This window comes from Streptococcus sp. Marseille-Q8145, assembly GCF_965112035.1.
The window spans coordinates 115,344-173,014 of record NZ_CBCOPQ010000001.1; the positions used below are offsets into that span (position 1 = coordinate 115,344).

57 protein-coding genes, 1 tRNA gene, 1 other RNA gene and 1 pseudogene (2 of these 60 cut by a window edge) are annotated in these 57,671 nt (G+C 40.5%); 10 read left to right on the plus strand and 50 right to left on the minus strand.

Going from position 1 to position 57,671, the window contains the following annotated elements; all coding sequences use genetic code 11:
• The 4 genes in view from rnz to miaA are tightly spaced (at most 31 nt apart) and all read right to left on the minus strand, a layout consistent with a single transcriptional unit that may run on beyond the window.
• Positions 1–226 carry the start of a ribonuclease Z gene (gene rnz, locus ACWPVL_RS00635; RefSeq protein WP_414295255.1) on the minus strand. The gene continues 704 nt to the left of window position 1, outside the view, so only the first 226 of its 930 coding nucleotides appear in the window; its start codon is at positions 224–226; the stop codon falls past the left edge of the window.
• 10 nt (positions 227–236) lie between these two features.
• Complete coding sequence (locus ACWPVL_RS00640) at positions 237–860, minus strand: cystathionine beta-lyase (protein WP_414295254.1); 624 nt, start codon at positions 858–860, stop codon at positions 237–239.
• Positions 853–2,091: a GTPase HflX gene (gene hflX, locus ACWPVL_RS00645; protein ID WP_414295253.1), complete on the minus strand. Its 1,239-nt coding sequence runs from the start codon at positions 2,089–2,091 to the stop codon at positions 853–855. The genes ACWPVL_RS00640 and hflX overlap by 8 nt, the downstream gene beginning before the upstream one ends.
• A gap of 31 nt (positions 2,092–2,122) precedes the next feature.
• Positions 2,123–3,007: a tRNA (adenosine(37)-N6)-dimethylallyltransferase MiaA gene (miaA, locus tag ACWPVL_RS00650; RefSeq protein ID WP_414295252.1), complete on the minus strand. Its 885-nt coding sequence runs from the start codon at positions 3,005–3,007 to the stop codon at positions 2,123–2,125.
• A gap of 82 nt (positions 3,008–3,089) precedes the next feature.
• Here miaA and ACWPVL_RS00655 point away from each other — a divergent pair, with 82 nt between their 5' ends.
• The gene (locus ACWPVL_RS00655; RefSeq protein WP_005590510.1) at positions 3,090–3,260 is read left to right on the plus strand and encodes a DUF3042 family protein; all 171 of its coding nucleotides are present in this window, start codon (positions 3,090–3,092) and stop codon (positions 3,258–3,260) included.
• Positions 3,261–3,503: 243 nt separating this feature from the next.
• On the opposite strand, the gene ACWPVL_RS00660 is transcribed toward ACWPVL_RS00655, so the two are convergent.
• From ACWPVL_RS00660 to ACWPVL_RS00690, 7 genes are all read right to left on the minus strand, one after another.
• A complete protein-coding gene (locus ACWPVL_RS00660) occupies positions 3,504–3,902 on the minus strand; it encodes a hypothetical protein (RefSeq protein ID WP_414295251.1) in 399 nt (132 codons plus the stop codon).
• 346 nt (positions 3,903–4,248) lie between these two features.
• Positions 4,249–5,409 carry an ABC transporter permease subunit gene (locus tag ACWPVL_RS00665; RefSeq protein WP_414295250.1) on the minus strand — a complete coding sequence of 387 codons (1,161 nt, stop codon included), beginning with the start codon at positions 5,407–5,409 and terminating at the stop codon, positions 4,249–4,251.
• Positions 5,406–6,269: an ABC transporter ATP-binding protein gene (locus ACWPVL_RS00670; RefSeq protein ID WP_454386192.1), complete on the minus strand. Its 864-nt coding sequence runs from the start codon at positions 6,267–6,269 to the stop codon at positions 5,406–5,408. The genes ACWPVL_RS00665 and ACWPVL_RS00670 overlap by 4 nt, the downstream gene beginning before the upstream one ends.
• 527 nt (positions 6,270–6,796) lie before the next feature.
• Positions 6,797–7,030: a Blp family class II bacteriocin gene (locus tag ACWPVL_RS00675; RefSeq protein WP_454386194.1), complete on the minus strand. Its 234-nt coding sequence runs from the start codon at positions 7,028–7,030 to the stop codon at positions 6,797–6,799.
• Between the two features lie 79 nt (positions 7,031–7,109).
• The gene (locus ACWPVL_RS00680) at positions 7,110–7,505 is read right to left on the minus strand and encodes an immunity protein (RefSeq protein WP_454386196.1); all 396 of its coding nucleotides are present in this window, start codon (positions 7,503–7,505) and stop codon (positions 7,110–7,112) included.
• Between the two features lie 38 nt (positions 7,506–7,543).
• Complete coding sequence (locus tag ACWPVL_RS00685; RefSeq protein WP_454386198.1) at positions 7,544–7,783, minus strand: ComC/BlpC family peptide pheromone/bacteriocin; 240 nt, start codon at positions 7,781–7,783, stop codon at positions 7,544–7,546.
• A 208-nt stretch (positions 7,784–7,991) separates the two neighbouring features.
• Positions 7,992–8,966 carry an LPXTG cell wall anchor domain-containing protein gene (locus ACWPVL_RS00690; protein ID WP_454386200.1) on the minus strand — a complete coding sequence of 325 codons (975 nt, stop codon included), beginning with the start codon at positions 8,964–8,966 and terminating at the stop codon, positions 7,992–7,994.
• 335 nt (positions 8,967–9,301) lie between these two features.
• Here ACWPVL_RS00690 and ACWPVL_RS00695 point away from each other — a divergent pair, with 335 nt between their 5' ends.
• Positions 9,302–9,439, plus strand: a complete 138-nt coding sequence (locus ACWPVL_RS00695; RefSeq protein ID WP_454386805.1) for a bacteriocin class II family protein — start codon at positions 9,302–9,304, stop codon at positions 9,437–9,439.
• A 35-nt stretch (positions 9,440–9,474) separates the two neighbouring features.
• On the opposite strand, the gene ACWPVL_RS00700 is transcribed toward ACWPVL_RS00695, so the two are convergent.
• The 4 genes from ACWPVL_RS00700 to ACWPVL_RS00715 form a co-directional block, all read right to left on the minus strand.
• Positions 9,475–10,839: a sensor histidine kinase gene (locus ACWPVL_RS00700; protein ID WP_454386202.1), complete on the minus strand. Its 1,365-nt coding sequence runs from the start codon at positions 10,837–10,839 to the stop codon at positions 9,475–9,477.
• A 32-nt stretch (positions 10,840–10,871) separates the two neighbouring features.
• Positions 10,872–11,603, minus strand: coding sequence for a response regulator transcription factor (locus ACWPVL_RS00705; protein ID WP_061422713.1), 732 nt, complete (start codon positions 11,601–11,603; stop codon positions 10,872–10,874).
• Position 11,604: 1 nt separating this feature from the next.
• On the minus strand, positions 11,605–11,946 hold the full coding sequence (locus ACWPVL_RS00710; RefSeq protein ID WP_454386204.1) for a LytTR family transcriptional regulator DNA-binding domain-containing protein: 342 nt from the start codon (positions 11,944–11,946) through the stop codon (positions 11,605–11,607).
• 182 nt (positions 11,947–12,128) lie between these two features.
• Positions 12,129–12,701 carry a TetR/AcrR family transcriptional regulator gene (locus tag ACWPVL_RS00715; protein WP_015605159.1) on the minus strand — a complete coding sequence of 191 codons (573 nt, stop codon included), beginning with the start codon at positions 12,699–12,701 and terminating at the stop codon, positions 12,129–12,131.
• Between the two features lie 126 nt (positions 12,702–12,827).
• Between ACWPVL_RS00715 and ACWPVL_RS00720 the strand changes: the two genes are divergently transcribed.
• Together ACWPVL_RS00720 and ACWPVL_RS00725 are read left to right on the plus strand one after the other, a co-directional pair.
• A complete protein-coding gene (locus tag ACWPVL_RS00720) occupies positions 12,828–13,670 on the plus strand; it encodes a DegV family protein (RefSeq protein WP_454386206.1) in 843 nt (280 codons plus the stop codon).
• 90 nt (positions 13,671–13,760) lie between these two features.
• Positions 13,761–14,537, plus strand: a complete 777-nt coding sequence (locus tag ACWPVL_RS00725) for an XRE family transcriptional regulator (RefSeq protein WP_454386208.1) — start codon at positions 13,761–13,763, stop codon at positions 14,535–14,537.
• 17 nt (positions 14,538–14,554) lie between these two features.
• On the opposite strand, the gene ACWPVL_RS00730 is transcribed toward ACWPVL_RS00725, so the two are convergent.
• The 13 genes and pseudogenes from ACWPVL_RS00730 to ACWPVL_RS00790 form a co-directional block, all read right to left on the minus strand.
• Complete coding sequence (locus tag ACWPVL_RS00730) at positions 14,555–15,061, minus strand: hypothetical protein (protein WP_454386210.1); 507 nt, start codon at positions 15,059–15,061, stop codon at positions 14,555–14,557.
• Positions 15,051–15,596: a DUF1697 domain-containing protein gene (locus tag ACWPVL_RS00735; protein ID WP_454386212.1), complete on the minus strand. Its 546-nt coding sequence runs from the start codon at positions 15,594–15,596 to the stop codon at positions 15,051–15,053. Before ACWPVL_RS00735 ends, ACWPVL_RS00730 begins: the two co-directional genes overlap by 11 nt.
• Positions 15,597–15,631: 35 nt before the next feature.
• Positions 15,632–15,781 (minus strand): annotated as a pseudogene (locus ACWPVL_RS00740) (GNAT family N-acetyltransferase); the annotation flags it as partial.
• Positions 15,782–15,839: 58 nt separating this feature from the next.
• Positions 15,840–16,463: an NAD(P)H-dependent oxidoreductase gene (locus tag ACWPVL_RS00745; protein WP_454386214.1), complete on the minus strand. Its 624-nt coding sequence runs from the start codon at positions 16,461–16,463 to the stop codon at positions 15,840–15,842.
• A gap of 14 nt (positions 16,464–16,477) precedes the next feature.
• On the minus strand, positions 16,478–18,466 hold the full coding sequence (uvrB, locus tag ACWPVL_RS00750) for an excinuclease ABC subunit UvrB (RefSeq protein WP_454386216.1): 1,989 nt from the start codon (positions 18,464–18,466) through the stop codon (positions 16,478–16,480).
• Positions 18,467–18,625: 159 nt separating this feature from the next.
• Positions 18,626–19,552: a CPBP family intramembrane glutamic endopeptidase gene (locus ACWPVL_RS00755; protein WP_454386807.1), complete on the minus strand. Its 927-nt coding sequence runs from the start codon at positions 19,550–19,552 to the stop codon at positions 18,626–18,628.
• Positions 19,553–19,833: 281 nt separating this feature from the next.
• Positions 19,834–20,520, minus strand: coding sequence for a hypothetical protein (locus ACWPVL_RS00760; protein WP_454386218.1), 687 nt, complete (start codon positions 20,518–20,520; stop codon positions 19,834–19,836).
• 42 nt (positions 20,521–20,562) lie between these two features.
• Positions 20,563–21,300, minus strand: coding sequence for a hypothetical protein (locus ACWPVL_RS00765; protein ID WP_454386220.1), 738 nt, complete (start codon positions 21,298–21,300; stop codon positions 20,563–20,565).
• 85 nt (positions 21,301–21,385) lie between these two features.
• Positions 21,386–22,072 carry a hypothetical protein gene (locus tag ACWPVL_RS00770; RefSeq protein ID WP_454386222.1) on the minus strand — a complete coding sequence of 229 codons (687 nt, stop codon included), beginning with the start codon at positions 22,070–22,072 and terminating at the stop codon, positions 21,386–21,388.
• 105 nt (positions 22,073–22,177) lie between these two features.
• The gene (locus ACWPVL_RS00775) at positions 22,178–22,702 is read right to left on the minus strand and encodes a hypothetical protein (RefSeq protein WP_454386224.1); all 525 of its coding nucleotides are present in this window, start codon (positions 22,700–22,702) and stop codon (positions 22,178–22,180) included.
• Between the two features lie 46 nt (positions 22,703–22,748).
• A complete protein-coding gene (locus tag ACWPVL_RS00780; protein ID WP_454386226.1) occupies positions 22,749–24,641 on the minus strand; it encodes a DUF3114 domain-containing protein in 1,893 nt (630 codons plus the stop codon).
• Positions 24,631–24,990 carry a flagellar hook-associated protein gene (locus tag ACWPVL_RS00785; RefSeq protein ID WP_454386228.1) on the minus strand — a complete coding sequence of 120 codons (360 nt, stop codon included), beginning with the start codon at positions 24,988–24,990 and terminating at the stop codon, positions 24,631–24,633. Before ACWPVL_RS00785 ends, ACWPVL_RS00780 begins: the two co-directional genes overlap by 11 nt.
• Positions 24,983–25,276, minus strand: a complete 294-nt coding sequence (locus ACWPVL_RS00790; RefSeq protein WP_454386230.1) for a TIGR04197 family type VII secretion effector — start codon at positions 25,274–25,276, stop codon at positions 24,983–24,985. The genes ACWPVL_RS00785 and ACWPVL_RS00790 overlap by 8 nt, the downstream gene beginning before the upstream one ends.
• A gap of 186 nt (positions 25,277–25,462) precedes the next feature.
• Between ACWPVL_RS00790 and ACWPVL_RS00795 the strand changes: the two genes are divergently transcribed.
• From ACWPVL_RS00795 to ACWPVL_RS00805, 3 genes are all read left to right on the plus strand, one after another.
• Positions 25,463–27,637, plus strand: coding sequence for an ABC transporter substrate-binding protein/permease (locus ACWPVL_RS00795; RefSeq protein ID WP_454386232.1), 2,175 nt, complete (start codon positions 25,463–25,465; stop codon positions 27,635–27,637).
• The gene (locus tag ACWPVL_RS00800; RefSeq protein WP_005590533.1) at positions 27,637–28,377 is read left to right on the plus strand and encodes an amino acid ABC transporter ATP-binding protein; all 741 of its coding nucleotides are present in this window, start codon (positions 27,637–27,639) and stop codon (positions 28,375–28,377) included. Before ACWPVL_RS00795 ends, ACWPVL_RS00800 begins: the two co-directional genes overlap by 1 nt.
• Positions 28,378–28,747: 370 nt before the next feature.
• Positions 28,748–30,274 (plus strand): ATP-binding cassette domain-containing protein, encoded by a 1,527-nt coding sequence (locus tag ACWPVL_RS00805; protein WP_454386235.1) that lies wholly within the window; start codon positions 28,748–28,750, stop codon positions 30,272–30,274.
• A gap of 75 nt (positions 30,275–30,349) precedes the next feature.
• Here the strand turns inward: ACWPVL_RS00805 and ACWPVL_RS00810 are convergent, their stop codons facing one another.
• The 9 genes from ACWPVL_RS00810 to ACWPVL_RS00850 form a co-directional block, all read right to left on the minus strand.
• Entirely contained in the window at positions 30,350–32,086 is a 1,737-nt protein-coding gene (locus tag ACWPVL_RS00810; protein ID WP_454386237.1) for an ABC transporter ATP-binding protein, read from the minus strand.
• Entirely contained in the window at positions 32,076–33,818 is a 1,743-nt protein-coding gene (locus tag ACWPVL_RS00815; RefSeq protein ID WP_454386239.1) for an ABC transporter ATP-binding protein, read from the minus strand. The genes ACWPVL_RS00810 and ACWPVL_RS00815 overlap by 11 nt, the downstream gene beginning before the upstream one ends.
• 133 nt (positions 33,819–33,951) lie before the next feature.
• Entirely contained in the window at positions 33,952–36,087 is a 2,136-nt protein-coding gene (locus ACWPVL_RS00820; protein WP_454386241.1) for a hypothetical protein, read from the minus strand.
• Between the two features lie 375 nt (positions 36,088–36,462).
• A complete protein-coding gene (locus ACWPVL_RS00825) occupies positions 36,463–39,189 on the minus strand; it encodes an AAA family ATPase (RefSeq protein WP_454386243.1) in 2,727 nt (908 codons plus the stop codon).
• Between the two features lie 210 nt (positions 39,190–39,399).
• Positions 39,400–40,590 carry an MFS transporter gene (locus tag ACWPVL_RS00830; RefSeq protein ID WP_454386245.1) on the minus strand — a complete coding sequence of 397 codons (1,191 nt, stop codon included), beginning with the start codon at positions 40,588–40,590 and terminating at the stop codon, positions 39,400–39,402.
• Positions 40,591–40,746: 156 nt separating this feature from the next.
• Entirely contained in the window at positions 40,747–42,093 is a 1,347-nt protein-coding gene (asnS, locus tag ACWPVL_RS00835) for an asparagine--tRNA ligase (protein WP_454386247.1), read from the minus strand.
• A 20-nt stretch (positions 42,094–42,113) separates the two neighbouring features.
• Positions 42,114–42,479, minus strand: a complete 366-nt coding sequence (locus ACWPVL_RS00840; protein ID WP_149555396.1) for a VOC family protein — start codon at positions 42,477–42,479, stop codon at positions 42,114–42,116.
• A gap of 2 nt (positions 42,480–42,481) precedes the next feature.
• Positions 42,482–43,660: a pyridoxal phosphate-dependent aminotransferase gene (locus ACWPVL_RS00845; protein ID WP_454386249.1), complete on the minus strand. Its 1,179-nt coding sequence runs from the start codon at positions 43,658–43,660 to the stop codon at positions 42,482–42,484.
• The gene (locus ACWPVL_RS00850) at positions 43,657–44,145 is read right to left on the minus strand and encodes a cell wall elongation regulator TseB-like domain-containing protein (RefSeq protein WP_454386251.1); all 489 of its coding nucleotides are present in this window, start codon (positions 44,143–44,145) and stop codon (positions 43,657–43,659) included. Before ACWPVL_RS00850 ends, ACWPVL_RS00845 begins: the two co-directional genes overlap by 4 nt.
• Before the next feature lie 85 nt (positions 44,146–44,230).
• On the opposite strand from ACWPVL_RS00850, the gene ACWPVL_RS00855 reads away from it, so the two are divergent.
• Together ACWPVL_RS00855 and ACWPVL_RS00860 are read left to right on the plus strand one after the other, a co-directional pair.
• Positions 44,231–44,677: a MarR family winged helix-turn-helix transcriptional regulator gene (locus ACWPVL_RS00855; RefSeq protein ID WP_414263319.1), complete on the plus strand. Its 447-nt coding sequence runs from the start codon at positions 44,231–44,233 to the stop codon at positions 44,675–44,677.
• An 87-nt stretch (positions 44,678–44,764) separates the two neighbouring features.
• Positions 44,765–45,313, plus strand: a complete 549-nt coding sequence (locus ACWPVL_RS00860) for an NADPH-dependent FMN reductase (protein WP_454386253.1) — start codon at positions 44,765–44,767, stop codon at positions 45,311–45,313.
• Positions 45,314–45,367: 54 nt separating this feature from the next.
• On the opposite strand, the gene ACWPVL_RS00865 is transcribed toward ACWPVL_RS00860, so the two are convergent.
• The 13 genes from ACWPVL_RS00865 to ACWPVL_RS00925 all read right to left on the minus strand — a co-directional run bounded on the left by ACWPVL_RS00865 (position 45,368) and on the right by ACWPVL_RS00925 (position 55,764).
• On the minus strand, positions 45,368–46,063 hold the full coding sequence (locus ACWPVL_RS00865; RefSeq protein ID WP_015604519.1) for an LrgB family protein: 696 nt from the start codon (positions 46,061–46,063) through the stop codon (positions 45,368–45,370).
• Entirely contained in the window at positions 46,056–46,436 is a 381-nt protein-coding gene (locus tag ACWPVL_RS00870; protein WP_005590547.1) for a CidA/LrgA family protein, read from the minus strand. The genes ACWPVL_RS00865 and ACWPVL_RS00870 overlap by 8 nt, the downstream gene beginning before the upstream one ends.
• 211 nt (positions 46,437–46,647) lie before the next feature.
• A tRNA-Ser gene (locus ACWPVL_RS00875) sits at positions 46,648–46,735 on the minus strand.
• A 38-nt stretch (positions 46,736–46,773) separates the two neighbouring features.
• Entirely contained in the window at positions 46,774–47,598 is an 825-nt protein-coding gene (locus ACWPVL_RS00880; protein ID WP_454386256.1) for a DUF695 domain-containing protein, read from the minus strand.
• 440 nt (positions 47,599–48,038) lie between these two features.
• Positions 48,039–48,387, minus strand: a transfer-messenger RNA (tmRNA) gene (ssrA, locus tag ACWPVL_RS00885).
• A 107-nt stretch (positions 48,388–48,494) separates the two neighbouring features.
• On the minus strand, positions 48,495–48,980 hold the full coding sequence (locus ACWPVL_RS00890; protein ID WP_454386258.1) for a thioesterase family protein: 486 nt from the start codon (positions 48,978–48,980) through the stop codon (positions 48,495–48,497).
• A 247-nt stretch (positions 48,981–49,227) separates the two neighbouring features.
• Entirely contained in the window at positions 49,228–49,563 is a 336-nt protein-coding gene (locus ACWPVL_RS00895) for a YlbF/YmcA family competence regulator (RefSeq protein WP_005592507.1), read from the minus strand.
• Between the two features lie 18 nt (positions 49,564–49,581).
• Positions 49,582–50,688, minus strand: coding sequence for a prephenate dehydrogenase (locus ACWPVL_RS00900; RefSeq protein WP_454386260.1), 1,107 nt, complete (start codon positions 50,686–50,688; stop codon positions 49,582–49,584).
• Between the two features lie 15 nt (positions 50,689–50,703).
• Positions 50,704–51,870, minus strand: a complete 1,167-nt coding sequence (gene aroC / locus ACWPVL_RS00905; RefSeq protein WP_454386262.1) for a chorismate synthase — start codon at positions 51,868–51,870, stop codon at positions 50,704–50,706.
• Positions 51,871–51,961: 91 nt separating this feature from the next.
• Positions 51,962–53,029, minus strand: coding sequence for a 3-dehydroquinate synthase (aroB, locus tag ACWPVL_RS00910; RefSeq protein WP_454386264.1), 1,068 nt, complete (start codon positions 53,027–53,029; stop codon positions 51,962–51,964).
• A 53-nt stretch (positions 53,030–53,082) separates the two neighbouring features.
• Positions 53,083–53,937, minus strand: coding sequence for a shikimate dehydrogenase (locus ACWPVL_RS00915; protein ID WP_454386266.1), 855 nt, complete (start codon positions 53,935–53,937; stop codon positions 53,083–53,085).
• Positions 53,927–54,604 carry a type I 3-dehydroquinate dehydratase gene (aroD, locus tag ACWPVL_RS00920; protein WP_005590561.1) on the minus strand — a complete coding sequence of 226 codons (678 nt, stop codon included), beginning with the start codon at positions 54,602–54,604 and terminating at the stop codon, positions 53,927–53,929. Before aroD ends, ACWPVL_RS00915 begins: the two co-directional genes overlap by 11 nt.
• Positions 54,601–55,764 (minus strand): class I SAM-dependent rRNA methyltransferase, encoded by a 1,164-nt coding sequence (locus tag ACWPVL_RS00925; protein WP_454386268.1) that lies wholly within the window; start codon positions 55,762–55,764, stop codon positions 54,601–54,603. Before ACWPVL_RS00925 ends, aroD begins: the two co-directional genes overlap by 4 nt.
• Positions 55,765–56,125: 361 nt before the next feature.
• Between ACWPVL_RS00925 and ACWPVL_RS00930 the strand changes: the two genes are divergently transcribed.
• On the plus strand, positions 56,126–57,671 hold the 5' portion of the coding sequence (locus ACWPVL_RS00930; RefSeq protein ID WP_454386270.1) for an LTA synthase family protein. It continues 656 nt past the right edge of the window; the window shows 1,546 of its 2,202 coding nt (coding positions 1–1,546); the start codon lies at positions 56,126–56,128; its stop codon lies off the right edge, out of view.

Here is a 57,671-nt window from a genome sequence, read left to right on the forward strand (position 1 = left end):
GGAAACCCGGCAAACCGAAAATGTGGTCGCCGTGCAGGTGCGTGATGAAAATCTTTGAAATCTTACGAGGTTTGATGGTAGTTTCCAAGATTCGATTCTGGGTGCCCTCGCCGCAGTCAAACATCCAGACTTCATTGATTTCCTCCAAAAGCTTGAGGACAAGACTGGACACATTACGAGCCTTAGACGGCTGACCGGCTCCGGTTCCTAAAAATTGTAATTGCATATTTTTCTTTCTAAATGATATAAATCATGGCAGAGCGATTCTGCGAGTGATAGTATTTCCTGCCAGCATAGGACTGGGCTAGCTGATTAACTTCATCTTGATTATAGCCCAGAACTCTCTGGCTACCATCTGCCAGCTGCTGCCAATCGGTCAAGGCAGTCAGCGCCTGATTGTCCACGACTTGAGATTCAGCTTTGAGAGGCACCATTTTTATGCTCCCAGCGTCTTCATAGACCAAGTACTGGGGAAAGACGTGGGCGATTTCAAAGAGTAGGTCAACTGTTACTGGCTCTGGCTTTTCAGGAAAGACCAAGCCGACTTCCTCGCTCTCATAGCAAAATCCATAGGACTTGCCAGATAGATTGAGACGGACAAAAGGTTTATTTTCTACAAAGCTAGGCTCCGCATTCCACAAGTCCAGCGCTTGGGTAATTTCTAAAAAATAGGCTGTCGCGGCTTCCGGACTTTTCTTTTGATAAAGCTCAGCAAAGTAAGCATTGATAACGCTGGGAGGAGGAGTGATGAAGCTAAGCTTATGCTCCTCTGTCAGACCAGCCAACACTTGCTCTAAGTAAACCCTATCTAGGCTAGTAAAACCGCCGTATTTGAGAGCCAAATCTATATAATCAGTCATAAAATTCTTCCAGTTTCCATTTATTTTTCTCGGCAATCCAGCCTGAAATAACTTCGATGTCGTCTATGTATTCTCGATGTCCGATAATCGCGACTTTCTCTAAATCATGAATCTTGTAAGCTTTAGCCGGAGCTACCTTGATGGTAAAAGGCAAAAATAACTCTTTCATCCGCTCCAGCAGGACTTGCTGCAAAAGAGCTCTGCTATTGTCCGCCTTAGCTGAAATCAAAGAATAAGGAGTCAAGGTCGGGGTGAAATGCTCCGCCTTGTCTGCTTTGTTATAGAGAGTCAATCGAGGAATATCCAGCATATCAAGCTCTTTCATGATATCCAGAACGGTCTTTTCGTGCTCCTCATGATGAGGGTCGCTGGCGTCAATAACATGTACCAGCAAATCGACATTTTTACTCTCTTCCAGTGTGGATTTAAAGCTGGATACTAGCTCCGTCGGCAAATCCTGAATGAAGCCAACTGTGTCCGTCAGAGTGACATTGAGCTGACCACTGAGATTGATGTTCTTGGTTGTGGCGTCTAGCGTCGCAAAAAGCTCGTCTGCCTCATACTGGCTCTTGCTGGTCAAGCAGTTCATAATAGTGGACTTTCCAGCATTGGTGTAGCCGATGAGGCCGATTTTGAAAATACTGGATTCCAGCCGTTTTTCACGAACGGTTGCCCGATTTTTCTCGACTGCCTTGAGCTGGCGCTCAATATCATGAATCTGATTGCGGACACTGCGACGATTGAGCTCTAGCTGGCTTTCACCAGGACCGCGGGAGCCGATGCCACCTGCCTGACGGCTGAGCATAATGCCCTGACCAACCAAGCGAGGCAGGAGGTACTTGAGTTGGGCCAGATGTACCTGAAGTTTCCCCTCATGACTCCTAGCCCTCATGGCAAAAATATCCAAAATTAGCTGCATACGGTCAATGACCTTGACCCCCAAGCTTTCCTCTAGATTGACATTTTGGCGGGGCGCTAGGCGGTTATTTACAATAACGGTTGAGATTTCCTTGGCATCGACCATCTGCCGGATCTCTTCTAACTTACCAGATCCGACAAAGGTCTTGCTGTCGTACTTTTCCCGCTTCTGGCTATAGGAACCGACTACCTCAGCCCCTGCCGTCTTAGCTAGACTTTGCAGCTCCTCCATGGATAGGTCAAAATTCTCCGTGTCTGCCAGCTCCACACCGACCAAAAAGACACGCTCTACTTTTTTCTCTGTTTCTATCATTTCATATCCTTACTAAGACTTGGTGAGCCTGCTATTTGTCTAAAAAATTCTTGATGTCTTCCATAACCTGTTCTTTGTAGTCTGGATTTCCCACCTGATAGAAGGTCACGGCCATCCGATTGCGAAACCAAGTCAGTTGTCGCTTGGCGAAACGGCGGGTATTCTGCTTGAGCTTGTCCACCGCCTCCTCTAGGCTCATCTGACCTTCAAAGTAGGGGAAAAGTTCCTTGTAGCCAATACCCTTGCTGGCTTGACTGGTCGGAGCCTGCTCATACAGCCAGCGGGCTTCTTCTAAAAGTCCGGCTTCTATCATCAAATCTACTCGCTGATTGATTCGCTCATAAAGTTTTTGTCGCTCATCATCTAGGCAAATCAGCAGGGCCTCATAGTCTGGCTGGCTGTTTTCTAAGGAACCTCCTAGATGAGTAATCTCCAGCGCCCTCATAGCCCTGCGCCGATTTAGCTGAGGAATCTCGATACCCAGCTCAGCTATTTTTCCAAACAAAGCTTCATCTGACCAAGTATCCAGCTGCGCCCGATAGGCCAGAATCTCCTCATGAGGGACGGAGCCGCCCAGATGGTAGCCCTCGAGCAAGCTCTGGATATAGAGCCCTGTGCCACCGCAAATGATGGGAAGCTGACCTTGAGACTCAATCTCACGAATAGCCTGAGCCGCCTCAGTCACAAAATCATAGGCCGAGTAGCTTTCTCCAACCTCCCGCACATCCAGCAAATGATGGGGAATGCCCTCCTGCTCCTCAGGACGAATCTTAGCCGTGCCAATATCCAAGCCACGATAAACCTGCTGACTATCCCCGCTGATGATTTGGCCATTGAAGCGCTTGGCTACCTCGATACTCAGAGCCGTTTTCCCAACTGCCGTCGGGCCCACTATCACAATTATTTTGGTTTTCATCTTTTTTCCTTGAAAAAATTTTGATTTTTCGTTACTATTAATTATAACATAAATAATAAAAGTTCAGAAAAGGAGAAATCACATGGCTAAAGGATTTGGAAAAGGCGTTCTTACAGGTGTAGCAGGTACTGTTGCTGCTCTTGCTGGTGCAGTCTATGCCTTTAAGAAAAAAGTTATCGAACCTGAGGAACAAAAAGCAGCTTTCATCGAAGAAAACCGTAAGAAAGCCGCTCGCAAACGTGTAGCACACTAAGCCTACACATTTTACAAAAGAGAGTGGGACAGAAATCGGTAATTCGTTAGAATTCGATTTCTGTCCCACCTCCGCACAGTTGGGTAGGGCTGTAAAAGCTGATGAAATCAGCCTAGTAGAGCCCTACTCAACCACTGCGTCTTGCTCGACAATACAAAGACAATTGAGAGGCTAGGACTTTTGTCCCAGCCTCTTTTCTTTTGTAGAAAACAGCAAGCTGAATAACTGCTACAGATAAAACAATTAATCTTTCACATTTCTCTCTTTCTTAGATGGCTGAATGCCATGAGAGCTAAAGATATAATTGCTTAAGAGCAAGAATACTAATAAGCCAAGCACAAAAAATAAATCATAAGTAGGCTCAGAGGACAGGGACACGAAAGGAATCGCGAGACATAAAATTATGACATAAAAGATTTTCAACCGCTTGATATAAAGCCAGAAGATGTCAATACTCCGATCACCGCTGATCTGCGACTTAGACTTACTTTTCGAGTACCAGATGATAAATGCTTCCGCGAAACAGAATAGACTTAACAAAAAGACCATGCTCCCAAAGCGAATCTGTAGGAGAATTCCCACTGCTAACAATAAGATGAAACCTAAGCTCGCAGCAACTACTGCTCGTCTAGTATTAGTCATAAAATCAACTCCTTTAAAAGATAATTGCAAAGAATGCCTTTAGCAGTTTTTCTTTTTATTCTCAAGTAATCAAAAAATCAATCCCTATTTCTATGATGAGAACTAAAAAATATAAGCAAAACCATTAAAAACGAGACAATTAGGCCTACCGTAGTTTGGTTTAAAAACGGATAATTAAAAAATAAATAATTACAGAGTGTTAATAATAGACCTCCTGCTGTTAACACAAAAGATATAAGCAGAGAAATTTTATAAAACAATTTTTTTCCATATTAGTGACCTCTTTTTTCCTTGTATATTCCATCAGAAAAGCGAAACTACTTTTCTAAAATAGACAACAGCTAGTTTACAGTCCTCTTTTTCGGATAATCCGATAAGTCATCAGACAGCAGAGGAGCATGAGAGAGAGGCGGATAATGATCACGCTGACACCATTTGCGGTAAAATCGTTGAAGAAAAATCCTTTGCTATTGGAAAGTTTCAATAAGAGCCCTTCCGTTCCATCAGTTGAGATTGAAAAAATAGTTAGTATCTTATTCATCAGACCATCTCTGAAGATATTCATCAAAAAATCTGGAGCCAAGAACATCCCTACAGAACTTGCAAATGCTGCTAGAGGCGACTTTGTCAAACTAGATATGAGAACCATCACCCCAAGAATAAAGAGTAAACCAACAAACTGGAATAGAATAATGCGAATCAACAATTCTAAGAGATTCATATGGACAGGAAATTGCAAAATATTATAAATAGTCGAAATCCATTCCAAATTCATCTGGACACTGGTATCCCAACCACTCCAACCGAAGTAAGTCCCAAACACCAGCAAAACAAGGCTATTAATAAGGACAAATGTTACAGTAGCAATTCCAAAAACAGATAAGATTTTTGCAATCGTTAACTGATTGCGACCATATTTCGTTGTCAAAAGTAATGAATCCATCTTTCTTGCTCGATCACCTGAGAAAACAGAGCAGCAAATATAGATTACAAATACCACCATTAAACTAAAAGCAGCATTTAAGGTATTAAATAACTTATGCCAAGGAGCAAAATTTCCCAGCTTTAATGTTTTTAAAGGGAAATAAGACTGCAACTCTTCTTGCGACTTGAGACTGATCTGGTCATAATGTAAGACATCATCAGATTTATAGGTATCTGTTAAAATTTCTTGAGAATTGAGGACGAAACGATCAATGGCATACCAGGAAAACATATCATACAAGTCATTCTGTTTGAAATAGGGCATATTCGCTGCATAGTCATTAACGATTTTATCCATTAACTCATCAGATAAATAACCAGTATGCTCTTCAGCAATCTTTTGTTTGATCACAACTGCTTGTTTTCCATGTATTCGATCAGCTGAAGATCCGCTAATTTGTCCATCATTAAAGAAATTTGCATAAAACAATCCAGCTAAAACCAGTATAATAGCCAGTACTGCACCTAAAACTGACTTCTTTTTTAATAATTTTTTCAATTCAAAAGGAACTAATGCTATCATCCATTTGCCTCCTCTCTAAAGTAATAAATATACAAATCTTCCAGACTCGGAATCACCCCTTGCGCCCCTTCGACAGGACTCTCATCGCTAATAACCCGCAAGACGATACCGTCTGCTTCTATCCGCTCATTCACAATTACATAATCCTTTGCAAAACGCTGCCACTCACGCTCGGAAACACGAAATTCCCAAACTTGCCCATCGATAAGCGAAAGAAGTTCCTTAGCACTACCTCTTTCCACAAAATTTCCATCTTTTAGGATTAGGATTTCCTTGGCTATCGCTTCTACGTCTGATACGATATGGGTAGATAAGAGGATGATTTTATTAGCCGATAGCTCACTGATAATATTTCTGAATTTCACCCTTTCCTTGGGATCCAGGCCCACGGTCGGCTCATCTAAAATCAATATTTTGGGGTTATTGAGAAGTGCCTGCGCAATGCCGAGTCTTTGCTTCATACCACCTGAATAGGAAGCAATCTTCTTTTTCCGAACATCGTATAATCCAGTAAGTTGCAAAAACTTATCGCTCTCTACCCTGGCTTGTTTCCTCGTCATTCCCTTAAGAGCGGCCATAAATAAAAGGAAATCGAGCCCCGTAAAGTTATGATAATAAGAAAAATCTTGAGGCAAGAATCCGATATACTGGATATACTCTTCTACATGCGAGGCGCCATCAAACTTTATCCTTCCTTGGCTCGGCTTTATGAGATCACAAATGATATTCATCAAGGTCGTCTTACCTGTACCATTTGCCCCAAGCAAACCATAAACTCCCTCAGTAAATTCACAGGAAATACCTTTGAGCACAGACTTAGAGCCATAGCTCTTGCTAATGCCTATCATTTCTAACTTCATAGATGCCCTCCATTCCAAAAAGCGCCATTAGAGATAGCAAATCACCTTTTTCCAAAAATCACAAACATTATTATACTGTTATTATAACATAAATTTTTGATTAAAAGTTTTTTTAATAGACTTCAACCATTTGTAAAGTCAATCTTAACCTGCTTAGATTATAGCGCACTTTCTTCAAATAACAATCCGAAAATCATAAACAGTCTGTATTTCATCCTAAATGGTCATTTGAAGAAAAAAACACAGCACTTGCTAGAAGCAAATGCTGCACATTATTTAACTATTTAACAACTAAGAAGGCAAACGCCTATAATCTTTCTTAGCGGAAACGGATAGAAAATAAGGATGCGATATGAAAGGTATTCAATCTTCTTTCAAATGATCAATGTTTAGCATGGGAGGCTCGACATACTTCCAACCGCCAAATATAAAACCTAGAATAGCTACTAAAAAGTAAATAATTAAATATTTCTTTTTCCGCATCATACACCTCCGCTACTATTTCTGTTTTTCAACAAGAGTTAATCTTAGTGCCTCAACCCATATTGAAGATAACCGCCCCAAAGTCCACCTACTAATGCACAACCAGCAACAGCCCACGGACCAGCAGATAAACAAGTCATTCCAACCTGAAATGCACCAGAAGCTGCTGCTTTAAAAATATCTTGTGCACTAGGATTATAGTGTTCTCCACCACCTTCAATAGCAGTTAACATATCTTCATCCATCACTTCAAACTGTGACATTACTTTTGTATCCATAATAGATACCTCCTTGTTATTGTCATTTTGTTTTGCTCAGAACCCTAGAATATAATAAAGCGAATAAATCTGTACAAACTTATTTATTTCTATCGTGTGATTTACTATATTTGATTCCCCAAACTAGTAGGGAAAATAAAACAAGTAATACAAGTGTAGATATCAGTGCAATAAATTTTTGGAAGTCATTACTAACTACCATTGTCCGGTAAGTACTAAAAAGAAGCATGAAAAAAGTTAAAGTAGTAAAAAATATTTGTCCAGATAATATCGGTGTTTTGTGTCTTTTATTTGCTAGATCTACAAAGTAAAGATTTAAAAGCAAATTTCCCACTAGGATGACTGCGAAACAGACTTGGAAAAGAATTGACATTTTGAAAAATTCGCCATTAAGTATCACCAGAAATAGGGCTACTCCTGGAAGCTGGGCTGTTAAAACTCTCATTAATAACTGGCTTTTGAATAATTTACTCATATTTTACACGCCTCCTTTTATACTACCCATTTAATAAATTAACCGCAGTAAAACGCTCCGCCAATCCCACCTATAACCGCTCCAACTGCCCCAGTTCCAATTGCAAAGGGACCTAGAAATATTGTTGAGCCTGCAGCCATACCATATCCTTCCATTGCTCCCATAGCAATACTGCCAGCACATGAAGCTGTTTTGCCCCAATCAATTCCACCACCTTCAATGGCAGTTAACATAGCTTCATCCATCACTTCAAACTGTGACATTACTTTTGTATCCATAATAGATACCTCCTGTTGTTTTTTCTCGTGTATCGCGATCATACCTAAAGTATAACACTTTCTTCTAATCTTTGGTCACAAAAATCATGAATAGTAGATATTTACTCCTGAATAGTCATTTTAAAAATACATTCTCCAAAATAGAGAATGTATTTTTATGTTTTATCTTTGTATCTTTTCTAACTTTTAAAGTGACTAGTAAGGAAATTTAATCCTTCTGACGCTTTGGACAGAGAGTAGCAAACATTGCTCCTAATGCAATAATGCCTAGCAATATGAAGTATTCACTCTTCTGCTCTCCTGTCTGGGGTAATATTCTTGAAGCTGGATGAACTAACGTCTCTTTACTCTTTTGATTATTTGAATCGCTTTCCATTAAAATGAGAGATTGACTAGTCTTAGCTTCCGCACTTTCCTGCAAAACTGGCTTAGAAAAGTCTCTGTCACTGTCCTTGAAGGTTGGGTTAGTTATCGAATGAGTAACTCCAGAACCACGTTCATTTTCAGTTGGATTTGACTGTTCCGCTTTCTCATCCTGTTTAATTGCTGAACTAGCATACAAATGGTCATACAATTGTTGAGCTGTAGCTCCTCCTCCAGCCCAACCAGACACAAGTTTTCCATTTTTTAGATAAAGAATAGTCGGAGTTCCGGGTATTCCAACTGTTTCAAATAAAAATTTCTTTGCCTGATCATCGAAATCTTTCCCATCACTATTATAATATTCAAGATGATTATCAATTAATTGATTAAACTCTTTCAGAACGGGAGAAAACTCTCGACAATAATAACAGGTCGGACGACCAACATAGATTGTATGATCCTGACCATCTTCAGTAAAAGCTTGGTATACTTGATTAATCGAAACTTTTTGAAAATCAGCTACATTTTCTAGATAGCTTTCCATAGTTACTTCAGCTTTAGCAGTCTCAGTGTGAACTGGTGGCTTGGAATTCTGCTCTGCAGTCTGAGTTTTTGTAATTTGGCTTGACTCTGCTTCACTACTGGAGTCAGACTTAGTATCTGATTCAGTCGGTAATGTTTTATCAGTGCTCCTACTGGCTTCTACTTTCTCGCGACCACCTTGTACTACTATGCTATCTGTATCAGCTGCCACCGGCAGAGCACCTAGACCAAGAAAAAGTGGGCAAAGCAATATCGAAATAAACCATTTATTTTTCATAATAAACTCCTTCTATTTTTATAGATCTAGTTTAACTTATTTTTAGAGCAGAAAAACAAGAAAATCCTAAATGGCTTTTATTTACTCTTGAATTGTCAAATTTGGTGCACAATTTCATCATAAAATAATTCTAAAGCAAACGATACTGAATATATTTACCTTTTCATATCTTTTAAACTGTCTAATTCCTCACATTAGGAAAATAAATGATAGAATAGAAACCTACCATTCAGGAGTGAATAAAGACTGATTAGATTTAACCCACTAAAACAGTATTATTTTTGTTATACTAATATCATTAAAACAAAGGGGCATATTATGAACAAAAAGAATCAATTAAACAATTCAATGTATTATCAACTGAGGAATTAGAAAAAGTTTCAGGGGGAGGTAACAATTGGCTTAATGCTTTTTGGAACGATTTTTTAAATCTTAAGAGATTCACTGAATCAAGTACTTCTCAGTGGAGTTAACTTTCATAGTAAAAAATCAAAAAAGACAATGAATACTATTTCCATTCATTGTCTTTTATGTATTTAAAAAGTATTTCTATCTCCTGACGGAAAAAATAATTTTGACTGACTGTTCTCAGAGAAACATTGGGATAGTGGCTGATAATATTTTGAACATTGGAGAGACCAAGCCCTCTATTTTCTCCTTTAGTGCTAAAGCCCTTTTTAAAAATAGTATCGGAATGGATAGAAAACTCTTTTATTGTATTCTCAACAATAAAAATCTGTCTACCTTCCTGCTCCAAAAAGGCAAAAGAAACCACTGGATGACTAGTCTCCACAGCTGCTTCCATAGCATTATCAGCCAGTATGGAAACAATCGTGATAAAATCAAGCAACTCCATTCCTTGAGGTTTGATTTCTTGCGGAACTTCCAAGCCAATTTCTATTCCCTTGCTCTGAGCTTCTAGAAATTTTGCTGACAATACGCTCTTGAGGGCATCATTGTGGATATTGGACAGGCGACCCAAATCATATTTAGATTGGTTGAGCGCTTGACCTGAGTTTTTTAGAACATGGTTATAAATCTGCTCGATGGCTGGTAAATCGTGCGTATCAATTCCTAACTTCAGACTCCTTAAAATATTGATGTAATCATGCCGGAAACTTCGCAACTCATTATAAAGTTCTTCAATATGCTGACTGTAATCGGACATATTTCTCAATTGTAACTCTCTTTGTTCACTTAACTGCTGTTGAATTCGCTCTCGCAAATTACGGTCTAGGATATTTATCGAACTGAGAAAGAGAATAATATAAATTATCACAATTAATTTTCTATATGACAAATTAACCACATTATGAGTTATTTCAAAATAAGAGAAAAATTGTACAAATACAATATAAAAAATCATAGATATATTAAGGAAAATGACTAGGTGTTTATCAGCCTCATTTAATCTAAATTCTCTTAACCGCTTAAATTTATAATGTAGTAAACTTGGGATCCATAACGATAGTAAACTAGCTACAAAAGCCGTAATATTTAAAATAAGCTGTTCTTCATTTATTAGTTGGTTATATTCCAAACCGAAAATAGGAATAACAAAAAAAGTTAATATACGATATAAAAGATTCCAAAGAACAACTGGGAAAAGACCATAAAAGATAGATAACATTATAGGAATAGAACTCTGTCTAGTTAATAATAAAGAAAAAATTAAAAAATAAACCGGAAGATCTAAGTAAGTTAAAAAAGTTTCACTAAATAAGACAAAAAGCAGAAGATTAAAAAATATATAAATAAAAGGTATTAAGACGTACTTAATCCACGTCAACTTAATTCCACTGATACGTGAAAATAAGAAAGACAGAGCTATCATTTCGAAAACAAGTAAAACAAATTGTATTATTCTTGGCATAATTCCTCTCCTACTTCTATCATATTACTTCTCTACTGCCTTAAAGCTGTCCGTAATCCTTTCATCTTGAGGCGTGATACATAGCAACTAGCGCCATTAGGAAAATAGGCTATGTTTTCTATCTTATCCAGCTGAGAGATATTCGCTGGATTGACCACATAAGAGCGATGACACCGATAGAGACGCTTGTCCTGCTTTGTAATCTCAGAAAGCTGTCCGTAAAATTCGATGCGCTCTTTCTTGGTATAGAGAACTAGTCTATGAGGCACTTCTGATGTCTCAAAATAATAGATTTCATTAAAAGGCACCTGAAAATCTGATTTGGAATTTTCAAAGAGAAAAGTTTCCTCAGCTTGAAAACTGTCCTTTCTCTCGTAAAGATAGGCCAAGTCCTGCTCAATCTGCTTGATAAAATCCTCCTCAGGCAAACCTTTGTCAATAAAGTCAAAAGCTGATACCTGATAGCGAAAAGTCAAGGGCATAAATTCTGAGTGAGTCGTCACGAATACAATCAGAGCATAGGGGTCCAACTTGCGAATCTTTCCTGCCACCTCGAGTCCCTTCTGCGTCTCTTGCTTAATCTCAATATCCAAAAAGAAAATCTGATGGCTCCCCCGTTCCCTTACTGCATCAATTAGCATGTCCGGCTTGCCGTAAATTTCTAAAAACTGGCATTCCCAGCCGTTCTTTTCCAAAATTCCCTGAATGGTTGACTCCATATAGGCTTGTTGCTTAAGATCGTCTTCTAATACAAAAATTTTCATCTTATTTTCTTCCTTCCTGAGACCAGCGCTTGATGAGACTGGATAAATGACGCCTTGAGCAGACAATATCTCCTAAGTCAGACTGCTCAAAAAACAAGCTTTTACGCTCCCTTTCAAACCCTTGGACCTTGGCTAAATTGACCAGTGTTTGACGATTACAGTGAACCAGCTCATCAGGATAGAGCTTAGCCAACTCAGTCAGAGAAGCCCTAAGGCTGTAGTTGTCTTGTCCAGTGACGATAAGAACGACGTGTGGCTTTTGAGGATGGGACTGGATATAGTAAATTGTCGAAAGTTCCAGCTTTCGAAGAGTACTGCCATCTTTGATTATAATAGTAGCCATTGTCTACCTCCTTTGCTCTAGCATAGCACAGGTAGCATCACAAATGACTCCCAAATCCTAAATGGTAGCTGAGAAGTCTTAAATGGTCTCAGAAGCACTAAGTAAAAACTTACTTGTTAGGTAAGTTTTTACGATCTATTATTTCAGTCTGATATATTGATGCCAAACAGTTGTATAAACTCTTACTTTTTCTTTTTCTGTGGAAAAAGAGGCATGCCCAAAGCAGCAATCTTTTCAGCCGGAACCTTCATGCCTTCTTTGATCCATTTGGAAAGCACCGAAACAACCGCAGAACTCCAGAATGAATTCATATAGGAATTGGCTGTCTTTTTCCCACCTTTGCTACGCTTTTCAAGGAAATCAAAAACCGCCTGCGTCAGCAACTTTTCAAAATTATAGTCAATAGCCAGACTAATGACACGCGCTTCCTTCTTGGCTTCCTTAAAAAGAAAAAGCCAAATCTGGTACATTTCTGTCTTGAAATTAAACTGCTCCAGCTTGTCGACAATTCCCTGAACCGTATTTTTGAAAATTCCCTCTAGAATTTCTTCTTTGGAGCTATAGTTACGATAAAAGGCTGCGCGCGAAACCCCAGCTCGCTCGACTAATTCAGAGATGGTAATCTTTTTCAAATCTTTTTTCTCTAGCAGTTGCATCAGAGAAATTTCCAAGGATTCCTTTGTAATTCGATTGGATTCTTGATTATAAGTTTTTAAATTTGCAAGGGATTTTTCTGATATTTTCTTTTCCGCCATAACAATTTCTTTCTTCCTGTATCAGCTGAGAATTAAGGCTTTATATCAAAGCATCTTCATGTTATAATTGTAAGAAAAGACATGTTTTTTGTCAATGTATAGAACTGATAGACCAGGAGAACCCAAATGACTTGGAAAATTGTTGCCGATTCTGGCTGTGACTACCGTGAGATTGCTGATTTGGCTAACCAGACAAGGTTTGAGAGTGTGCCACTGACCATTCAGATTGATAATGAGATTTTTGTGGATAACGCTCATCTCGATATTGATGACATGATGGAAAAAATGTACGCTACTTCAAGTGCTTCGAAATCAGCTTGCCCAAGCCCTGATGACTACCTCAGAAGCTTTGAAGGAGTTGAAAATATCTTTGTCGTGACGATTACAGGCTCCCTTTCTGGTAGCCACAATAGCGCTCAACTAGCCAAAAAGCTCTTCTTAGAAGAACATCCAACAGCAAATATCCATGTTATTGATAGCCTTTCGGCTGGTGGCGAAGTCGATCTGATCGTCAAAAAATTGAACGACCTCATCAAAGAAGGGCTTTCTTTTGAGCAAGTCGTGGAAGCCATCACCCACTACCAAAAAAACACAAAGCTTCTCTTTGTGCTGGCTAAGGTAGATAATCTGGTCAAAAATGGTCGTCTCAGCAAGCTAATCGGTGCGGTTGTCGGCCTCCTCAATATTCGCATGGTCGGCGAAGCCAGCGATACCGGTACTCTGGAGCTTCTCCAAAAAGCTAGAGGGGCTAAAAAGGCTCTGACTGCTACTGTCGATGAAGTTCTGAAAGCTGGATATAAGGGCGGCCGCATTATCATCGCTCATCGCAATAACGAGAAATTTTGCCAGCAATTTTCGGAAGTTATCAAGGAAAAATTCCCAGCTGCCGACATTTTATTCCTGCCAACTTCTGGCCTTTGCAGCTTCTACGCCGAAGAAGGCGGCCTCTTGATGGGCTACGAAATCTAATCCTCTCCTTTTGAGCTGAATATCCGTATTCAGCTCTTTACTTTTTCGATTTAATTCGTTAAAATAGAAGAAAGAAAAGGAGTGAAAGTCATGGCAAGAGGACGCGGTGTCGCTAGCCCCCAGGATAAGGAGGCAATGCGGCTCATTTCTAAAAAAATCAAAACTTTATTGAAGCAAAAGCAAATCAAACAAATTGAACTTTCCCGAGGAACAGGAATCCCAGCCAGCACTCTTACTGGCTATATCAAAGGAAATTCCCTGCCTGTCCTAGAAAATATGCAAAAAATTGCAGACTTCTTTGATATGGATGTTCAAGAGCTGGATCCTCGCTATCTATCTGTTCATAGCCCTACGTCATTTTCGCTAGAGTTCGCAGATGTTTTCCAAGCCCTAGACCAGCCCCACAGACAAGCTGTAACAGACTTTGCTAAAAAAGAGTTGGAAAATCAAACAACCGAGGAAAGATTAAAGGATGATTATTTTCCTTACAAGGTCTATGAAAGCTTCCAGACTTTCTTGAACAAGCCTGAACAAGCTGACATCGTTTGGTTAGACAAAGAGCTTGACTATGATATCGCCCTCTGGATTCGGACAGATTCATTGGAACCCAAGTATCCGCAAGGATCTGTGGCTCTCATCAAAAATACGCATTTTGAATTTGCAGGCGCTATCTATGCCATTGATTACGACGGGCAAACCATTTTGAAAAGAGTTTTCAACGATCCAACTGGCATCCGCCTCATCTCTCTCAATAAAAAATACAGCGACAAATTTATCCCGCATCAAGAAGAACCCAAGGTCATCGGCCGTGTCATGGCCGCCTTTATGCCCTTAGATTTATCAGACCAAGCACAAAAGCCACTTTAGTACATAAAGCGGCTTTTCTATTTTTTCTTACTTCCTTTGCTTGCAATCGTGATGACTGCTGCTATCAGAAAGAAAATAATATAAGTAGCAATTGGGAACCAGACATAGCGGGAATTCAAACTGATTAAAGGTGGCAGAACCCCCTCTCCGTCTTCTAATTCTATTCCTACAAAATAATGCAAAAGAAAACCTAGACCATTAAGATAAAGAAAAACTTCTGAAAAACCTTTCAGTGTGTTGAAGCCTTCTTCTCTTAGACTTCCAAACCAGGAATAATATGGAAGAGCAATCAAGATTGTCAAATTTAAATATAAAGGGCTAATATATTTAAACTCACGAAGCGGACCCGGAATAGACTTATTTCCAAATGTTAAAAACCCCACTCCAATCGCAACCACTGTAAAGATTAAATATTCCAAAAAAGCCTCTACTAGCCAATGCTTTTCCAACCAAATGATAAACTTATTCCCCTGAACTTTTACTTTTCTTTTGTTTTTATTTTTCTTTTTGGTCTTACTTCTCATTTACCAACCCCACAATCTTCTGGAAAGTCTTGCCGTTTCGGATAGTCAGTTGCTTATAAAAACTAGACTTGAGCAGTTTCTTATGGTAATTAGATTTGAGATAGTCCGCTTGGTCAGCATTGCTATAAAAGAAAGCCGTCTGCCCAAAATGTAGCTGCTCCTTGTCATTTGCCCAACTACCTGCCAGCTCTTGGACACTCTCCCTGTCTGTATCCGGCAGATAAAAAAGAACATCTCGCCGAAAGGCTGTTTCATCCTGCCACCAAGTAGGCAGATTGGCTATTTCTTTTTCAAGCATGGCAGAACTGACAAGGACAAAAGGCAAAGAAAAATCATAAGACCGACTAAAATAATCCGTCAAAATCTCCCGAATCCTCTCCTCCTGCTCTTCGCTATCAAAGAAAAGATTGCCACTATTGATGTAGGAAACTGGATTTTCAAACCCCAACCTAGCCAAATCCTTCTTCAAATCAGCCATAACGACCCTGTTTTTCCCGCCGACATTAATGCCGCGGAGTAAAAGTGCATAACGCATGTGTGCTCCTTAAAAATATATCTATTGTTTTCAGACTAACTGTTCGAGTTTCTCATGTAAATCATCCGTTTTTCTTTCACGGCTTTTCCTAAGTCAACGACCTTTTCCTCACCGTCAAAAACAAAACCGATTTTTTCATAGAAAGCGATGGCACGTTTGTTATCTTCTAACACCCATAATAAAATTCTGAGGGAGCATGAAACATTTGTCAGATCATTACAGGAGAAATCAAGATAAGCGATTTTACATTTTATTAATCTGATTTGAAATTTTTTTCAAATATTTTTGACGATCTATAGCAGTTGTTGTGTTTTGGGCGACTTGACCAAAAACACTTATTCTCCTAGTTTTAACTCCACAATGATTCAAGACTGCATTTTTCAATACTGCAATACCATAACTATCAGGGATACTAATCAATCCTGAGAACATTTTATACCAGTTAGTGGGGGCATCAGAAGTTACATAAATATCTGCTGTTTTCCCTTTTAAAAGTTTTTTAAACTGCTTACCAGTAATGTAATTCCAAAAGAAATTTCCCTGATGATTAGCTGAATAGGCAATTCCGGGGGTAAATACACGATCAATCCACCCCTTTAACAGGCTAGGCATACTACTCCACCAAATAGGATAAACAAAGATGAAATGATCCGCCCACTGGATTAATTTCTGAGAGCGTAGAATAAACAAATCCTCCTTCATCCTTTTCCGATAACCGTAACGTAAAACAGGATCAAAATTCTCTTCGTTGAGATTGATGACCTCAATCTCATGTCTACTTAAATCAATATTCTCAACAATTGTCTGAAAAATTGCTTGGCAATAGCTCTCTTTATCAGGATGCCCATTAATAACCAAAATTTTCATACGTTCTCTCCTCTCTAATCCATCGCCTTTATTTCCAGAATCATATCGCGAATCTGTGCGGCTAGTTCGAAGTCGAGGAGTCCGGCAGCTTCTTGCATTTGACCTTCTAGTTTCTTGATCATGTCCTTGCGCTCTTGCTTGTTGAGGCTTTCAATTTCGACAGTTTTTTCCTTATCTGGCAAGGCAGCCTTGGTCACACTGATTAGGTCGCGGATTTCTTTCTTGATAGTCTGCGGTACAATGCCGTGTTTTTCATTATAAGCCATCTGGATTGCCCGACGGCGGGCAGTTTCATCGATAGCTCGCTGCATGGACTGGGTCATAGTGTCGGCATACATAATCACATGCCCCTTACTGTTTCGGGCTGCCCGTCCAATAGTCTGGATCAGGCCACGCTCGTTGCGTAGGAAGCCTTCCTTGTCCGCATCAAGAATTGCTACCAGACTAACCTCAGGTACGTCAATTCCCTCGCGTAATAGATTAATCCCGACCAAAACGTCAAAGACACCCAAGCGCAAATCTCGGATAATCTCAGTCCGCTCCAAGGTCTTGATATCTGAGTGCATGTACTTGACCTTGACACCCATTTCCTTGAAGTAGTCCGTCAAATCTTCCGCCATCTTCTTGGTCAGGGTTGTGATAAAGGTCCGCTCATTCTTTTCAACACGGACATTGATTTCACCCAAAAGGTCATCAATCTGCCCCATAGTTGGGCGGACTTCAACTTCTGGATCCAGAAGCCCTGTCGGCCGGATAATCTGCTCAATAACAGTATCCGTCTGTTCATTTTCATAGTCGCCCGGCGTAGCCGATACATAGACAATCTGGTGAACATGGCTTTCAAATTCTTCTCGGCGCAGCGGACGGTTGTCCAAGGCAGACGGCAAGCGGAAGCCATAATTAACCAGCATCTCCTTGCGAGAGCGGTCCCCATTGTACATACCCCGAATCTGTCCCATGGTCATGTGGCTCTCATCAATCATAATCAGGAAATCATCAGGGAAAAAGTCCAGAAGGGTATAAGGAGGCTCTCCTTCGCTCCGACCATCCATATGGCGGGAATAGTTCTCAACGCCATTTGTATAGCCCATTTCGCGCAGCATTTCGATATCGTACTCTGTGCGTTGCTTCAAGCGCTGAGCCTCCAAGAGCTTGCCTTCCTTCTCAAAGATAGCCAGCTGCTGCTCCAACTCTGCCTGAATCTTGGCAATCGCCACTTCCATGTGGTCTTCATTAGTCACGAAGTGAGTAGCTGGGAAGATGGCCAAATGGTCCACCTCACCCAAAACTCGACCTGTCAAAGCTTCAACCTCACGAATCCGGTCAATCTCATCTCCGAAAAACTCCACCCGAAAAGCATGTTCATCCCGAGAAGCAGGGAAAATCTCCACCACATCGCCTCGAACACGGAATTTTCCCCGCTGAAAGTCAATGTCATTGCGCTCAAACTGGATATCTACCAGATCATTGAGCAACTTATCACGGGAAATTTCAAGGCCTGGACGCAGACTTACCACGCTGTCGGAGTATTCCTTAGGCGATCCCAGACCGTAGATACAAGAGACCGAAGCCACGACAATCACATCGTTGCGCTCCAAGAGAGCTGATGTCGCTGAGTGACGGAGCTTATCAATCTCGTCATTGACCGAACTATCCTTTTCGATATAAGTATCACTGGAAGGCACATAGGCCTCAGGCTGGTAGTAATCATAGTAGGAAACGAAGTATTCCACAGCGTTATTAGGGAAGAATTCCTTGAACTCGCCATAAAGCTGGCCGGCCAGCGTTTTATTATGGGCAATAACCAGAGTCGGCTTGTTGACCCGAGCGATAACCTGGCTCATGGTATAGGTCTTACCAGTACCAGTCGCCCCCATGAGAATCTGGGCCTTCTCGCCCCCTTCGATATTATCCACCAACTGCTCGATAGCTTGAGGCTGATCTCCTGAAGGCTCGTACTTGGAAACCAATTCAAATTTATTATCTGTAATTCTGTTAATCATCTTTTATTCCTCAACTTGTGCTTCTATCATTTTACCATATTTGACATATTTTCTCTGGGTTTGGCTCTGGTTTAGTAGCTACATCTCTAAGAATGGCTAGTCTTGCATTCTGATCATTCATTCGCATCAAAAATCGCCCAGCTAAGCTGAGCGATGTCTTTATTTCTTAAACATCAATGCCTGAGGCAAGCGATTTTCTTTTTTGAGCGACCAGTAAAGATAGGCAGTACAGCCAATCAGAACGATAGTGGCAAAGATAGATCCTTCAGCTCCAAAGGCTCCGCCGGACAGCAAATCCACAGAAGATTGCGAGCTATAGTTCAAGATTGAGGTAGATGCTCCTTGGCCACTGACCTGAATACCATAGATATTTCCTTGCACAAAATTCCAAGCGCCGTGCATGCCAGCCAGTACCCACATATTGTCATACTTGAGCATAAGGAAACAAGCAAAGATACCATCTAGTATGATATTGACAATAGAAAGAACGGTCACACCAGGGTTAAAGAGGTGCAGAGCCCCGAATAGAGCACTAGAAATCAAGATACCAATGAAGATATTTGACTTAGCGCTAACTGCTGGAAAGAGCCAACCACGCGTCACTAGCTCTTCTGTCCCACCTTGGAGAATCCAGAAAGGAATGATAGCTAGGACAAAAATCAAAGACTGCAAATTCACCTGACCAAATTTCAGACTGCCTGTCCCAGTTACCAAGAGCAAGACAACAATCAGTGAAAACTGAACGGCTCCAATAAGGAAGCCTCTGCCCAGTTCTTTCAGCCATCCTTCCTTAAAGAAACCCAGGCTGGAGAAAGCTCTCTTTTCTCGAAACTTGACCCACAGAAAAACAAGTACGGCCATAAAGAAAAAACTACCCAGCTGAAAAAAGATATAATAATGCCCGAACACTTCCATAAGTGTAGCCCTGTCATCTATCGGATTTACCATGGCAAGCACAGTTCCAATGATGATCCCTGCAAAGATTTCTCCTACGTGGATAAAGCCAATGGAAATCAGAACTGCTAACCAAATCGGCGGAATGTAGCGCGACAGCTTTACATTATCTAACATGCGTGATTTAAACATAAACATGTTCCTTCCTTTTTTAAATTACCATAAAATATTACTACATTATGCGAAAAAAGCGAAGTATCTTTTATAGCTGCCTGATTAGGATTAAAAAACTTTTTATCCTGTAAACCAAAGTCTTCGCCATAATCCTCACCTCTGCTCTTTATAAATTTGGGATTTTGAACAAACACAATCAGACATACCCTCTGTTCTTTCTCGCCAAGCCTCAATTCTCTAACCTTCCTCGCTTTCTGATTCCTTGATACTAAAGTATGAAAATAAGTGAGAAAGAGCTATTAGTCCCCTTCGTTTTCTCTAGCAATCTCTTCAATATTTGCTATTTCTTCGTCTAATCTTTTATCAAATTCTGCCTTATTCTTGAAGGGATAAGAATAAGTCCGCCAAGTGTACCATTTAAGTCCTTCCTCGCCTTTGTAATACCATTCTATCTTGGTTGGCAGAAAATCTTTGTTATATGTGATGCGCACCTTTGAAAACTGATCTTCTTCCCTGTAAATATATTGTAACTCAAATTCGGGTGGATATTTTTCTTTCAATAAGGATTTATTCACCAGCGATTCAGGTGAGCGAGTAATTTGATAGTTTGATTTTTTTATTTCATCAGTTGTAAAATTCGAATTTAAGAGTGCAGAAGAGAACTCAAAGTTTTTCATTCTTATAAAAAATTCTGTTGCATTACTGTTATTAGCTCCTCCGTAAATAGAATTATCTTTTATAGCAGCCTGATTAGGATTAAAATATTTTTTAGCATATAGATCAAAACCTTTGCCATAATGATCACCTCTACTTTTTATAGACTTAGGATTGTGAACCAATACAAAGCGTTTCTGCTCAAGAATTTCCAAAGCCTTATTAGTGGTCCCAACCATAGTCCTTGCTATTAGAATAATCGCTATAACCAGGAGTAGCACCAAGCTTATTCGAATACTCTTTATATTTATTATACTCTGCCACTTTTTCATTTTCGGACATCCCTTTTGCTTTTCTCGCTAAGCTTTATAATCCTAGTTTCCTTCAATTTCTGCTTCATGTTCTTGAATATTCTCTATTGCTTTATCCATCTCATTGTCAAACTCCTCTTTACTTTTAAAAGGGTAAGAGTAAACCCTTAAGACACTCCAAGACATCTTTCCATTTTTCTCGTAATAGCCCTCCAACTTAATTGGCAAAAATTCTTTGTTGTATGTGATACGGACTTTTGACATCTTAAAATAGACATAATAGGATTCAATATCTCCAGATTTCGGGTTCTCAAGTTTTTCTTTATCTAAAAGTAATTCTAGCTCCAGTTCTATTACATAATTCGATTCCAATATCTTCTTTTTCGAAACTTTCAAGTTTAATAATATAGGAGTAATAGTTTTGTTAATCCAGCTTACGTAAATTTCCTTTGCTGTCCATCTGTTCTGACCATAAGTCTTTTTACTCCTAACCGCATAGTTAAGACTATAAAATTCCTTAGTTTTCAAGTCAAAAGAAACTTTATATAATTTCGAATCGTTTTCATAATCATTGGGTCTTTCAACAGAGATAAAACGTTTTTCATTCAACAAATCAATCTGCAGTCGTTCAGTATCCATAAAGACTCTTTGCCTTAAAGAATGATAAAACACCAGTAATATCATCATCGCCAAGCCACTCAATATAATCTTCATATAGTTGCTATAACCAGGGACATCATCAAAGTTACTAGCATATTCTTTATATTTATTATATTCCTCCACCTTCTCTTCTTCGGACATCCCCTTTGTTTTTTCTTGCCAAGCTTCAATTCTCTAACCTTCTTTGTTTTCTGATTCATTGATACTATAAAGTGAGAAAGAGTTATTAGTCCCCTTCGTTTTCTCTAGCAATCTCTTCAATGTTTGCTATTTCTTCGTCTAATCTTTTATCAAATTCTGCCTTATTCTTGAAGGGATAAGAATAAGTCCGCCAAGTGTACCATTTAAGCCCTTCTTCGCCTTTGTAATACCATTCTATCTTGGTTGGCAGAAAATCTTTGTTGTATGTGATGCGAATTTTGGAAAATTCTTGTTCCTTTAGAGCATACTTTAGTTCTAATTCTGGAACAAATTTATTTTCAAACAAGGACTTATCTACTACTGATTCCGTGCTCAATACTACTTGGTATTTTGATTTCTTTATTTCATCAGTTGTGATACCTGAATTTAAGATAACTGACGAGAATTCATTCCAGTGAATTTCTTTGAAGGTCTGCTTTGCATTTGCTGGATTAGTGTATCCTCCAAATACAGTATTATTTCTTATAGCAGTATGAAAGGGAATAAAGAATAATTTTTTCTGTAAATCAAATCCTATACCATATTCATTATTATACATTTTTGTATATTTGGGATTTTGAACAAATACAAAGCGTTTCTGTTCAAGAATTTCCAGAGCATTATTAGTGGTCCCAAGCATAGGCATCACTATTAGTATAGTTGCTATAACCAGGAGTAGCACCAAGCTTATTCGCATACTCTTTATATTTATTATACTCTGCCACTTTTTCATCTTCGAACATACCCTTTGTTCTTTCTCGCCAAGCTTCAATTCTCTAACCTTCTTCGCTTTCTGATTCCTTGATACTAAAGTATGAAAATAAGTGAGAAAGAGCTATTAGTCCCCTTCGTTTTCTCTAGCAATCTCTTCAATATTTGCTATTTCTTCGTCTAAGCGCTTATCAAACTCCGACTTGTTCTTGAAGGGATAAGAATAGGTCCGCCAAGTGTACCATTTAAGTCCTTCTTCGCCTTTGTAATACCATTCTATCTTGGTTGGCAGAAAATCTTTGTTGTATGTGATGCGCACCTTTGAAAACTGATCTTCTTCCCTGTAGATATATTGTAACTCAAATTCGGGTGGATATTTTTCTTTCAATAAGGATTTATTCACCAGCGATTCAGGTGAGCGAGTAATTTGATAGTTTGATTTTTTTATTTCATCAGGTCTAACATTTAAATTAAGAAGGATTGAGGATATTTCATTATTTAACGCTCTTTCATAATATTCCTTAGCTTCATATTTACTACTCCCCCCAAACAGTTTGTTGTCTTTAATCGCAGCTCCATGAGCATAGTAAAACTCTTTATCTTTTAAATCAAATCCTGTTCCAGAATCATTGTTTGCCTCAATATCTGACATGCTTTTAATAAAAACAAATCTCTTATTTGATAAAAATAAATATGCGTCACTCGTGGTCTTTTTGATATTGCTTGCTACGACTGTAACCAGAATAACCACGATTACTAGGCTTGATACCACTAGCATACTCTTTATATTTATTATACTCTGCCACTTTTTCATCTTCGGACATACCCTTTGTTCTTTCTTGCCAAGCTTCATAATCTTTATGTCCTCCTCCTTTTACAATATCTGCATACTGACCGCCCTTTTTACCCAAATCGTCTTCAGATTTGAAGATGCTCTTAGCTTTTTGCCTGAGTTCAGAGTCCGCTGGCTGTGTAACATCCAATCTATTATGTTGATCAGCATAAATTCCTGTGACTGCGTCATTATTCCCTTTTGATGGACCGTAATTAAAGGACTCTGTATTAGCAATTTCATGCAATTCATCATGAGTATAATGTTCTGGATTGGAATCATATCTACCATTAGGCAGCTTATGCTGATCATAGGCATCCCACTGCGTCTCAAATTCTCCTGTTTCGAGATTCACAATAAATTCAACCATCCGAGCATTATTGAAATCTTTTTTTGAACGAACTGTGTTTTCTTTAGGAACTTGAACTTTCATATTGTAAGGACGTCTAAAAACATCTGTATCTTTATCATAACGATTATGATAGTTAGCTCCCGTTGTATAATCAAAGGTAAGCCCTTGCTCCTTGCCGTAAGCCATTAGTTTTTCATAATCACTAGCTCCCTCATAGTTATTTCGAATATAATAAATTGCTTGACGATCAAGATAATAGCGGAAAAGATGAATTTGTTGACCTATGCCAGTTTTATCTTCCTTAAGCGATTTGTCCTTAAAAGTCAAAATTACATCTTTTCTAAAATACATCAAAAAATCTCCATGAGGTGACATTTTATCAGAAAATTTATGAGTAGCACTGGTTAAATGCATGAAATTATGTTCATCTACTTCAGCTCCTAAATGTTTGAGAACTAATTCTAATTTTTCTCTGGAACTCATCTTACTTGCTGCATACATGCCTGTGTAGACGTCAGAGCCTACTTCCTTTGTTTGAGCATATAGTTCGTCACGTTTATTATAAAACTCTTGACCTGTCTGAAGTTTTGCTGTGCTTGATTTAACCTGATTGATATAATTCTTTACAGCCTCATCATCCCAGCCATCAACTTTCTTCAACTCTTCGGCCTGTTGGCGCAGTCCTGTGATATAAGAATTGTATTCCTTCCATGACAGATTGTGCGGTCGCTCAATCTGATATTTCTTAGCAAAAGCACGATTCGCTTTTATCTCACTCGCCACTATCGTCCATGACAAATCCGCAGGAACACTATAGGTTCCTGTATTGGCATCCCAAGAGCTAGTAATCTGGCTCAGACCAGTATCAATCGCTTGCGCCAAAGCATCAATATCTCCGAATATTTCAGACGAACTGGCATTGAAAGCTCGGAGTTTATCCAACTTTTCCTGAAGCTCTTTTCGAGCTGCAGTATAGGTGTCGCTCAGTTTCTGCAGCCCCTGTAGCCGTTGAAAACTACCAGGACTGGTGGACTTACTTGTCACAATGGCATCTATCAATTCCAGATTAGCTGCAATAAATTGGTCATAACGCTGAATATCCTCTACCAACTTATCCTCCTGTAAATCCTCATCCGCAACTTGTGTACGATACTCTTTTGAAAGAGATTGCACATCTGTCTGAGTCGCTTCAGATAAGGCTACTCCTGCTTCCTTTAAAGGAACAATGACATCGCTAATGAAAGCTCTAAAAGAATCATAAGCTTTACCCGATAAGGAGGACGCGGAATTCTCCGCTTGTTCCAGAGCCTTTCCCAATTCTTTATAGCTCTCCAACTGGCTTCTAGTCATAATTGTTGTACCCTCGGTCTGGGCATCTAAACTTCCGCAATAAACTTCAATTCCCATCTTCTTCATCCTTCAGTTGGTTGATTCTGATACGCTCGTAATAGACATCATTTAAATCATCTTCTAACTTCCACTTTTGAAGAATCACTTTATCCAAATCATCAAAGAAGCTTTCAGAAATTATTCGTGACTCATGGGATGCCTCTGACTGCAACTGCTCAAAAAAGATTCTAGAAGAAGGATAAGTCTCGAAAGAATCCCAGATCTGGGTTTGTGCATCTGAACAGTACCTTTCAAAATCCCCTATTTGATTCTCCAGCAGCCTTTTTTCCTTCAGCAGGCTTTCCTCCTGTCGAAGCAGCCTTTCTTCCTCTTTTCTCAGCTCATAGAGCTTCTGCTCTTTATTCACGATTTCGGCCCTCCATCAGCTGAAATTTACTGGCACTAGCCTCATCAATAGCTTGAAATCCCTCTGCAACGGTTTGGATATTGACGCAAACTGATTGAATAGCAGCCGAAATATCCTTAGCCTTATTTTGAGAAAGCGCTATTGCATGATGTGCAGAATCATTTCCCAAAAGCTTAGTCTGCTCATCTTTATAAGCATCTGCAATACTAATGAGTGCTTCCGCCCCAGTTTTCAAAGCGGTCCCTAATTGTTGGGCAATCAAAATATCACTTTTAATTTGTTTCATATAAATTTCCTTCAAACCCACATTTGTGTCTCAATTCTAGCATATTATCCAAGCAAAGTAAAACAGCTCTTAATAATAGCATTGTCACAACATATGTTAGAAGATATGACATAAAAACAGAAAATATTTGCCTTTTTCAAATTTTTCTGATATAATCAGACAATATTCTAACAAAGGAGAGAAAATATGAAGAAAAAAATCATAGCTTTTCTGCTAGCGTTATTCCCTATCCTTGCACTAGGGACAACCACTCAAGCAGATACCATCAAAATCGTATCTGACACGGCTTATGCCCCATTTGAATTTAAAGATTCCGATCAAACCTATAAAGGAATTGATGTTGATATTATCAATAAAGTAGCTGACATCAAAGGCTGGAAATATGAAATGTCTTTCCCCGGCTTTGATGCAGCTGTCAATGCGGTTCAAGCAGGACAGGCTGACGCCATTATGGCAGGTATGACTAAGACTGCTGAACGTGAAAAAGTCTTTACCATGTCTGATACATATTATGACACAAAAGTTGTCATTGCAACGACCAAGGCGAATACAATAAAGTCTTACGATCAACTCAAAGGAAAAACAGTCGGTGTTAAAAACGGTACTGCCGCGCAACGTTTCCTTGAAAAAATCAAGGACAAGTACGGTTTTACTATCAAAACATTTGATACAGGCGACCTTATGTATAACAGCCTAACAGCCGGAGCCGTTGATGCAGCTATGGATGACCAACCCGTTATCGAGTATGCAATCAGTCAAGGGCAAGATCTGAAAATCTCAATGAAGGGTGAGGCCGTTGGTAGCTTCGCATTTGGTGTCAAAAAAGGCAGCAAATACGAATACCTAGTCACTGAGTTTAACGAAGCCTTGGCTCAGATGAAAAAAGATGGCACCTTGAAGGACATCATCAACAAGTGGACTGCTGCTTCCAAAACTTCAACAAACTCAGCAGTACCAGAGACCACAACCAAGTCTGGACAAAAAGCCACTCCAGTCAAAGCTAAATATACGATTGCCAGCGACTCATCCTTTGCTCCTTTCGTTTTCCAAAATGATAGCAACCAATACACTGGTATTGACATGGACTTGATCAAGGCCATTGCCGAAGACCAAGGTTTTACACTTGAAATTTCTAATCCTGGTTTTGACGCTGCCATCAATGCCGTTCAATCTGGCCAAGCTGACGGGATGATTGCTGGGATGTCTGTGACAGAGGCCCGCAAAGAAACCTTTAATTTCTCTGAACCATACTACACTGCTAACTCTATCCTTGCAGTGAAAGAATCAAGCACTATCAGCTCCTATGAAGACTTGAAAGGAAAGACCGTCGGAGTCAAGAATGGTACAGCCTCTCAAACCTTCCTCGTCGAAAATCAAAGCAAATACGGCTACAAAATCAAAACATTTTCAGATGGTTCTTCTATGTATGATAGTCTGAACTCTGGCTCTGTCGCTGCTATTATGGATGATGAGCCCGTAGTAAAATATGCCATCAACCAAGGCAAGAAAATGAAAACGCCAATCGAAGGAACACCAAGTGGTGAAGTTGCTTTTGCAGTAAAAGCAGGCACCAACCCTGAGCTTATCGAAATGTTCAATAATGGTTTGGCTAATCTAAAAGCCAATGGTAAATATCAAGAAATCCTTGATAAATATCTCTCAGCTGAGAAGGATAATTCCACAACCGTTGATGAAACAACTATCTGGGGACTTCTCCAAAACAACTACAAACAACTTTTAAGCGGGCTTGGAATTACCATTGCTTTAGCACTGATCTCCTTTGCCATTGCCATGGTCATCGGGATTATCTTTGGAATGTTTAGCGTCAGCCCAATCAAAGCGCTTCGTATTATTTCAGAAATTTTTGTCGATGTTATTCGAGGTATTCCACTTATGATTCTGGCTGCCTTCATCTTCTGGGGAATTCCAAACCTCATTGAATCTATGACTGGTCAGCAAAGTCCGATTAACGACTTCGTTGCAGGAACAATTGCTCTATCCCTCAATGCTGGTGCTTATATCGCAGAGATTGTTCGTGGAGGGATTCAAGCAGTTCCAGCCGGACAGATGGAAGCTAGCCGAAGTCTGGGGATCTCATATGGAAAGACTATGCGCAAGATTATCCTGCCTCAAGCAACCAAGATCATGCTACCAAACTTTGTCAACCAGTTCGTCATCGCTCTCAAGGATACAACTATCGTATCAGCTATCGGACTTGTCGAACTCTTCCAAACAGGTAAAATTATCATTGCCCGTAACTATCAGAGCTTCAAGATGTATGCTATCCTAACAGTGCTTTACTTGGTCATCATCACACTCTTAACAAGATTGGCTAAACGCTTAGAAAAGAGGATTCACTAATGGCTAAATTAAAAATTGATGTTAATGATTTACACAAATACTATGGAGAGAATGAAGTCCTGAAAGGGATTAGTGCGAAGTTTTATGAGGGAGATGTTGTTTGTATCATCGGTCCTTCTGGATCAGGTAAATCAACTTTCCTACGCAGCCTGAACCTACTTGAAGAAGTAACTAGTGGGACCATTACTGTCAACGGTTATGACTTGACAGATAAGGCTACCAACGTGGACCATGTTCGTGAAGATATCGGAATGGTCTTCCAGCACTTCAACCTCTTCCCACACATGACCGTCCTGCAAAATATCACCTTCGCTCCTGTTGAGCATAAGCGAATGAGCCAAGCTGATGCAGACAAACTTGGTATGGAGCTCTTGGAGAAGGTTGGGCTGGCAGACAAGGCTGATGCCAAACCAGACAGCCTGTCAGGAGGTCAAAAACAACGGGTGGCCATCGCTCGAGGATTAGCTATGAACCCAGACATCATGCTCTTTGACGAGCCGACTTCTGCTCTCGACCCTGAAATGGTTGGTGACGTTCTCAACGTTATGAAGGATCTGGCTCAGCAGGGCATGACCATGCTGATCGTGACTCACGAAATGGGCTTTGCTCGTCAGGTTGCTAATCGCGTCATCTTCACTGCTGACGGTGAATTCCTAGAAGACGGCAAACCAGACCAAATCTTCGATAACCCTCAGCATCCACGTCTCAAGGACTTCTTGGATAAGGTGCTCAACGTATAAATATGACGAATCCTGAAAGTAATCTTTCAGGATTTTTATTGACTTATGTTGCCCTTTTTGCTAGACTAAAGGTAGAATAATTTCGGAGGTACACGGAGACATGAAAAATTAAGTCTATTTTTTAAAGGAAACTTTATTTAGTAGATTTTGTCATGTTTCTGCATATCCGCGGGACTTTCGTTTTTTTGTGCTTTCAAGCATCTATTTGCTTATCTTTAGATTAATCCTGTCGCTCCTATGACAGTTCCAGCTGGAAACCTACAAACGAATGACCCTATTTGGACACTCCTGTGTCTTCTTTGTGCAATCTCAACAGCTCTGCTAAATAAATCAGGGCTGTATTTTGTATTATAAAACGAAGGAGACACCTATGCTGCAAATAAGAAATCTAACCATTACCCACCTAAAAGACCTGAAAGAACTAGTCAAAGATTTGTCACTGACTGTCAATCAAGGAGACAAGGTCGCTATTATCGGCGAGGAGGGCAATGGCAAGTCCACCCTGCTCAAGCTCCTGCTAGACGAGCGACTGGTCAGCTCCTATGTCAGCTACAGTGGACAGATTGATAAGTCCTATACTGCTGCTGTCTACTTACCCCAGCAGCTACCTTCAGAGGATGCCCAACTGACGCTCAATGACTATTTCTTTGCTGATTTTGAGACAGAGCTGGACTATGCTAAGCTCTACCGCTATGCTGGAGAGCTCAACTTTGACAGCCAGCGCTTTGCCAGTCAGCAGCAGCTCTCTAGCCTATCTGGAGGAGAAAAACTCAAGGTCCAGCTCATCAAGAAATTAGCTAGTGATTGGGACATTCTCTTTCTTGACGAGCCCTCTAATGACCTCGATCTCGAAACTCTTACTTGGCTGGAAAACTTTATCAGCCACAGCCAGAGAACGGTCCTTTTCGTCTCTCACGACGAGCACTTTCTCGCTCAAGCTGCGACCAGGATTGTTCATCTGGAGCGAATCAAAAAGAAACAGGAGGCCAGAACCAGCGTCAAGAGTCTGAACTATGAAAATTACCGCCATCAGCGTCAGGAGGCTTTTGAAAAACAAGGTCAATTGGCACGGAAAGAGCGGGAAGAACATGCCAAGACTATGGAAAAACACCGACAGGTTAAGCAGAGTGTGGAGCATACTTTACGAAACACCCATGATGCTACTGCAGGTCGACTGGTTGCCAAGAAGATAAAAAACGTCCTCTCACAGGGCAAACGATTTGAAAAGGCAGGTTCTGAAATGACAGAAATTCCGACACAGGAAGATGCCATCAGCCTTCACTTCTCAGACATAGAAGCTCTGCTATTGACCAAAAGAATCCTAAAATTAGAAGGAATGAAACTAGAAGCAGATGGACGACAACTAGCGGAGAACCTAACTCTGGAGGTCTGCGGTCAGGAAAAAATAGGACTGATTGGTGCTAATGGTGCAGGCAAATCCACTTTGCTTAAGGAAATATGGAAGATCCTGCGTGAGCGGACAGACATGAGGGTCGGCTACATGCCCCAGCATTATGGAGACTTGCTGAATGACGAAAGCTCTCCTTTGGACTTTCTGGCTCCCTCTGACGACAAGGCTCAGGAGGAGAAAATCCTGACGCATCTAGCCAGTCTCCAGTTCACACGCGACGAGACCCGCCACCCGATTGGGCAGCTTTCCGGCGGCCAAAAAGCCAAGCTCCTCCTGCTCAAACTGGTCCTAGAGCGCCCCAATGTCCTCCTGCTGGACGAGCCAACCCGCAACTTCTCTCCCACCTCTCAGCCTCAGGTTCGCCAGCTTTTGGCAACCTATCCTGGCGCCATTATCGCTGTCTCCCACGACCGTATCTTTCTCAAAGAAGTCTGCCAGAAGATTTATAGACTGACAGAAACAGGGTTGGAGGAAGTTGCACTATAAGTAAAAAGAGTTGGAAATTCCAACTCTTTTCGTTTTATTTAGCATCAATCTGTGAGCTTTAACAAAGCTCCCCTTCTACTCCTGCGCCGTCTGCATTTGGTAATAAACACCTCTGGCTGCCATGAGCTCCTGATGATTACCATGTTCGACGATATCACCATCTACCATGACGAGGATGATGTCAGCATTTTGAATAGTGGACAGGCGATGGGCGATGATAAAGCTAGTCCGTCCCACCATGAGCTTGCTGAAAGCCTCCTGAATTAAGACTTCTGTCCGGGTATCGATGGAGGAAGTCGCCTCATCCAAGATTAGGATTTTAGGAACAGCCAGGAATACGCGCGCGATAGTTAATAGCTGCCGCTGACCTTGAGAAAGGGAATCCCCAGAATCCGCCAGATAGGTGTCATACCCCTGAGGTAGCTGCTGGATAAAGAAATGCGCATTGGCCGCCTTGGCAGCTTCAATGACCTCTTCTCGGCTGGCGTCTGGTCGGCCAAAAGCTATGTTGTCGTGAATGGTCGCCGTCTTGAGCCAAGTCTCTTGCAGTACCATACCAAACTGCTGACGATAAGAGGCTCTGGTGTAATGACTGATGGGAATACCGTCTAGAGAAATAAGACCACTGTCTACATTGTAAAATCGCATGAGGAGATTGATCAAGGTAGACTTGCCAGCACCAGTTGGCCCGACAATAGCTACCTTGCTAGCTGCTGGAATCCTTATATTCAAATCCTGAATCAGCTCTTTGCCAGGCTCATAGCCAAAAGCCACATGCTCAAAGCTAATCTGTCCTTTGACATCTTCAGACTGGAGGATTTCCTGACCAGACTCTGCTATCTCTTCTTGGTCTAAAACGCTGTAAATTCGCTCTGCGCAAGCTAAAGCGCTCTGCAATTCCGACATGACTGACGATATATCATTGAAAGGCTTGGTGTACTGGTTGACGTAGTTGAGAAAAGTTACCAGCTGCCCAACCGTAAAACCTGTTCCCTGAATGATTCGGACAGCCCCAAAGCCCACAATCAAAGCATAGATCAGGGCATTGATAAAACGAGTCGAAGGATTGACCGTTGAAGAATAGAAAATAGCCGCCTGCGAATAGTCTGCATAGGTTTGATTGCTGCGAGTAAAAGCTGTATCAAACTGCTCCTGAGCATTAAAAGCCTGTATCAGACTTTCCTGGGTCAGACTTTCCTCAATCAGCTGGGTCTGTGCCCCTCTAGCCTGCGTCTGCCGTTGAAAAAAGCTAAAACTCTTTCTAGCAATAAAGCGCGCTAAGAAGAGAGAAAGGGGCGTCAAAAGCAGAACCAAAAGCAGGAGGAAAAAGTCCAATCTAGCCATGCTAATGATAGTCACTAAAATTGTCAGCAAACCCACAAAAAACTGATTAAAAACCATAAGCAAGCCATTGCTGAGCTGTTCCAAGTCAGTCGTCACCCGACTGACCAAGTCGCCAGTTCCTTGCCGATCCAGATAGGCCAATGGCAGATAGTGTACTTTCTTGATAACGCCCTGTCGGAGCTGCTGACTGTAGCGATAAACCAGCTGATTATAGAGCAAGGGATTGAGCCACTGAATCAGCGTATTGGCTAAGATAACCAACAACATCTGGCCCAAAATCGGCATCAAATGCTGCTCTGCTTGAGGGAGAAGAACGCTATCAACCGCATTCCCAATTAAAACTGGAAGAAGAACAGTCAGAGCCACTTGAGCCACCGTTCCCAGACTAGCTAGGAGAAAGAGCCAGCGCGCCTGCAGCAAATCTCGAGTCAAACGCCTCAAGCTGCTAGATGATGTCTTATGCTTCATGCTTTCCCTCCTCTCCTTGACTATGTTGTGAGTTATGGATTTCTTGGTAAATGGCAGAGCTGACTAAGAGTTCCTCATGGCGACCAAGAGCCACCTGTTCTCCCTTATCCAGCACTAAGATTTGATCCACTGAGCGCAAGCTATTGGTCCGCTGAGAGATCAAGACCAGACTGGTCTCAGTCAATTCATTCTTAATTGCCTGCAAGAGTCTAGCCTCTGTCAGATAGTCCAGAGCCGAGGTCGCATCATCTAAAACCAAGAAAGGTGCCCTCCGCAAGACAGCTCTGGCAATGGTTAAACGCTGACGCTGACCGCCAGAAAAATTCCGACCAAAGGCCTCTACAGTAGCATCCAAGCCGCCTTCCTTCTGAGAGACAAAGTCCGCTGCCTGAGCAATCTCTAAAGCCTGCCACAAATCTTCGTCTGTTGGCTTGCTTGACATACCCAAAGTCAGATTGGAACGAACAGTTCCTTGAAAAAGCTCCGCCTTCTGAGGCACCAGACTGATCCAAGACCGCCATTCTCTCAGATTTTTAGGACTGTGTCCTTGGGAAAAGATGGTCAACTGACCAGCAGCCACAGGATAGAGATGAACCAGCAGCTGAACCAGAGTAGACTTCCCTGAACCTGTCCCGCCAATAACACCCAAAGTCTGGCCGTTTTTCAAATTAAAAGTCAGACCAGTCAAGGCTGGACTAGCTGCATTTGGATAGGAAAAGCTGACCTGCTGGACTTTAATGGCTTGATCTGGCAGAGCCGTTTCCTGCACTAATTCCTGTAGGACATCTTCTTCTGCTTGCTCGAAGACTTGATTGATACGACCTGCACTGATATAGCTTTGATTGAGGGAATTTACTAGCATCGCCAACTTGAGCAATTCCACCAAAATCTGCAATAAATAATTGACCAAGGCCACTAGCATCCCCTGGGTCAGCAAGCCCTTGCCGATAAAGCTATTCCCCTGCCAAATCACAGCAATCAGAGTACCATTGACTGTAAGAAAGGTAAGAGGACTAATCAGACTAGCCAGAGCTCCCGTCCTGATTTGCCAAGTTTTATAGAGCTCGTTGCGATTGCGAAAGGTCTGAACCTCACGCTGGGTCTGACCGAAAGCTCTTATAACCCGCATACCCTGCAGCTGCTCACGAGTCAGATTGACCAGTTGGTCTGTCAGCTGGCGAATTTTGGCATAGAGAGGATTCATCAGACGAGACATGAGGACGATAATAGCCGTTAAAATTGCCACCATGAGCAAGAACCACAAGGTAATGACCGGGCTGATAGTAAAGGCCATGATGATGGAGCCAAAAACGATGATAGGCGCCCGCAGAAAGAGACGAAGAAATTGATTGATTCCCGTCTGGATCTGATAGGTGTCGCTCGTCAGCCGAGTCACTAAGCTAGAAGTCGTCAGCTCATCCCGACTAGCCTTAGGCAAGCGCAGAATTTTTTTATAGAGGTCGCTTGTCATCTGGCGAGTAAAGCCCACTGCCGCCTTTGACGAATAATATTGGGCTACGACTGCTACCACCACTCCCAACGCAGCCAAGCCCATCAAAAGAAAAACCATCCAGTAGAGATGGGAGCTGTCGCGTCTAGGAATGGTCTCGTCCACAATCCCAGCAATCAAAATCGGAACCAAGAGTTCAAAGCTGGCTTCCAAAAGCTTGAACAAGGGGCCCAACAAAGACTCCCTGATATAGCCCTTGAAATATTTCAATAAATCTTTCATACTGTCTACTTCTCCATTAAACTGTTTCTATTTTACCATAATTTTCTCTGCTTTTCTGAAAATCAGAGTACAAGAAAACAAAGAGGAACTTGACTTAGCTCCTCCTTGTTGTTCACAAAAATACCCTGTGTATCTAATCTCTGTTGATAAAACTTTGAATTTTCGACATTTTTACCAGATATTCGATATATTGGTAAACACTTTCTATATCATATCCCTCACGCAATAATGCTGCTACAACATATGCATATTCAAGAGAGAGATCAGTTTGAAAAATGGCACTATCATCAGTATTAATAGAGATAGGAAGATTGAATTTTGAGTCCGGTTTTATAAACATACTGTTCAATTCAATTAATGGTAGGTCTATATACTTACTGATGAATGAAATTTTTCTATTGGAAGTAGGATTACTTTCAATACTGATTTCTTTTCGAAATAGTTTAAGACGTAAAATGAATTGAACTAGTTTGACAGCTTCAATATAAGTTTCAGATACTTCAACTGAAATAGTTTGTTTGTGCATTCTTTTGTACTTTTCAGAATAGTGATATTGAAAATATAATTCCCTAGCTTTGCTATTTTCAAAAGCTTGGCGATGTTTCTTATTGTGATAGTTAATTCGATAATCAAAGTCATGAACCAACTTATCATATTTTTTATTCTCTACCTCTTCAATATAGAGTTCTGGATCATCTCCACGTAGCATATAAGCACAATAAAAATCATACATTGAAAAATGATCATTGAAATTATACTTAATAACTTCTCGATTAAACTCTCCCTGAAGAAAACTTAGAATATCGTTACTAGAAATTTCATTCGATAATAGAAAATTTTTCACTTCATGATCTGAAAGATGCTCTTGTATCATATAATACATCCATACAACATCGTCTATATATTCTTCAACATTAGAAATAACGTTTTTTCTTTTTTTCTTAAAATATTTGTCAATGTCTAATCCTAATGCCAAACCATGCCCAAAGCGATCACCTCGTCGATAATCAAGAAACTCAATTACTTCATCCATCGCCCGAAGTCCATTCGCGATAGTTGTAAAATCCTCTCCGGCATGATAAGTAATGCCAAAAGGATTTTTCTTTCCAATCTCCTTTCTCTGCCAACGAAAGGATGGTCCAAAAATTTCGGGGCGTACATTCAACTCATAATTTGCTGTGTCAATTCCTACTATCTTTTGCTGAATACTTTTCTCCTCTTCTTGAGGCTTATGTTCAAAAAAACTAATTAATACCTCTGCTTTTCTCCTAAGATCAAAGTAAGATTTTTCTTTTCGTGAAACACCCTCTCTTAGATCAAAATCATCTTTATCTTTAATATAATGGATGACAAGTCCGAATTCGATAGCATGATCCTTATGTTTCTTCTTAAACTCATCATTGACATTTTTTAAGTCCCCAATAACTTTATAATACGCTTTTACATTTGCTTTAGGGGCAATCCGAAATTCAATCTGTTTTACATTTTTTTCGGAATAGTATTTATCAAAAACAGTCCTATAGATCCTTTTATTAAGATTTTTCCCCTCTAATAGTTCCTCTTTAATATTTTCACTATGTTTAAACTTTTCAAAGCCCATACCTTCATTGTCCTGATAAAACAGCATTTTAAATTTATTCAAAGCTAAAAGATAGATATTGAGAAGATATAGATCAAAATCAGATAATTCACAAGTTAAATATTTTGAAAATAGACGCTTTAAAAAGCTCCGTTCTATTAAGAATTCTTTTCTAGGAGAACGATTGAAATGAGCAAACTCCTCTTCCCAATACTCTTTAAATATTTCAATCTGAGGTTTTAACTTGCTATACAGCCATTCAAAGTAATCCAAGCTATCTGATTGAAGCGCTTCGTGAAAAAATTTTTTAAATTCACTGTCTTCAAATCTATAATCAAAAGTCTGAGCAAAAAGATAAAACTTTATTATTCTAACTTTCAGAAAGGCGAGTTTTTCATTTTCATAATGCCTTATATTCTTCTTTAAAACACTAAAGAATTTTTTACTTTTTTTACCTTCAAAGCATGTATCAGTAGAAAAGTCATACCAATTTAACTCTGAAGTATAGCCGGAACCTTTCAAATGCATGTGATTTTCTGAAATTCCTTCGGAGAGTATACTCTTCAGGCGATAATTGTCATGTTGAATACGATGAACATCTTCAGAAGAAATATTGTGGTTTTCGATAGCGGCTTTCATAGCAAAAATAATATTTGCATCTATCTTGTTGATGATACCATTCCATTCCAATAAAGAATCAAAACTTATCGTCAGCGAATTAGCTTGGTAAAAAACCAATTCTTTGGCTATATAAACAAAAAGATTTAAGGTATTATTTCTATATTTAGCCGGACTGTATTTACCAATCTTTTCTCCATATTCAAGGATTAAATTATCTAATTCATCTTCATTATAATCCGTATAACTTCTTTGATAGACTTTTTTTACCTCGTGTCTGTAGTCCTTGTCTTTAAGATCAAATGCTTGCCTCCATTTGATAGAAGAATTTGATGGTAATTCATAACTAGATGCCGAAGTTTTATTATATTGATCAAAATCTCAAATAAAGGAAAATCTTTATAAATCGTTCGTAAAAAACGGTCAATCTGTCTCAAAATTCTCCTCCTAAATATACTTATTGTAAATTTCTGCTAGTTCTAAAAGATCTTGATATGTTACATATCTGGCTTTGATTCTATCAGCAATTTCATAATATTTTTTAGCATCATCGAATGACAAAGTAACAGTTATAAATCTTGAGTTCATAATTTCATATAATTCTTTATAGGTTGCGGATTTATAGATAGGTATAAAGAATAAAAATTCTAAAAACGTTCGCAACTCTTCACGATTAACTTTCGCACCATAGTAAGGTTCATAATCTTTCTTATTTGTACCTATCAACCATTCTCGGAAAACTTTCTTTCCAGACTCAAATTCATCATCTTTCTTATTTATGCCTATCAACTCATCAAAAATTTCTCCAAATTTTTCAACTCTATACAACTGGTCATAAAAACTTCCTTCGTTTTCATTATAAATAATTGTTTTTAAAGGAGTCACATCTAAGAAACGATCATTGCCAGATAAAATCCGATTTATATTTCTCAACGCTTCTAGATAATTATCCTTTGTAGTTTCTCGAGCTCTGGATGCATAATTTCGTCTTATAAATAGATCCGTATGGAAAACATTTTTATAGATATATCTAGATCGTAGCTCCTCTGACTCATTTGACTCATCTAGATTATACAAACGATCTAAATTCAAAAGAAATTCAAGCAAATACTCTAATTTAGTAGGCCAGCTAAAAAGATTTAATAGATAATTTCTATTTTGGGGTCGGAAAAATGGTATATAGGTATATTTTTTCCTATAAATAAATTGAGATTTCCCAATTTCTATATTCTGACTAATATCTCCACGAACCGGCCATTCAGAATTAATAAAACTTTGAATGAATTTGTAATACAACTTTTTATCTCCATCAAAGCTAGCAATTGTAGGAAAAATTAGAATGTAATCATCTATATTATAACCTTTAACATAATCTAGAAAGCTAAACTCTTGAGGCATAAAATTAGAATTAATCACCTGTAAATAATCAATTAATTCTGGGAGACAAGTAGTTAATGAACTTAAACTTTCCTCATACTCCTCTTCATAGATTTCTGTTGAATCAGATTCTAAACCTTCCAAATATTCTTGTCTCTTATTCTGGAAATCTTTAATTATGCTCTTATTTTCTTCTATCTTCTCAAATGTCTGAAATAGTTTAGAAGAAAGGTAAATAGAATAATTGATCTTTATTAAATAGCAAAAATGATTATCTAAATATTGGTTTATGTTATTTGGTAAACGTTTATATTCTTCAATAATTGCTAATACATCACCAATTGTTAAGTTGTATTCTTCTCGATTCCAAAGATAAAATGGGTAAGGTGGTTTTCTAACATCTTCATCTAGATTCTTAGAATTCTTAGATAAATTGTAAATGTAAGAATAAGTAAGATGATTTTTACTGTATGGTTTAGCTAATTCCCATTGCCTAAAATATTCTAATTTAGATGGTAGGGAACCAAAATGAGTTGTTATTTTATAATCAATATATTTCTTAAATTCAGAGAGGTTTTCCAGCAAACCTTTAAAAAATAATCCAGAATTTCCTTTTTGTAATGGCTCCATCTCACTAAAAATTTCTGCTACTTGGATAATTTCTCGCAAACTCTGAGGCAACAGTAACTTTGTATTCTCACGACTATCAATCGGTTTAATATTTAAGTCAGTTCTGATAAATACACACTTATAAAACCATTCTTCTACAGTTATACCATGGTTCTCTTCCTTATTGTTTGATTTATCATCGAACTTAAAGATTCTTAAATCTTTATCAAGACCAAGATCAATAGATTTTAAGATAGCCTGCATATCCTTAATTAATAAATCGTTCTTTGAAAGGAGGGGGACACGATTTCCAAAAGGAACTAGTTTAAGTAGAAATTGATTGATTTGCGAAAAGACTTCTCCATTATCAATCACCCCACGCTCTAAAAGTTCCTTATTATCAGTTATTAAATCTTCAAATAAAGAGTTCTCCAATTGACGTTCTCTATAGGTAAAGATGATGATTATTTTCTTATCTAGATAACGCTGAATATCATTAAGAAGCTTTGAGATCAGTTGATTTTTCACCAAATCCAAATCATCAATGATTAAAACAAAATCTTTTGGCTTCTTATTATTCATTTGTAGAATATCAAGAAGGTTCTCGAGAAATTCTCCAAAAAGTTTATCAAGATGCACCCTTTTGTTTAGAGAGTCCAGAATAGACGAGTCAGAGTGCCCGTTTTTAAAATAATCCTCCTTTTGCTTATCAATTGAAATAGCAGCTATAATAGATTTTAATTGTACATTCAGTTTAGTCAAAACAGATGTACTAAGGCATTCACTGTCTAAACTATTCACAATATCACGAAGCATAGAAACGAAAACATCTATTATACTGAGATCAGAAGATAGTACTTCTGGACCAATAATATCAAAAACATGATACTCCTTTTCAAGAATATTTTTCAAACTCTTCAAAAGGGATGTTTTTCCAGAACCACGTTCACCAGATATAGCAATCATTTTAGACATTTCTTTATGAATGAACATTTTTCCAGCATCACACTCGTCAGCTTTTCCATTCTTTTTACTGTCCTCTGCCAATTTATTAAAATCAACCAAGATATCTCTTATACGATTCAATTCCTTGTAAAACATATAATGTTCAGGGATTTCATCCCAGTTCTTACAGTTTAAAATAATCGGTTGTTTATACTGTTCCCAATTGATCTTGCTATATACCATACCACATCTCCTTAATTTGAATATATTATAATATTATCAAAAAATAATGTATTTTTCCATAATATATAGAATAATTAGGATTTGATTCTAACTTTTATTAATCTTATTTCTATTTAAACTAAGACTTATACTATTAAACATTCACTTTAGAAACAAAAAGAAAGGGAATATTTCACCCTTTCTATCTAAAAAAGCTTTACATTATTCTTTTTAAACTTTATCTTTCAGATTACCTGCAACTAACTTCAAAATCCAAAACAAGACTGGGGTTAATACTAATAGAAAAATTCCTAAAACTATAAACGTCCAGTCGAAGCCAAGATTATCAATCAACCAGCCAGTCAGAGGGAAAATGACAATCATGCTCAGGCTGAACATCATAGAGTAGACACTGAGCATGGTCGCCCTCACTTCACTTGGCAGCTGCTTTTGCAAATCGTTGTCAAAAATCGGCTGGAAAAGAGCATACAAGGCGTTGCTGATTAGATAAATCAAAATGTAGATGACTGGTGTTCCAAAATAGGAGAGCAGGTAGCTTGCTCCAGTTAGAAGAACCACTGAAGGAAAAAGTTTCAAGGCAGAATACCTCTTTCCAATCATACTCGCCAGATAGACCGCTAAGATATTCAAAGCACTGCCAATCAGCATGACCAGCGAAATCTGCCAATCTTTTAAATCAGGCAATTGATTTTGATAGTAAAAATAAAACATACACATCAAGGTGCCAATGATTTGGGACAGAATCATCCAAATAAAAAGGTTAGGATTTCTCTGCAACTCCTCTTTGACAGCCCAGATAATCTTTTTCATAGTCAGACGTTCTGCTTTCTCTGCTTTGACACTTGGCTCCTTCAGCATCCAGGTCAAGAAAAGAACGATGATAGAGGTACCAATCATGATATAGTAGGTCAGATGCAATTGTCCATGGACAAAAAATCCGGCCCAGACCGTTCCCAAAGACCGAGTCGCTTCAGCCACCCCAGACATAAAACTGGAGATGGATAAGTAACGTTCCTTGAGTCCGGCCTCCACAGACGAATCATAAACCATGGCTGCGCTTGTCCCCGAATCAAAATTATAGGACCAAGCACTAATCACCATAGCCAGTGCGTAGATCCAAAAGTTCCCCTGCCCCGCCAACATGAGAACAGAAGACACAATCCCAGCTATCCGGCTCAGATAAAGATTGGTCTTGTAGGAAAAGCGATCCGCCAACATCCCAGAGGGAATTTCACAGATGACACTAGTGGCATGAAAGATACTTTCCAAAAGCCCAATCTGCCAAAGGGACAAGCCGTTTTGACTTAGAAATAAAATCCAAAAACTAGTAATGCCTAGAAAGGCAAAAAATTCAACTCCGGCCATCAGGCCGATATTTTTCCGATAACTTCTTTTAAACATATTTTCTCCTTTAACAAGTGTTTTTTAATTTCTATCCTTTATCACTTGTTAATCTGCTGTTTACATGACCTCTACCTCTTCTTTCTCTAAATTTCTAAATTTGGATTATTTCATAGTTCATTGCTGAAAAAACGCCACATGGGCGTTTGAATCATTTTATGGTTTAATACGGTGCAGCATACGTGGGAATGGAATGGCTTCACGGATATGCTTGGTCCCTGCCACAAAGGTTACCATACGCTCGATACCGATACCGAAGCCACCGTGTGGAACTGTTCCATACTTACGAAGATCAAGGTAGAATTCATATTCTGTCGTATCCATACCAAGATCATTCATCTTAGCAACAAGGGCATCGTAGTCTTCCTCACGCATAGAACCACCGATGATTTCACCGTAGCCTTCAGGTGCCAGCAAGTCTGCACAGAGGACACGGTCTGGATTTCCAGGAACTGGTTTCATATAGAAAGCCTTGATGGATGCTGGGTAGTTCACGACAAAGGTTGGTACACCAAAGTGATTTGAAATCCATGTTTCATGCGGTGAACCGAAGTCATCTCCATGTTCCAGATGTTCGTAGTCTGCATCTTCATCATTTTCATGGGCTTGCAAGAGGTCAATCGCTTCATCGTAGGTAACGCGCTTGAAAGGCTCTGCAATATAGCGTTTCAAGAGTTCTACATCACGTTCCAATGTTTCCAAAGCTTGAGGAGCCCGGTCAAGAACGCCTTGAATCAAGGCTTTGACATAAGCTTCCTGCAAGTCGAGTGATTCATCGTGAGTAACAAAATTATACTCCGCATCCATCATCCAGAACTCTGTCAAGTGACGGCGAGTTTTTGATTTTTCTGCACGGAATACAGGTCCAAAGTCATAAACACGTCCCAGAGCCATTGCCCCTGCTTCGAGGTACAGCTGACCAGATTGGCTCAAGTATGCTGGAGTTCCAAAGTAGTCGGTTTCAAAGAGCTCAGTCGAATCCTCTGCCGCATTTCCTGACAAGATCGGGCTGTCAAACTTGATAAAGCCATTCTTGTCAAAGAATTCATAGGTAGCATAGATGATGGCATTACGGATCTGCATCATGGCTACTTGCTTACGAGAACGTAGCCACAAGTGACGGTTGTCCATGAGGAAGTCTGTTCCGTGTTCTTTTGGCGTGATTGGATAGTCATTTGACTCGCCGATGACTTCGATGTCAGTAATGTCAAGCTCGTAGCCAAATTTTGAACGCTCGTCTTCTTTGACGATCCCTGTCACATAGACAGATGTTTCTTGGCTCAAGCGTTTGATCGTATCAAACTTCTCAAGTCCTGCTTCTTCGCCAAATTTCTCAATAAAGTTAGGCTTGAAAGCGACACCTTGGAAAAAGGCAGAACCATCACGCAACTGCAAGAAAGCGATTTTTCCTTTTCCTGACTTGTTGGCTACCCAAGCACCAATCGTTACTTCTTCACCAACATGATTTTTTACATCAATAATTGTTACATTTTTCTTCGACACGTTTTTTCTCTTTTCTATTTTTATTCTTTGTGGCAGACTACTTCGACATTATTTCCATCTGGATCCAAGACAAAAGCTGCATAGTAAGGTAGATGATCACTCCGATAATCAGGTACACCATTATCTTTTCCACCTGCCTTCAAACCCGCCTCGTAGCAAGTTCGAACCTGCTCGTGATTTTCTGCAAAAAAAGCAAAGTGAATAGGAGCCTGCTCTCCCTTTCCTAACCAAAAATCTCCACCAGGATGAGGACTATTGGGGGCAACAAAACTGAGTAGAGAGTCAGTTCTAAAATCCAATTCATAGCCAAGAGGAGCAAGAAAGCTTGTATAAAAGTCTTTTGAAATTTGTAAATCCTTTACTTTAATCTCAAAATGATCAATCATCCTTACTTCTCCATGAAATCCTTGAGGCGTTGAACCGCTTCTTTTAGTGTATCCATGTCAGTCGCATAGCTGAGGCGGACATTTTCTGGCGCACCAAACCCGTCTCCTGTCACCAACGCAACTCCTACTTCTTCTAAAATCGCTGTGGTAAAGGCCGTCACATCGGTATAACCTTTCATTTCCATCGCTTTTTTGACATTTGGGAAGAGGTAGAAGGCTCCCTGAGGTTTGACGACTTCAAAGCCAGGCACTTGAGCCAGCAAAGGATAGATAGTATTCAGGCGTTCTTCAAAGGCCAATCTCATATTTTCAACCGTATCCTGACTGCCCGTCAAGGCTTCAATGGCTGCATATTGCGCCACCGCTGTCGGATTAGAAGTCGTTTGCCCTGCAACCTTGCTCATGGCTGAGATAATTTCAGGCTCACCTACAGCATAGCCAATCCGCCAGCCCGTCATAGAGTAGCTCTTGGAAACACCATTGATGACGACTGTTTGCTTGCGAATTTCCTCTGACAGACTAGAAATCGGCGTGAATTTATTGCCGTTATAGACCAAGCGGCCATAAATATCATCGGCTAAGATCAAGATATCATGCTCAACAGCCCAATTTCCGATAGCCAGCAGCTCCTCTGCTGTATAAATCATACCAGTCGGATTGGATGGCGAGTTCAGAACCAAGACCTTGGTCTTCTCAGTGCGGACAGATTCCAGCTGGGCAACCGTCACCTTAAAGTTATTTTCCTCTGTCGCTTGAGCAAAAACAGGCTTTCCTTCAGCCATCAAGATCTGATCGGCATAGCTAACCCAATAAGGCGTCGGAATGATGACTTCATCACCTGGATCAATCACACTCATAAAGAAGGTGTAGAGGGAGAACTTAGCACCCGTTGCCACTATCACTTGATTAGACTGAATCTCATAGCCATAGTACTTGGCGAAATAGTCTACAACCGCTGCTTTTAGCTCAGGCAGACCACTTGTTACCGTATAAAAACTAGCTCTGCCATCTTCAATCGCTGCCATCGCTGCTTGCTGGATATTCTTAGGCGTAGGAAAATCTGGCTCTCCCAAGGTCAAAGAAAGGATATCCCTGCCTTCCGCCTTCAAAGCTTTCGCTCTGGCTGCCGCCGCCAGAGTCACACTTTCTTCCATATTTAAAACACGATTGGATAATTTCATAGCCCCTCCTTGCTGAGCAATGTTTTGCTTTCAAATCCGATATTATAATAAGTGCTTCCAGACTTAATTTCCCAAACAGGCTGACCGTCAAAGTAACCAAAAGTGGTCTTATCAATAGATGTCGCTCCATTTTCCTTGGCCACTTGCTCTGCCTCTGCCTGACTCATTCCATCTTGCAAGCGATAGACATGGATTTTATTGGAATTTTTGGAAATCAGAACAGCTTCTTCCTCTTTTTTACTAGTTTTCCCAATCAAGCTATAATAGGACTCTTTGCCATTGTAAATCGCAAAGCTCGTCAGACTTTCCAAATCTGCATATTCCTTAGCGATTTTTTGAGAACCCTCCTTGGCTGACTGCCAAGGCTCGATAGCAAGGTGCAAGATCATAAAAAATGAAAAAACAAGCGCCGTGAGGACTAGGAAAAGCCCAATGGCATAGTGCCTTATAGGAAATTTAGCCCTTTCTTTAATTTTATGTTTCACTGAATCATTATACTACAAATAGCCTGATTTTTCTAGGACTTTTATTACATTTGCATTTATTACTACTTATTGATAAAATGTTGCTATGAAAATAACTGAAAACCTAGACAAGGATACTCTACTTGACCTTAAAACGATTATCGTGCTCCATAAGGCTGAGCGCACCATTCGTAATCTCGAAGCTCAAATTTTTAAAAAGCATAATTTGACGCCAACCCAATTTTCTGTTTTGGAAACCTTATATAGTAAAGGAGAACTGCGGATTCAAGATTTGATTGACAGCATGCTGGCTACATCGGGAAATATGACGGTCGTTATCAAAAACATGGAAAGAGATGGCTGGATAAGTCGCAGCTGCGATCCCAATGACCGCCGCTCCTTTCTCATCCAACTAACCGACCAAGGCCAGAAAAAGATCGAGGCTGTCTTGCCAGAGCACATCGCCAATATCCGCCATATGACTGCATTCCTCTCCCAAAACGACAAAGAAGATTTGGTGCGGATTTTAAAAACTCTCAAAAAGCTGAGCTAAATTATTGCTAATTAGTGACAATTGTTGTAACATGGATAGTAACAAGAGGGACACCTCTTAAATAAAGATAAAATGGAGGACATATTTATGTCTAAAGTACTATTTATTGTTGGCTCACTTCGTCAAGGTTCATTCAATCATCAGTTAGCAGCACAAGCAGAAAAGGCTCTAGCTGGCAAAGCTGAGGTTTCCTATCTGGACTACAAAGATGTACCATTCTTTAACCAAGACCTCGAAAGTCCAGCTCCAGCTGCTGTTGCCAAGGTTCGTGAAGAAATCCTTGCAGCTGATGCTATCTGGATCTTCTCACCTGTCTACAACTGGGCCATCCCAGGTGTGGTGAAAAACTTGCTCGACTGGACTTCACGCGCACTTGATTTGTCAGATCCAAGCGGTCCTTCTGCCCTCAATGCCAAAGTGGTGACTGTTTCATCTGTTGCTAACGGCACTTCACCTGATGAGGTCTTCAAGCACTACCGTAGCCTCCTTCCATTTATTCGCATGAATGTGGTTGATCAATTTACTGGTGTCGGTATCAATCCAGAAGCTTGGGGAACTGGCCAATTAGTCCTTTCAGAAGACAAGCTTGCTGAGCTTTCTGTCCAAGCAGATGCCCTCCTAGCAGCTATCAACTAAGATAAAATGAAAAACATGAAGCAAAATTTCTCGGAAATACTGCTCCATGTTTTTTTATTTTAAGATAATGGCTGCGACGATTGGACTGACAATCACATACATGATCCCTGTCACTCCGATTGCAAGACCTGCCATGGCTCCAGCAACATGTCCATATTTGAAAGCTGTTCCTGTACCAACTGCATGTCCTGTACCACCTAAGGCCAAGCCAACCGCTACTGGATCCTTAATTTTCAGCAGTTTAAGAATAGTCGGTCCCATGACACTTGTCAAAATACCTGTCGCCACAACAACCACCAAGGTAACAGTTGTCAAGCCCTGCATTTTATCAGTAATTCCTACCGCCATCGCTGTTGTGACAGATTTTGGAAATAGGGAAATCGCTAAAAAGAAGTCCATCCCAAAGAATTTTGCAAGTAGAGCTGTGAAAGTCGTATTGACCACTACAGCCACAAAGGTACCTAGCAGGATACTGCGAGCGTGGTGCTTCATCAGGTGGAAGGTCTTATAAAGCGGAATTCCTAAAGCAACCGTAGACGGTACGATTAAATTGTTCAAGTAAGCCCCACCGACATAGTAGTCCTTATAAGAAATTCCCGTTAATTTCAAAAAGGCAATGACCAAAATCGCTGCTAAAAGGAGAGGCGTTGTCAAAGGATGAGGAAATCTGCGGAAAATCAGCATCCCGATGAGGTAGGCAAAAATGGACAAGGCGAGGCCAAATAGCGGGTTACTCCATAGATTAGACATGATCCATCCCCCCTTCCTCATAATCGCCTTCAAAATGCTGCTTGATGAATTGTACGACAAGGGCAATGACGATCACATTTAAAACAATGGCACCAAGAATAATCAAGATAATCGGTAGCAGATAAGGAGCAATCACATGGAATTTATCCATAATACCAACCGCTGGCGGCAGAAAAAGAATAGTCATATTGGCTAACAGGAAGTTTCCGACCATACTGACGTGGCGGAGCCTCAATAACTTAAACTGCAAAGCAAGAAATAGCAAGATTAAGCCGATAATACTACCTGGAATGGGAAGATGGAAGACACTTGATATTCCCTCTCCAATGATGGAAATCGAGAAAATAATCATCAACTGGACATATAACTTCATGCAGAACCTCCGAAACTTTCTATGTACAGTTTACTCCTTTTCAGAAAAATTTCAAGGTTTTTCTCAAATAAAAAAGATGGAAACGAATCCATCTGATTACTTGCATACTATCCTTACTTCTACATTCTCAGAGTCTCGCACTAAGCAAAAAGATCATCGTTCTTTTTCCCCGCTACCAAAAAAGCGCCCTAAGGCGCTTCTTGACATACAACGGAAGACATGGGATTCGAACCCACGCACGCTTTTACACGCCTACTGCGTTTCCAACACAGCCTCTTAAGCCTCTTGAGTAATCTTCCATAAAAGAGAAAGACTTGCTTTCTCAAAACTTTATCCATTATACCACATTGCAGCTCCAGCCGCTATACTTTCCATTATATTTTTTCGAAATTTCTATTAATTCCCAAACATGTTGGTTGATGCTAGGGAGCTCTGTGGTATCAAATCTGGATATTTCTAGTTTGTAAGGTCGAGGATCGCCTTCTTCTTTTTTCCTAGAAGAAATATCATAATCAAGAGCAGAGGCATCCCCCATAAAGGAAACACGATCATCGTAAGTCTCAAAACTAAACTGATGAGTGATTTCTCTTAGTTGACTGTGGTCATCCCCTTCTTTATCTAAGCGATACCAGATACGCTGGTTTAAGATAGATTGGTACTCATATTCATTTGGATACAAGAAGTCAAAGTATTGTTTCCATTCAGGATCCACCAGAGTAGCTGAATTATATTGATATTTCGAAAATTGCTCCATCACTTGAGCAATAATCGGCATGTGCCGCTCTCTATCTTTCAAATAGTAATAAAACTCTATATGACCATCTGTGATGACTACTCCGACATAGATAGCCGCAATGTGCTTCATCGCTTCTGAAAGACGATCTTCGATGAGGTTCAAATTAGAAAATTCATCATAATCTGGAAAGCCTGTCTCTGGATCAACATTCAAAATGGCAATTCTCAAACGTAGTGCATAAGTATAGGATGGATAGGGAGCAACTGAATCCAAGGCTAAATTTAGACGGATACTAGCCATTCGCTCGTCAATCAGAGTCGAAAAAGATCCCCATTCATTCGGAAGATTTTCTAAATCAACAGAAACTTCCTCAATGGGTAGATGACTATCTTGACTTTTCCCTAAGATTTTTCCAAAAAAACTCATATCATCAAAAACCTCATTTACATATCCCTATGGAGCTTAGTGGAGAAGTCAGGAAAGCTTTAAAATCAATACACTTTTGTTTTCTAGTCCTTTTCCTAACTCTTTCTAAAAAATCCGAAAACTCCTTCAACTTTACTAGTATATCATATTTTAGGAGATTATCAAATCGTTTAATTTTTGCAAAAATAGAGCGATATATCTGTTGGTCTATTTTGATAGGTTGAAGACCATTATAAAGGACATCTGTTTCATGCGCTCTACTCTATTTTCAAAGAAGCGCTTTGCAAATTATATTGACTTTTAGGAGGTGTTACCTCCTTTTTGTAACTCCTTTTGTAACTCCCTTTTTCAAAAAGTTCTAGAAAGGTTTAGAAAGTATAAAATAAAAAAACGCTGATAAATCAACGTTTTAAGAAGTTTTAGAAAGGTTTAGAAACCAAAGATGGAGCCGGTGGGAGTCGAACCCACGTCCAAACACCTGCTAACACATTTGTCTACGACCATAGGCCATGTCTTCATTTAACTCAGCTTTGACACATGGCTCAAGCCCAAGCTAAGCGAGTCTATCAATCTCTTGTAAAATCCCTAGACTTGATTTTACCGTAGCTTGCTCATAATAAGACCGGTCATCAGACACAAGCAATCCGAATCAGGTCACGCTGGCTGGTTTTTAAGCAGCTAAAGCGTAAGAATTGTTATTTTTTGCAGTTATATTTAACTGGCGTTTTACATCCGCTAGATGAGTCGCAAAATGTGCCGCATAATGCCTGTCGAATCCGTAACGACCCCAAGACAAGTAACTATTATACCAAAATAATGTCCTAATTGCAAAAATCAAGATAAAATTACTCCAACGATGCTAAAATTCCCTTGATATAAGGCACCAAGGGAATTGACTACATATGATCTTTTACTGCAACTGCTACCATTCTAGCTTTGGCTCTTGTCTGTCCTGCTGCTGACATCTCCATCACGATAATAGCTTTCCTTGCTCCCAACTCCTCAATCCGCGAAGTAACGATGATTTCCTGATCAATAGGCGTCGGGCTCTGGTAATCAACTTCTAAACGGGCTGTGATAAAGCGTCCAATGACTGTATCTTGAGTCAAGTCCAAGCCTTTTTCTTGATGGGCAAACCAAGCTGCTGAAGCCGTTCCATGGCAATCAAAAATCATAGCAATCATGCCACCAAAAAGATTGGCCGGCACACCACCAGTATAGTGAGATTCTGGTCTTATTCTAGTAATGCATTCCTTCCCATCTAAGCTAGGATAAGTCTTTAAATGTAGACCTAGCTCATTCTTAGGGCCGCAGCCCCAGCAATGTTGAAATCGGTCGCCATATGTATCTTGAATAGCAATCTTTCTTGTTTCTAAAGTCATACCAGTTCCTTTCAAAAATCAGAGTGTAAGCGTTTTTTAATTAGTATATCAGCCTTTGGGGCAATAGTAAATAGAAAGCAAGGCCAATATATTTTAATTGTTGCTATAATCTGATTTTATAAGTTTTCTACCTCTTTCTTGAATTAAAGGCACTCATTTTCAGCCTTAATAGCCTTTCTAAAGCATAGAAAAACCAAGAAAGTCCAATCTGTCTTCTTGGTTTTATCTATTTTTATAGCTTCTTCTATTAGAATAGTTCCTGAATCGGTTCAAAAATAATCCGTTCAATATCAGACAAGTAAATAGAGAGCTGTTGTTGCTTGTTAAAGAAGGCTGATAATAAATCATTGCCTTGGATTTTATCTCCAAAACTCTGCATCTTTTCTTGAATGTCTGGGGTCGGCATTTGGCCTGTCTGAGCCAGTTGCTGCAGCTCTTTCTGGAAAGCTAGGTAGTCATCAAAAATAGCCTTGGCTTCACTATTCGCATTGATAGCCTGCTTGCTTTCTACCACAGCTTTGTACTCTGGCATTTCGCGAAGTCCTCGACTGAGTTCATTGGCTAAATCATAAATATTTGACATAGAGTTCTCCATTCTATATTAGTCTTCGGACACTAAGTAATCCGTATTTTCTCTTACTATTTTAGCAGATTTTTCCAAATCTTGGCGATTTTTAAAGGTAATTTGCAGAATACCGTTGATATCTTCACGGTTTTCCTCGTTGATTCGAATATTGACGACCGAAATTCCGCGCAGAAGCTCCAAAATACCCAAAATCGCATCTTCTTCATCGGGCACCTCAATAAAGAGGTCATAAAAGCTATCCACACCAGCTCGTTTATGAATTTCCATCTGCTTGCGGCTTTGCCGTCCTCGGTCGAAAAATTCCCAGATAGCTGTCTCGTCCTTGGTCTTAATCGCTGCAGCCACCTTATCTAACTGGGCTTTAAAATCTTCCAGCCGCTCCAAGATAGCTTGAGGATTGGTCAAGAGGATAGAGGTCCACATACCCGGCTCACTCTCCGCAATCCGCGTCATATCTCGAAAACCACCGGCGGCAAAAGACTGGGTTAGTTCATGCTCTTGGCTATAAGCTGCCGCTTGCTCCATCAGGCTGGAGGCTAGGATATGAGGAAAATGGCTGATTTGACTGGTCACTCGGTCGTGCTCGGCTGCATCTACCTGAATAAAGCGGGCATGAAGACCACTCAGCAAATCTTTCATTTCCTCAAGCGTACCAGACTTGGTCAGGCTAGAGGGCGTGAAGATATAATAGGCATTTTCAAAGAGAGTGACATGAGCAGCCTTGGCTCCGGTCTTGTGACTTCCAGCCATCGGGTGAGCTCCGACAAAGCGGACGGGCTTATTCTGCAGATACTTTTCTGCAGCTGCCACAATCTCTGCCTTGGTCGATCCAGCATCTGAGATGATAACATTTTCCTTCAGGTCCAGCTCTGCTAGATCCTTGATAAATGCTATGGTCTGCTTGATGGGCATAGCCAGAATAATCACATCAGCCAGTGGAGCAAAGGCAGCAAAATCATCTGTCACCAGATCTACCATTCCCCGTTCCAAGGCAACTCTGCGCGATTCCTCACTGCGATTATAGCCAAAAATCTCTATCTCAGGATGAGCTCGCCTGATGCCCAGAGCCAAGGAAGCTCCAATCAGTCCCAGACCTGCGATATAGACTGTTTTTCTCTCCATGCCCACTCCTTTCTTCTAAAAGTTCTTGACAAATTCCCGATGGCGGGCTACCGCATCCTTTAGTTCTTCCAGATTATCCGAAGAGAATTTCTCCAAGACTTCGGTGGCTAAAACTGTTGCCACCACGCTTTCCATGACAACACCCGCCGCTGGCAGAGCCGTTGGATCGCTCCGCTCCACTGTCGCCTTATAAGGCTCGTGGGTCTCAATATCCACGCTCATCAGTGGCTTGTAAAGGGTTGGAATAGGCTTCATAACACCTCGCACCACGATTGGCTGACCATTGGTCATACCGCCCTCAAAGCCGCCTAGATTATTGGTCCTACGAGTGAAGCCATCTTCCTCAGACCAGAGGATTTCATCCATGACTTGACTCCCCTTGAGGCGGCCTGCTTCAAAGCCCACACCAAACTCAACTCCCTTGAAAGCATTGATGGACACGACTCCTTGAGCAATCTTGGCATCCAGCTTCTTGTCCCATTGGACATAGGAGCCCAGACCGACCGGCACACCTCCAACGATAGTCTCAATGACACCACCGATGGTATCCCCGTCTTTCTTAATCTGGTCAATGTAGGCCTTGATTTCTTCTTCGCGCTCGGGATTGACAATGGAAACCTCTGACTGGGCAGCTCTTTCTTTGATCTCTGCTACGGTCAGATCGTCTGGTACATCAATATCAATGCCACCAAAGGTTACGATATGGCTGGCTACCTCTACACCGATTTCTTCCAGCAAGCGCTTGGCTACCGCTCCGACTGCTACACGCATGGTCGTTTCGCGGGCAGAAGAGCGCTCTAGGGAATTTCGCAAATCGTCAAAGCGATATTTCATGCCGCCAACTAAGTCAGCATGGCCAGGGCGTGGTTTGGTAATCTTGCGCAGCCCTTTTTTCTTTTCATCCACATCTGCCGCACCCATAATCTCCAGCCACTTCTGATGATCCAGATTCGTGACATTGAGGGTAATCGGGCCGCCCATGGTCAAGCCATGACGAACCCCAGACGTAATCTCGACTTGGTCACTTTCAATCTTCATGCGGGCACCACGGCCGTACCCACCCTGACGGCGCTTGAGCTCAGCATTGATATAGTCAGCGGTCAAAGGAAGACCAGCCGGCACCCCCTCAATAATAGCTGTCAAACGTGGTCCGTGGGATTCTCCTGCTGTTAAGTATCTCATACATTTTCTCCTATTTCTGGGATGGAAAGAGATGGACAACCTGTCTATTTTTCATCCAAACTGTCCAATCGTCTTAAACTCCATCTGGCACTTATTTCTTCAGAAATTCTTTCATCTCTTCCAGCGGAATCTGGTGAATACTAGCCGAACCCAGCTCGGGCACCAGTACTAGCTTGATAGAGTTGCCTCGAGCCTTCTTATCATGGGTCAGTGCCTGATAGAGAGCAGCTTCATTCCAAGGCTGGTAATCCACCGGCAAGCCAAACTTCTGACACATATGGATGATGTCTTCTGTGATTCCGGCTGGCATGAGGCCTTTCTTTTCAGCGACACGAGAAACCTGTACCATGCCAATCGCCACGGCTTCACCGTGCATGACTTTTCCATAGCCCGCTGTCGCTTCGATAGCATGCCCAATAGTATGGCCGAAATTCAGATAGAGGCGGACGCCATTATCCAGCTCGTCCTCAACTACAATCTTACGTTTAACATCACAGGAATGGTAAATGATGCTTTCAGCATGCTCTAAAATCGACTCTGGACTGCCATCCATTTCTGACAGCTCATCCCAGAGTTCCTTATCCTCAATCAAGCCGTACTTGACAACCTCGCCCATACCTTCAATCAATTCACGTTGCCCTAAAGTCTGCAAGACTTCAGGGTCAATCAGAACTCCATCAGGCTGAGTAAAAGTCCCGACCATATTCTTGGCCCAAGGTGTATTGACACCTGTCTTACCACCGATAGAGGAATCCACTTGAGCTGTCAGACTGGTCGGAATCTGCACGAAATGAACGCCCCGCATGTAGGTCGAAGCGGCAAAGCCCGCCAAATCACCGACGACTCCGCCTCCCAAGGCTACAATGCCGTCGCTGCGGGTCAGACCAACCTTGACCAAAAACTCATAGACTTTGTTGACGGTCTTTAAGTTCTTGCTGGCTTCGCCTTCCAAAAAGTCAAAGACAAAAGTCTCAAATCCAGCCGCTTCCAAGCTCAGCTTGACCTTTTCCGCATAGAGTCGAGCCACTCGATTGTCCGTGACGATGACCACTTTCTGAGGCTGCCACAGCTGACTCAGCCAGTTTCCAGCCTGAGATAAGGCTCCTTTTTCGATGGTAATATCATAGGGATGATGGGGGAGATTTACATTCAATTTCATAAGCGCCTCCTTGTTTTTCCTGCTCCAACCTTAAAGGAGCTGAGTACGAGTGACTATTTATACAGAGCTTCTAGCTGCTGCCAAATTTCCTGACAGGGCATGGATTGGTCTGTCCAAAGCTCAAAAGCTTCTGCTGCCTGATAAAGCAACATACCCAGACCATTCACTGCCACTACCTTCTGACTTCGAGCCCACTTTAAAAAAGGTGTTTCAAAAGGTTTGTAAATCACATCCGCAACTAAAATCTGGCTCGGCAGCTGAATACTTTCAGCTAATGGCAAAGTTTTTCCATCCATACCCACACTTGTTCCATTGACCAGAAGGTCTGATTGGTTAATTTTATCCTGCAAGGTAGCTAAGTCTTCTAAGTTAAAAACATGAATCCTACTCTTAGTCTGGCGGCTGATAACTGCCATCTTGCTGACGGTCTTATCATAGGATGCCTGCCGAGTAAAGACAAAGATTTCTTCTGCCTGATCCAAAGCAGCTTGAGCGATAATAGCTGTTGCGGCTCCTCCAGCACCTAAAATGGTCATTTTTTTGCCCTGAATAGCAAAAGACGGCAAGCTCTTAAAAAATCCCTTGCCATCCGTATTATATCCTATCAATATACTATTTTTATTCACCACTGTATTCACAGCCCCGATAAGACGGGCACTGGGAGCCAATTCATCAAGATATTGGATGACTTCCTGCTTGTAGGGCATTGACAAATTTATCCCAAACATATTATACCTTCGGATATTAGCAACGGTCGCTTCTAAATCCTCTGCTTCAATTTCCAAAGCAAGGTAGACACCATTGACAGCAGTCTTCTCAAAGGCAGTATTATGAATAAATGGTGAAATGCTATGCTTAATCGGCTTAGCAACCACTGCAGCTAGACGAGTATGGCCATCAATTTTCATTTAAAATCTCCCGCACAACCTTCATGTTTGCTAGGGAAACCTGACCCGGTGCACTCGGCTGTTCAACGCTAGCAAAAGACCAGCTCGAACCTGTCAAATCTGCAGCTAAGCGAGAAATCTTTCCGACTTTTCCCATAGAAATCGTTACATACTCTTGCTCAGGATTCAAAATCTTAAATCCACGAGTGTAGTTCATCAGATCCAAGACATCCTGCTCATTGTGAGCCATGACAGAAACTTTGACCACTTTTGGTGCCAAACTTGTCAATTCTGACAAAATTTCCATCATATTTTCAGGCGTTTCCTCAAAATTATGATAACTGAGAACTAAATTTGGAAACTCGAGCATTTCTTCAAATTTATCTTTATGCGAATAGTATTCAAAATCAACATAGTCTGGCGAATAAAAATTGGCCACTTCTTTGATGAGAGCAACATATTCATCATCTGACAGATCAATTTCACCACCTTCTCCGCGACTTCGCAGCGTGAAGAGCAATTCACGACCAGCAAATTTCTCGAAAATAGCAGGAGCAACGTTGAGAATGCTCTCTTTCGGCAAAAAGTCCGCGCGCCATTCGATAATGTCAGCATCATCATAACGACTCACATCAATTGCTTTAGCCTCTTCTAAACTTCTGGGCATGATTGAAACGACTAATTTCATTTATCCACCTTAATTGTAAATACCTTTAGGTAGTTACTATTCTCATCTTTCTTATTGTATACAAAGTCTGCTGGTAGGCCATATTCCGCTAGATAGCGGTGAGGAACTCCTGCAAATCCTTTTTCAATTTCTTTTTTAAACTTACTTTTAGAGACATTGGCTGCATTGGTCGAAAGAATCAATGTTCCTTTCGGACTCAAGATTTCCAAGGCCTGAGCCACCAAACGATGGCAATCTTTCGCAACAGAGAAAGTCTGCTTTTTATTGCGAGCAAAGCTCGGCGGATCAAGGACAATCACATCATATTTCAACTCGTGACGCTTGGCGTATTTGAAGTAATCAAAGACATCCATAACCACGAAACGATGAGGCTCTAAATCCAAACCATTGGCTTCAAAATGCGCTTGGGAAAGCTCGCGGCTACGTTTGGCCAAATCCACCGAAGTTGTTTGACTGGCACCGCCCATAGCAGCTGCCACCGAGAAAGCTGCTGTATAAGAAAACATATTGAGCAGGCTTTTTCCGCTAGCTAAGCCGTCAACCAGACTCCCCCGTACCTCGTGCTGGTCCAGAAAAATCCCAGTCATCAGGCCATCATTCATGAAAACTTGATAGCGAACGCCATTCTCCAAAACCGTAAAATAGGCTGGCGCTTCTGCTCCGTAGAGATGGGCAGACTCATAGTCCAAGCCCTTGAAGCGAATCTTCTCGTAAGCTCCAGCGACCTCAGGAAATACCTGCTGGAAAGCAGCCACTATCTGATCCTTAATTGAAAAAACAAAGGAATTGTACCAAGAGAAAACGGCATATTTCTCATAGATATCAACCGTAAAACCGCCAAAACCGTCACCTTCTTGGTTAAACAGGCGATAGGCTGTCGTATCCTCCGCATGACGGTAATAGAAACGCTTGTCTTTAGCTTTTTCAAACAAATGCTGAAAGAAAGCTGAGTTCAGCTCTACCTTAGCATAGGAAATCAGCCAACCAAGCCCCTTATTTTGTAAGGAGAGATAAGCCGTTCCCAAGAACTTCCCCTGCTGACTATGCAATTCCACACATTGATCGGTGAATGAAAGAGTTGGAAAATCATTCTTATCTAGAACTAAAATTCCTTTTCTCAACTTTTCCTCTGTCTGTTTATTAACAGTAAGTTTCTTCATAAGCATTATTATACCAAATATTGTGAAAATTCTCAAAGCATATTTATTATTTTCAAATAATACTTGTTTTAGTAGAAGAAATCTCCAACATTTTATATATTAAATATTTATTTTATCAGGCGGACTTTCAAGTAAGCTTCCCTATTCCCACTTTCCATCATTAATATTGAAACAAAGCCTGTTTAATTTTAGATATTTTTGCGAACAATCTTGAAGCTAGGAAATAATTGCCCTTATTAAATTACCTTACAAATAAAATAAACTAAACACTAAATCACCTCAATTTTTCCTCATCTTGAAAAATTGTGATATACTTAGAAGAAGAGAATTTTTAGGAAATAAGACAAGGAAGTATCTTTCTGTGAAAAAAATAACCAAGAATTTACTCAATTTTATGAGTACAAGGCTCGGTTTCGTCTTGAGCTTGCTCACGATTTATTGGTTAAAAACCATGTGGGCTTATACCGTTGATTTTAATTTAGATATTCAAGGAGCCTATCAAATTTTTCTGGCTCTGATTAACCCTTTCCCAATTGGACTTTTACTGATTGGACTCGCCCTTTATATCAAGCCGACCAAGCTTTTTTATTGTGTCAGCACGGCTATCTACATCATGCTCTTTGTCTGGTTGGTCTCAAACTCCATCTACTACCGTGAGTTTACCGACTTTGTGACAGTTAATACCATGTTGGCCTCTAGCAAGGTGTCTGCAGGTCTCGGGGCAGCAGCCATGGAGCTCTTCCGCCCTTGGGATGCTATCTATATCATTGATTTTCCAATTCTGGGCTGGCTTTTTTATAAAAAGTATATCTGCTTGGATCATCGTAGGTTTAATTTCCGCGCCAGCTTTGCTGTAACGTCCCTATCAGCGATGCTCTTTTCGGCCAATCTTTTCCTAGCAGAAATTGATCGTCCTGAGCTCCTGACACGCGGATTTTCAAATTACTATGTCGTTCGCGCCCTTGGTCTTCCTGCCTTCCTGGGCTACAGTGCCAATCAAACCTATGCTGCTAATAAAGAGCGTTCCAAAGCCTCTGCCAAGGATCTAGAACCCGTTCAACAATATATCCAATCCCATTATGCTGAGCCAAACTCTGAATACTATGGTATTGCCAAAGGTCGCAATGTTATCTATGTCCATCTAGAAAGCTTCCAGCAGTTTCTTATTGATTATAAACTGCAGATGGAGGGCAAGGAATATGAAGTTACGCCTTTCCTCAACTCCCTTTACCACTCCAACTCAACTTTGGCTTTTTCAAATATCTTTAATCAGGTCAAGGCTGGAAAGACTTCCGATGCGGAGACCATGATTGAAACGGGTCTCTTTGGTCTCAACCAAGGCTCCTTCATGGTAAACTACGGCGGTACCAATACCCAACAAGCAGCACCTTTTATCCTATCAAAAAATGGAGACTACACATCTGCTGTTTTCCATGGAAATACAGGTAGTTTCTGGAACCGCAACACAGCCTACAAGCAATGGGGTTATAATTATTTCTTCGATGCGTCTTACTTTACCAAGCAAGACGAGACCAACTCCTTCCAGTATGGTTTGAACGATAAGATTATGTTCAAAGATTCCATCAAATATCTGGAACATTTGCAGCAGCCTTTCTATGCCAAATACATCACCGTCTCTAATCACTATCCTTATACGACCAGTCTGATTGGCGATGAGATTGGTTTCCCACTGGCAGATACCAAAGACGAAACCATCAATGGCTATTTTGCAACAGCAAACTACCTCGACTCAGCTGTCAAAGCTTTCTTTGACTACCTGAAAGAAGCTGGACTCTATGAAAATTCAATTATCGTCCTTTACGGCGACCACTATGGAATTTCCAATTCCCGTAATCCAGCTTTGGCACCTTTGATCAATAAAAATTCTGAGACTTGGTCTAGTTACG

Bases quoted from the DNA above. Each gene is read 5' to 3' on its own strand.
- ACWPVL_RS00770 (WP_454386222.1), bottom strand. From the start codon at position 22,072: ATGAAAAAGTGGCAGAGTATAATAAATATAAAGAGTATGCGAATAAGC.
- ACWPVL_RS00795 (WP_454386232.1), top strand. From the start codon at position 25,463: ATGAAGAAAAAAATCATAGCTTTTCTGCTAGCGTTATTCCCTATCCTT.
- ACWPVL_RS00800 (WP_005590533.1), top strand. From the start codon at position 27,637: ATGGCTAAATTAAAAATTGATGTTAATGATTTACACAAATACTATGGA.
- ACWPVL_RS00840 (WP_149555396.1), bottom strand. From the start codon at position 42,479: ATGATTGATCATTTTGAGATTAAAGTAAAGGATTTACAAATTTCAAAA.
- ACWPVL_RS00815 (WP_454386239.1), bottom strand. From the start codon at position 33,818: ATGAAAGATTTATTGAAATATTTCAAGGGCTATATCAGGGAGTCTTTG.
- ACWPVL_RS00755 (WP_454386807.1), bottom strand. From the start codon at position 19,552: ATGTTTAAATCACGCATGTTAGATAATGTAAAGCTGTCGCGCTACATT.
- ACWPVL_RS00900 (WP_454386260.1), bottom strand. From the start codon at position 50,688: ATGGAGAGAAAAACAGTCTATATCGCAGGTCTGGGACTGATTGGAGCT.
- ACWPVL_RS00865 (WP_015604519.1), bottom strand. From the start codon at position 46,063: ATGTCTAATCTATGGAGTAACCCGCTATTTGGCCTCGCCTTGTCCATT.
- ACWPVL_RS00780 (WP_454386226.1), bottom strand. From the start codon at position 24,641: ATGGGAATTGAAGTTTATTGCGGAAGTTTAGATGCCCAGACCGAGGGT.
- hflX (WP_414295253.1), bottom strand. From the start codon at position 2,091: ATGATAGAAACAGAGAAAAAAGTAGAGCGTGTCTTTTTGGTCGGTGTG.
- ACWPVL_RS00855 (WP_414263319.1), top strand. From the start codon at position 44,231: ATGAAAATAACTGAAAACCTAGACAAGGATACTCTACTTGACCTTAAA.
- aroC (WP_454386262.1), bottom strand. From the start codon at position 51,870: ATGAGATACTTAACAGCAGGAGAATCCCACGGACCACGTTTGACAGCT.
- ACWPVL_RS00745 (WP_454386214.1), bottom strand. From the start codon at position 16,463: ATGAAAATTTTGGTTATTAATGGGCATCCTGATAAAGAGAGCTATTGC.
- ACWPVL_RS00895 (WP_005592507.1), bottom strand. From the start codon at position 49,563: ATGTCAAATATTTATGATTTAGCCAATGAACTCAGTCGAGGACTTCGC.
- ACWPVL_RS00860 (WP_454386253.1), top strand. From the start codon at position 44,765: ATGTCTAAAGTACTATTTATTGTTGGCTCACTTCGTCAAGGTTCATTC.
- ACWPVL_RS00680 (WP_454386196.1), bottom strand. From the start codon at position 7,505: ATGAGTAAATTATTCAAAAGCCAGTTATTAATGAGAGTTTTAACAGCC.
- ACWPVL_RS00765 (WP_454386220.1), bottom strand. From the start codon at position 21,300: ATGTCCGAAGAAGAGAAGGTGGAGGAATATAATAAATATAAAGAATAT.
- ACWPVL_RS00915 (WP_454386266.1), bottom strand. From the start codon at position 53,937: ATGAAAATTGATGGCCATACTCGTCTAGCTGCAGTGGTTGCTAAGCCG.
- ACWPVL_RS00690 (WP_454386200.1), bottom strand. From the start codon at position 8,966: ATGAAAAATAAATGGTTTATTTCGATATTGCTTTGCCCACTTTTTCTT.
- ACWPVL_RS00670 (WP_454386192.1), bottom strand. From the start codon at position 6,269: ATGAAGTTAGAAATGATAGGCATTAGCAAGAGCTATGGCTCTAAGTCT.
- ACWPVL_RS00710 (WP_454386204.1), bottom strand. From the start codon at position 11,946: ATGGCTACTATTATAATCAAAGATGGCAGTACTCTTCGAAAGCTGGAA.
- ACWPVL_RS00890 (WP_454386258.1), bottom strand. From the start codon at position 48,980: ATGACTTTAGAAACAAGAAAGATTGCTATTCAAGATACATATGGCGAC.
- miaA (WP_414295252.1), bottom strand. From the start codon at position 3,007: ATGAAAACCAAAATAATTGTGATAGTGGGCCCGACGGCAGTTGGGAAA.
- ACWPVL_RS00775 (WP_454386224.1), bottom strand. From the start codon at position 22,702: ATGTCAGATATTGAGGCAAACAATGATTCTGGAACAGGATTTGATTTA.
- ACWPVL_RS00675 (WP_454386194.1), bottom strand. From the start codon at position 7,030: ATGGATACAAAAGTAATGTCACAGTTTGAAGTGATGGATGAAGATATG.
- ACWPVL_RS00725 (WP_454386208.1), top strand. From the start codon at position 13,761: ATGGCAAGAGGACGCGGTGTCGCTAGCCCCCAGGATAAGGAGGCAATG.
- aroD (WP_005590561.1), bottom strand. From the start codon at position 54,604: ATGAAATTAGTCGTTTCAATCATGCCCAGAAGTTTAGAAGAGGCTAAA.
- ACWPVL_RS00870 (WP_005590547.1), bottom strand. From the start codon at position 46,436: ATGAAGTTATATGTCCAGTTGATGATTATTTTCTCGATTTCCATCATT.
- ACWPVL_RS00805 (WP_454386235.1), top strand. From the start codon at position 28,748: ATGCTGCAAATAAGAAATCTAACCATTACCCACCTAAAAGACCTGAAA.
- uvrB (WP_454386216.1), bottom strand. From the start codon at position 18,466: ATGATTAACAGAATTACAGATAATAAATTTGAATTGGTTTCCAAGTAC.
- ACWPVL_RS00665 (WP_414295250.1), bottom strand. From the start codon at position 5,409: ATGATAGCATTAGTTCCTTTTGAATTGAAAAAATTATTAAAAAAGAAG.
- ACWPVL_RS00660 (WP_414295251.1), bottom strand. From the start codon at position 3,902: ATGACTAATACTAGACGAGCAGTAGTTGCTGCGAGCTTAGGTTTCATC.
- ACWPVL_RS00760 (WP_454386218.1), bottom strand. From the start codon at position 20,520: ATGAAAAAGTGGCAGAGTATAATAAATATAAAGAGTATTCGAATAAGC.
- ACWPVL_RS00700 (WP_454386202.1), bottom strand. From the start codon at position 10,839: ATGCCAAGAATAATACAATTTGTTTTACTTGTTTTCGAAATGATAGCT.
- ACWPVL_RS00715 (WP_015605159.1), bottom strand. From the start codon at position 12,701: ATGGCGGAAAAGAAAATATCAGAAAAATCCCTTGCAAATTTAAAAACT.
- ACWPVL_RS00790 (WP_454386230.1), bottom strand. From the start codon at position 25,276: ATGAAACAAATTAAAAGTGATATTTTGATTGCCCAACAATTAGGGACC.
- ACWPVL_RS00880 (WP_454386256.1), bottom strand. From the start codon at position 47,598: ATGAGTTTTTTTGGAAAAATCTTAGGGAAAAGTCAAGATAGTCATCTA.
- ACWPVL_RS00845 (WP_454386249.1), bottom strand. From the start codon at position 43,660: ATGAAATTATCCAATCGTGTTTTAAATATGGAAGAAAGTGTGACTCTG.
- ACWPVL_RS00825 (WP_454386243.1), bottom strand. From the start codon at position 39,189: ATGGTATATAGCAAGATCAATTGGGAACAGTATAAACAACCGATTATT.
- ACWPVL_RS00705 (WP_061422713.1), bottom strand. From the start codon at position 11,603: ATGAAAATTTTTGTATTAGAAGACGATCTTAAGCAACAAGCCTATATG.
- ACWPVL_RS00720 (WP_454386206.1), top strand. From the start codon at position 12,828: ATGACTTGGAAAATTGTTGCCGATTCTGGCTGTGACTACCGTGAGATT.
- ACWPVL_RS00830 (WP_454386245.1), bottom strand. From the start codon at position 40,590: ATGTTTAAAAGAAGTTATCGGAAAAATATCGGCCTGATGGCCGGAGTT.
- ACWPVL_RS00640 (WP_414295254.1), bottom strand. From the start codon at position 860: ATGACTGATTATATAGATTTGGCTCTCAAATACGGCGGTTTTACTAGC.
- ACWPVL_RS00730 (WP_454386210.1), bottom strand. From the start codon at position 15,061: ATGAGAAGTAAGACCAAAAAGAAAAATAAAAACAAAAGAAAAGTAAAA.
- ACWPVL_RS00655 (WP_005590510.1), top strand. From the start codon at position 3,090: ATGGCTAAAGGATTTGGAAAAGGCGTTCTTACAGGTGTAGCAGGTACT.
- ACWPVL_RS00685 (WP_454386198.1), bottom strand. From the start codon at position 7,783: ATGGATACAAAAGTAATGTCACAGTTTGAAGTGATGGATGAAGCTATG.
- ACWPVL_RS00735 (WP_454386212.1), bottom strand. From the start codon at position 15,596: ATGCGTTATGCACTTTTACTCCGCGGCATTAATGTCGGCGGGAAAAAC.
- ACWPVL_RS00810 (WP_454386237.1), bottom strand. From the start codon at position 32,086: ATGAAGCATAAGACATCATCTAGCAGCTTGAGGCGTTTGACTCGAGAT.
- ACWPVL_RS00925 (WP_454386268.1), bottom strand. From the start codon at position 55,764: ATGAAGAAACTTACTGTTAATAAACAGACAGAGGAAAAGTTGAGAAAA.
- aroB (WP_454386264.1), bottom strand. From the start codon at position 53,029: ATGAAATTGAATGTAAATCTCCCCCATCATCCCTATGATATTACCATC.